This window comes from Bacillus sp. AFS023182, assembly GCF_002560575.1.
Taxonomy (GTDB): Bacteria; Bacillota; Bacilli; order Bacillales; family Bacillaceae_G; genus Bacillus_A; species Bacillus_A arachidis.
The window spans coordinates 57,672-109,752 of record NZ_NTRO01000035.1 but is presented as its reverse complement, the minus strand read 5'-3'; the positions used below and the strand labels follow the sequence as shown (position 1 = coordinate 109,752).

47 protein-coding genes, 5 pseudogenes, 1 riboswitch and 2 other annotated features are annotated in these 52,081 nt (G+C 34.3%); of the genes and pseudogenes, 35 read left to right on the top strand and 17 right to left on the bottom strand.

The window, feature by feature from the left end; genetic code table 11:
• Window positions 1-243: 243 nt before the first annotated feature.
• Complete coding sequence (locus CN288_RS17960) at window positions 244-522, bottom strand: hypothetical protein (protein ID WP_098302754.1); 279 nt, start codon at window positions 520-522, stop codon at window positions 244-246.
• 677 nt (window positions 523-1,199) lie between these two features.
• Between CN288_RS17960 and mmgD the strand changes: the two genes are divergently transcribed.
• From mmgD to CN288_RS17925, 7 genes are all read left to right on the top strand, one after another.
• Window positions 1,200-2,318, top strand: a complete 1,119-nt coding sequence (gene mmgD / locus CN288_RS17955) for a citrate synthase (RefSeq protein WP_098302753.1) — start codon at window positions 1,200-1,202, stop codon at window positions 2,316-2,318.
• Between the two features lie 98 nt (window positions 2,319-2,416).
• The gene (gene prpD, locus CN288_RS17950; protein ID WP_098302752.1) at window positions 2,417-3,853 is read left to right on the top strand and encodes a 2-methylcitrate dehydratase; all 1,437 of its coding nucleotides are present in this window, start codon (window positions 2,417-2,419) and stop codon (window positions 3,851-3,853) included.
• A gap of 16 nt (window positions 3,854-3,869) precedes the next feature.
• On the top strand, window positions 3,870-4,778 hold the full coding sequence (prpB, locus tag CN288_RS17945; protein WP_026590775.1) for a methylisocitrate lyase: 909 nt from the start codon (window positions 3,870-3,872) through the stop codon (window positions 4,776-4,778).
• Window positions 4,779-4,885: 107 nt separating this feature from the next.
• On the top strand, window positions 4,886-6,646 hold the full coding sequence (locus CN288_RS17940; RefSeq protein ID WP_026590776.1) for a sigma-54-dependent Fis family transcriptional regulator: 1,761 nt from the start codon (window positions 4,886-4,888) through the stop codon (window positions 6,644-6,646).
• 140 nt (window positions 6,647-6,786) lie between these two features.
• Window positions 6,787-8,496, top strand: a complete 1,710-nt coding sequence (locus CN288_RS17935; protein WP_090689223.1) for an acyl-CoA dehydrogenase family protein — start codon at window positions 6,787-6,789, stop codon at window positions 8,494-8,496.
• Window positions 8,497-8,512: 16 nt separating this feature from the next.
• Complete coding sequence (locus CN288_RS17930; protein ID WP_098302751.1) at window positions 8,513-9,403, top strand: NAD(P)-dependent oxidoreductase; 891 nt, start codon at window positions 8,513-8,515, stop codon at window positions 9,401-9,403.
• A 44-nt stretch (window positions 9,404-9,447) separates the two neighbouring features.
• Entirely contained in the window at window positions 9,448-10,908 is a 1,461-nt protein-coding gene (locus CN288_RS17925) for a CoA-acylating methylmalonate-semialdehyde dehydrogenase (protein ID WP_026590779.1), read from the top strand.
• A gap of 80 nt (window positions 10,909-10,988) precedes the next feature.
• On the opposite strand, the gene CN288_RS17920 is transcribed toward CN288_RS17925, so the two are convergent.
• Entirely contained in the window at window positions 10,989-11,621 is a 633-nt protein-coding gene (locus tag CN288_RS17920) for a LysE family translocator (RefSeq protein ID WP_098302750.1), read from the bottom strand.
• A 200-nt stretch (window positions 11,622-11,821) separates the two neighbouring features.
• Complete coding sequence (locus tag CN288_RS17915; protein WP_026590781.1) at window positions 11,822-12,874, bottom strand: enoyl-CoA hydratase/isomerase family protein; 1,053 nt, start codon at window positions 12,872-12,874, stop codon at window positions 11,822-11,824.
• Between the two features lie 446 nt (window positions 12,875-13,320).
• Here CN288_RS17915 and CN288_RS17910 point away from each other — a divergent pair, with 446 nt between their 5' ends.
• The 4 genes from CN288_RS17910 to CN288_RS17895 all read left to right on the top strand — a co-directional run bounded on the left by CN288_RS17910 (window position 13,321) and on the right by CN288_RS17895 (window position 18,263).
• Window positions 13,321-13,578, top strand: a complete 258-nt coding sequence (locus CN288_RS17910) for a hypothetical protein (RefSeq protein WP_026590782.1) — start codon at window positions 13,321-13,323, stop codon at window positions 13,576-13,578.
• Between the two features lie 180 nt (window positions 13,579-13,758).
• On the top strand, window positions 13,759-13,998 hold the full coding sequence (locus tag CN288_RS17905; RefSeq protein WP_098302749.1) for a DUF2584 family protein: 240 nt from the start codon (window positions 13,759-13,761) through the stop codon (window positions 13,996-13,998).
• A 21-nt stretch (window positions 13,999-14,019) separates the two neighbouring features.
• Window positions 14,020-15,177 (top strand): exonuclease SbcCD subunit D, encoded by a 1,158-nt coding sequence (locus CN288_RS17900; RefSeq protein ID WP_026590784.1) that lies wholly within the window; start codon window positions 14,020-14,022, stop codon window positions 15,175-15,177.
• Window positions 15,174-18,263, top strand: coding sequence for an AAA family ATPase (locus CN288_RS17895; protein ID WP_098302748.1), 3,090 nt, complete (start codon window positions 15,174-15,176; stop codon window positions 18,261-18,263). Before CN288_RS17900 ends, CN288_RS17895 begins: the two co-directional genes overlap by 4 nt.
• Window positions 18,264-18,322: 59 nt before the next feature.
• Here CN288_RS17895 and CN288_RS17890 read toward each other — a convergent pair.
• The 3 genes and pseudogenes from CN288_RS17890 to CN288_RS30240 form a co-directional block, all read right to left on the bottom strand.
• Window positions 18,323-18,676, bottom strand: a pseudogene (locus CN288_RS17890) (tyrosine-type recombinase/integrase); the annotation flags it as partial.
• Window positions 18,677-19,093 (bottom strand): contact-dependent growth inhibition system immunity protein, encoded by a 417-nt coding sequence (locus tag CN288_RS17885; protein ID WP_098302747.1) that lies wholly within the window; start codon window positions 19,091-19,093, stop codon window positions 18,677-18,679.
• A gap of 120 nt (window positions 19,094-19,213) precedes the next feature.
• Window positions 19,214-19,606, bottom strand: a complete 393-nt coding sequence (locus CN288_RS30240) for a polymorphic toxin type 28 domain-containing protein (RefSeq protein ID WP_217994259.1) — start codon at window positions 19,604-19,606, stop codon at window positions 19,214-19,216.
• Here CN288_RS30240 and CN288_RS28370 point away from each other — a divergent pair.
• A pseudogene (locus tag CN288_RS28370) lies at window positions 19,571-19,785 on the top strand (hypothetical protein); the annotation flags it as partial. The gene CN288_RS30240 and the pseudogene CN288_RS28370 sit on opposite strands and share 36 nt — an antisense overlap.
• Before the next feature lie 196 nt (window positions 19,786-19,981).
• On the opposite strand, the gene CN288_RS17870 reads toward CN288_RS28370, so the two are convergent.
• A complete protein-coding gene (locus CN288_RS17870; protein WP_026590786.1) occupies window positions 19,982-20,254 on the bottom strand; it encodes an HU family DNA-binding protein in 273 nt (90 codons plus the stop codon).
• Window positions 20,255-20,491: 237 nt separating this feature from the next.
• On the opposite strand from CN288_RS17870, the gene CN288_RS17865 reads away from it, so the two are divergent.
• Both CN288_RS17865 and CN288_RS17860 read left to right on the top strand, forming a co-directional pair.
• Window positions 20,492-21,256: a DUF3891 family protein gene (locus CN288_RS17865; RefSeq protein ID WP_098302745.1), complete on the top strand. Its 765-nt coding sequence runs from the start codon at window positions 20,492-20,494 to the stop codon at window positions 21,254-21,256.
• Between the two features lie 40 nt (window positions 21,257-21,296).
• Window positions 21,297-22,226: an MBL fold metallo-hydrolase gene (locus CN288_RS17860; RefSeq protein ID WP_098302744.1), complete on the top strand. Its 930-nt coding sequence runs from the start codon at window positions 21,297-21,299 to the stop codon at window positions 22,224-22,226.
• A 90-nt stretch (window positions 22,227-22,316) separates the two neighbouring features.
• On the opposite strand, the gene CN288_RS17855 is transcribed toward CN288_RS17860, so the two are convergent.
• Together CN288_RS17855 and CN288_RS17850 are read right to left on the bottom strand one after the other, a co-directional pair.
• Window positions 22,317-23,684 (bottom strand): alanine/glycine:cation symporter family protein, encoded by a 1,368-nt coding sequence (locus CN288_RS17855; protein ID WP_098302743.1) that lies wholly within the window; start codon window positions 23,682-23,684, stop codon window positions 22,317-22,319.
• A gap of 106 nt (window positions 23,685-23,790) precedes the next feature.
• Window positions 23,791-23,913, bottom strand: a riboswitch (glycine riboswitch).
• Window positions 23,914-24,183: 270 nt separating this feature from the next.
• Entirely contained in the window at window positions 24,184-24,768 is a 585-nt protein-coding gene (locus CN288_RS17850) for a hypothetical protein (protein WP_026590790.1), read from the bottom strand.
• Window positions 24,769-25,019: 251 nt separating this feature from the next.
• On the opposite strand from CN288_RS17850, the gene CN288_RS28885 reads away from it, so the two are divergent.
• The 7 genes and pseudogenes from CN288_RS28885 to CN288_RS17820 all read left to right on the top strand — a co-directional run bounded on the left by CN288_RS28885 (window position 25,020) and on the right by CN288_RS17820 (window position 33,428).
• Window positions 25,020-25,196 carry a hypothetical protein gene (locus tag CN288_RS28885; RefSeq protein WP_176527689.1) on the top strand — a complete coding sequence of 59 codons (177 nt, stop codon included), beginning with the start codon at window positions 25,020-25,022 and terminating at the stop codon, window positions 25,194-25,196.
• Window positions 25,197-25,386: 190 nt separating this feature from the next.
• Window positions 25,387-26,203: pseudogene (locus CN288_RS17845) on the top strand (nucleotidyltransferase).
• A gap of 66 nt (window positions 26,204-26,269) precedes the next feature.
• The gene (locus tag CN288_RS17840) at window positions 26,270-26,890 is read left to right on the top strand and encodes a DUF4937 domain-containing protein (RefSeq protein WP_098302742.1); all 621 of its coding nucleotides are present in this window, start codon (window positions 26,270-26,272) and stop codon (window positions 26,888-26,890) included.
• 283 nt (window positions 26,891-27,173) lie between these two features.
• Window positions 27,174-27,881: a 23S rRNA pseudouridine(2604) synthase RluF gene (gene rluF / locus CN288_RS17835; RefSeq protein WP_017149579.1), complete on the top strand. Its 708-nt coding sequence runs from the start codon at window positions 27,174-27,176 to the stop codon at window positions 27,879-27,881.
• A 131-nt stretch (window positions 27,882-28,012) separates the two neighbouring features.
• Window positions 28,013-28,240, top strand: a binding site (T-box leader).
• Window positions 28,241-28,276: 36 nt separating this feature from the next.
• Window positions 28,277-28,505, top strand: a binding site (T-box leader).
• Between the two features lie 46 nt (window positions 28,506-28,551).
• The gene (gene thrS / locus CN288_RS17830; protein WP_026590793.1) at window positions 28,552-30,477 is read left to right on the top strand and encodes a threonine--tRNA ligase; all 1,926 of its coding nucleotides are present in this window, start codon (window positions 28,552-28,554) and stop codon (window positions 30,475-30,477) included.
• A 291-nt stretch (window positions 30,478-30,768) separates the two neighbouring features.
• Window positions 30,769-31,536: an ABC transporter ATP-binding protein gene (locus CN288_RS17825; RefSeq protein ID WP_090689263.1), complete on the top strand. Its 768-nt coding sequence runs from the start codon at window positions 30,769-30,771 to the stop codon at window positions 31,534-31,536.
• An 11-nt stretch (window positions 31,537-31,547) separates the two neighbouring features.
• Window positions 31,548-33,428: an ABC transporter permease gene (locus CN288_RS17820; RefSeq protein ID WP_026590795.1), complete on the top strand. Its 1,881-nt coding sequence runs from the start codon at window positions 31,548-31,550 to the stop codon at window positions 33,426-33,428.
• Window positions 33,429-33,607: 179 nt separating this feature from the next.
• Here CN288_RS17820 and CN288_RS17815 read toward each other — a convergent pair whose 3' ends face one another.
• From CN288_RS17815 to CN288_RS17805, 3 genes are all read right to left on the bottom strand, one after another.
• Window positions 33,608-35,308 carry a pyruvate oxidase gene (locus tag CN288_RS17815; RefSeq protein WP_098302741.1) on the bottom strand — a complete coding sequence of 567 codons (1,701 nt, stop codon included), beginning with the start codon at window positions 35,306-35,308 and terminating at the stop codon, window positions 33,608-33,610.
• Between the two features lie 78 nt (window positions 35,309-35,386).
• Window positions 35,387-36,124 carry a ZIP family metal transporter gene (locus CN288_RS17810; protein WP_098302740.1) on the bottom strand — a complete coding sequence of 246 codons (738 nt, stop codon included), beginning with the start codon at window positions 36,122-36,124 and terminating at the stop codon, window positions 35,387-35,389.
• Window positions 36,125-36,274: 150 nt separating this feature from the next.
• Complete coding sequence (locus CN288_RS17805; RefSeq protein WP_051588547.1) at window positions 36,275-37,531, bottom strand: serine hydrolase domain-containing protein; 1,257 nt, start codon at window positions 37,529-37,531, stop codon at window positions 36,275-36,277.
• Between the two features lie 577 nt (window positions 37,532-38,108).
• Between CN288_RS17805 and CN288_RS17800 the strand changes: the two are divergent.
• From CN288_RS17800 to CN288_RS17790, 3 genes and pseudogenes are all read left to right on the top strand, one after another.
• Window positions 38,109-38,255, top strand: a pseudogene (locus CN288_RS17800) (EamA family transporter); the annotation flags it as partial.
• An 86-nt stretch (window positions 38,256-38,341) separates the two neighbouring features.
• Window positions 38,342-38,509: pseudogene (locus tag CN288_RS30060) on the top strand (histidine phosphatase family protein); the annotation flags it as partial.
• 143 nt (window positions 38,510-38,652) lie between these two features.
• Window positions 38,653-39,126, top strand: a complete 474-nt coding sequence (locus tag CN288_RS17790) for a GNAT family N-acetyltransferase (protein ID WP_051588557.1) — start codon at window positions 38,653-38,655, stop codon at window positions 39,124-39,126.
• 83 nt (window positions 39,127-39,209) lie between these two features.
• Here CN288_RS17790 and CN288_RS17785 read toward each other — a convergent pair whose 3' ends face one another.
• Window positions 39,210-39,785 (bottom strand): histidine phosphatase family protein, encoded by a 576-nt coding sequence (locus tag CN288_RS17785; RefSeq protein ID WP_026590799.1) that lies wholly within the window; start codon window positions 39,783-39,785, stop codon window positions 39,210-39,212.
• Between the two features lie 177 nt (window positions 39,786-39,962).
• On the opposite strand from CN288_RS17785, the gene CN288_RS17780 reads away from it, so the two are divergent.
• The 5 genes from CN288_RS17780 (at window position 39,963) to CN288_RS17760 (ending at window position 44,002) form a co-directional block, all read left to right on the top strand.
• A complete protein-coding gene (locus CN288_RS17780; RefSeq protein WP_098302739.1) occupies window positions 39,963-40,214 on the top strand; it encodes a cold shock domain-containing protein in 252 nt (83 codons plus the stop codon).
• Between the two features lie 69 nt (window positions 40,215-40,283).
• A complete protein-coding gene (locus tag CN288_RS17775) occupies window positions 40,284-40,793 on the top strand; it encodes a GNAT family N-acetyltransferase (RefSeq protein WP_098302738.1) in 510 nt (169 codons plus the stop codon).
• Between the two features lie 268 nt (window positions 40,794-41,061).
• Window positions 41,062-41,211, top strand: coding sequence for an aspartyl-phosphate phosphatase Spo0E family protein (locus tag CN288_RS17770; protein WP_026590802.1), 150 nt, complete (start codon window positions 41,062-41,064; stop codon window positions 41,209-41,211).
• Window positions 41,212-41,562: 351 nt separating this feature from the next.
• Window positions 41,563-42,963 carry a protoporphyrinogen oxidase gene (locus CN288_RS17765; RefSeq protein WP_026590803.1) on the top strand — a complete coding sequence of 467 codons (1,401 nt, stop codon included), beginning with the start codon at window positions 41,563-41,565 and terminating at the stop codon, window positions 42,961-42,963.
• Between the two features lie 484 nt (window positions 42,964-43,447).
• Window positions 43,448-44,002: a GNAT family N-acetyltransferase gene (locus CN288_RS17760; protein WP_026590804.1), complete on the top strand. Its 555-nt coding sequence runs from the start codon at window positions 43,448-43,450 to the stop codon at window positions 44,000-44,002.
• Window positions 44,003-44,084: 82 nt separating this feature from the next.
• Here the strand turns inward: CN288_RS17760 and CN288_RS17755 are convergent, their stop codons facing one another.
• On the bottom strand, window positions 44,085-44,270 hold the full coding sequence (locus tag CN288_RS17755) for a cold-shock protein (protein WP_000286200.1): 186 nt from the start codon (window positions 44,268-44,270) through the stop codon (window positions 44,085-44,087).
• Between the two features lie 88 nt (window positions 44,271-44,358).
• The gene (gene cspD, locus CN288_RS17750) at window positions 44,359-44,562 is read right to left on the bottom strand and encodes a cold-shock protein CspD (protein WP_026590805.1); all 204 of its coding nucleotides are present in this window, start codon (window positions 44,560-44,562) and stop codon (window positions 44,359-44,361) included.
• A gap of 445 nt (window positions 44,563-45,007) precedes the next feature.
• Here cspD and CN288_RS17745 point away from each other — a divergent pair, with 445 nt between their 5' ends.
• The 5 genes from CN288_RS17745 to CN288_RS17725 all read left to right on the top strand — a co-directional run bounded on the left by CN288_RS17745 (window position 45,008) and on the right by CN288_RS17725 (window position 50,238).
• Window positions 45,008-45,910: a CPBP family intramembrane glutamic endopeptidase gene (locus CN288_RS17745; protein ID WP_098302737.1), complete on the top strand. Its 903-nt coding sequence runs from the start codon at window positions 45,008-45,010 to the stop codon at window positions 45,908-45,910.
• A 474-nt stretch (window positions 45,911-46,384) separates the two neighbouring features.
• The gene (locus CN288_RS17740) at window positions 46,385-46,990 is read left to right on the top strand and encodes a PRK06770 family protein (RefSeq protein WP_026590807.1); all 606 of its coding nucleotides are present in this window, start codon (window positions 46,385-46,387) and stop codon (window positions 46,988-46,990) included.
• Between the two features lie 158 nt (window positions 46,991-47,148).
• Entirely contained in the window at window positions 47,149-47,565 is a 417-nt protein-coding gene (locus tag CN288_RS17735; protein WP_026590808.1) for a MarR family winged helix-turn-helix transcriptional regulator, read from the top strand.
• Window positions 47,566-47,714: 149 nt separating this feature from the next.
• Window positions 47,715-48,911: an MFS transporter gene (locus CN288_RS17730; protein ID WP_098302736.1), complete on the top strand. Its 1,197-nt coding sequence runs from the start codon at window positions 47,715-47,717 to the stop codon at window positions 48,909-48,911.
• 442 nt (window positions 48,912-49,353) lie between these two features.
• Window positions 49,354-50,238 (top strand): GNAT family N-acetyltransferase, encoded by an 885-nt coding sequence (locus CN288_RS17725; RefSeq protein WP_098302735.1) that lies wholly within the window; start codon window positions 49,354-49,356, stop codon window positions 50,236-50,238.
• Window positions 50,239-50,357: 119 nt separating this feature from the next.
• Here CN288_RS17725 and CN288_RS28880 read toward each other — a convergent pair whose 3' ends face one another.
• A complete protein-coding gene (locus tag CN288_RS28880; protein ID WP_176527692.1) occupies window positions 50,358-50,525 on the bottom strand; it encodes a hypothetical protein in 168 nt (55 codons plus the stop codon).
• Window positions 50,526-50,838: 313 nt separating this feature from the next.
• Window positions 50,839-51,480 carry a cupin domain-containing protein gene (locus CN288_RS17720; protein ID WP_098302734.1) on the bottom strand — a complete coding sequence of 214 codons (642 nt, stop codon included), beginning with the start codon at window positions 51,478-51,480 and terminating at the stop codon, window positions 50,839-50,841.
• A gap of 272 nt (window positions 51,481-51,752) precedes the next feature.
• Here CN288_RS17720 and CN288_RS17715 point away from each other — a divergent pair, with 272 nt between their 5' ends.
• A complete protein-coding gene (locus CN288_RS17715) occupies window positions 51,753-52,061 on the top strand; it encodes a luciferase domain-containing protein (protein WP_026590812.1) in 309 nt (102 codons plus the stop codon).
• The last annotated feature ends 20 nt before the right edge of the window (window positions 52,062-52,081 follow it).

The window sequence follows — 52,081 nt, the reverse complement described above, 5'->3', positions numbered from 1 at the left end:
GACACCACCAAGTAATGGAAACGGAAATAACCAAGGTGGAACGACACCACCGAGTGGCGGAAATGGTGACGGACAAGTGAGTACAAATCCACCGAGCACTGGAAATAGTCAAGGCGAGACAAGTGCAAATCAAAATGATGGTCAATAAATCGAATGCTCGTTAAAATTCATTTTGAATAAAAGTGTAATAAAAACCCCTAAGATACCGTATTAATTGGTAACTTAGGGGTTTTTACATGCTTTTTAAATATTAAAAGTGCTGTGAAAGTTTTGGAAATAAATAGATGGAAAATGATAAAAAATTTGCGGTCCAGCATATGAAGAAGTGACTGGATAAGTATGACCAAGGCTACTAGGAGGAGCTCCATGATACCAAAAAGAAGGTGTTTCAGCAGGTGGATATTGCTGCCAAACTGCAGGAAGTTCAATTCCGATATCAGAAGCTGCTGCATGAACGGGAGCTAGATGAACAGAAGGAGACACAGGAGCTGCAACAGTAATTCTTGAAGGAAATAGATACATAAAAGAATCACCCCTAAAGTGCGTGATACCACAGTATATTCTTTTAGTTGTTGTAAAGGTGCGTATTTAGGAACGATTAAGTGTAATAAGTAAGGCCTATGTTTTAGAATTAGGCACAAAGTCGTAAGACTAAATTAATCTATCACAGGTAGTGAATTTTTCATCGATAGGAATGCTATTTGGTATTTTCAAGATTTCGATTTAGTTGTATATCATTTGGAAATGGATGAAATTGAATTTAATGATGTAAAATAATAACTTTATTAAAAATAAAAAATTTTTATATCAAAATTATATTGTATTAATATCAGTATATAAAATATGTGTAGGCGAGTTGGTGATTGATACAACTCGCTTTTTTCTGTGTTTAAAAAAGATAATAGACATATGAAAATAAATGGTTTATTTTACTAGATTTATATAAGGGTTTATTTAAAATTAATATATTTCGGTTCAAAAGAAAAAAGAAATTTATGAAATCTTTTAGTGAAAAACCTCAACGTTATTCTTAAAAAACAGTTTTGTTACAGTAGGAAAAGTATAGGAAACTTATCATTATAAAATAAATTGAAATGTTCTAAAAACTCTGATACATTGAAATAGAAATGTAGTTTCACGATATTGTAAAGGCTTACAGTTATGTGCACGAAGATCTATTAGGATTGGAGGAAATGATAATGAAAGCTGAAGAAAAATTTTCCCCGGGATTAGATGGTATAGTCGCAGCGGAGACGAAAATTTCGTTTCTTGACACAGTCAAAGGTGAAATTGTTATTCAAGGATATGACTTAATTGAATTATCAAAGACAAAAGGGTATTTAGACATTGTGCACCTTCTACTAGAAGAACATCTACCAAATGAGGATGAAAAGAAGACGATTGAAAAGAAATTGAAGGAAGAATATGAAGTGCCAGAAGGTGTATTTAATGTTTTACAAGCATTGCCAAAAGAAACGCATCCGATGGATGGGTTACGTACAGGCGTATCTGCACTTGCTGGTTACGATAATGATATTGAAAATCGTTCGCTAGAAGTAAACAAAGCCCGTGGTTATAAACTGCTGAGCAAAGTGCCAAATATTGTTGCGAACAGTTATCATATTTTAAATAATGAAGAGCCAATTGAGCCACTTCAGGAGTTATCCTATAGTGCGAATTTCTTCTACATGTTAACTGGTAAAAAACCAACTGAGCTTGAAGAGAAAATCTTCGACCGCTCCCTTGTTTTATATAGTGAACATGAAATGCCGAACTCTACATTTACAGCACGCGTTATCGCATCTACACAATCGGATCTATACGGTGCTTTAACAGGTGCAGTTGCCTCTTTAAAAGGAAGCCTACATGGCGGAGCGAATGAAGCTGTTATGTATATGCTGTTAGAAGCAGGAAATGTTGAGAAATTTGAAGAGTTACTGCAAAAAAAGCTGCATAACAAAGAAAAAATCATGGGATTTGGACATCGCGTTTACATGAAGAAGATAGATCCAAGAGCTTTAATGATGAAAGAAGCTTTAAAACAGTTATGTGATGTAAAAGGCGATTATACATTATATGAAATGTGTGAAGCTGGAGAAAAGATTATGGAGAAAGAAAAAGGGATTTATCCGAATCTAGATTATTATGCAGCTCCAGTTTATTGGATGTTAGGTATTCCAATTCAACTATATACACCAATCTTTTTCAGTTCTAGAACAGTTGGCCTATGTGCGCATGTGATTGAGCAGCATACAAATAATCGCTTGTTCCGCCCACGTGTAAATTATATCGGCGAGCGACATGTGCTTAGCAAATAAAAACAACTGGGGAGTTGTTAAGGCCGCCCGCCAGGTGGGTGTTTGACCGACACCCATTCTTAATAATAACGAATTTTCGACAGAAAGGAAAGAATAGCGTGATTAAAACAAATGAAATTAAACAAAAAGATGCAATTTTAGAAGAGATTACGGATTATGTATTAAACAAAGAGGTGACGAGTTCAGAAGCATTCAGTACTGCACGCTATGTGTTACTTGATACGCTTGGGTGTGGAATTTTAGCATTACAATATCCAGAGTGTACGAAATTACTAGGGCCAGTCGTACCAGGAACAGTTGTGCCAAATGGTACACGTGTACCAGGAACTTCATTTGTACTCGATCCAGTAAAAGGCGCTTTTAATATTGGATGTATGATTCGTTGGCTAGACTACAACGATACATGGCTTGCAGCAGAATGGGGACATCCATCAGATAACCTAGGTGGCATTTTAGCTGTTGCAGATTATATAAGCCGTGTACGTATTTCTGAAGGAAAAGAACCATTAAAAGTAAGAGATGTACTTGAAATGATGATTAAAGCACATGAAATTCAAGGTGTACTCGCGCTAGAGAATAGTTTAAACCGCGTTGGTCTTGACCATGTACTGTACGTAAAAGTAGCAACAACAGCAGTTGTTACAAAAATGCTTGGTGGTACACGTGAAGAAATCTTCAACGCATTGTCTCATGCTTGGATTGATAATTCTAGTCTTCGTACATACCGTCATGCTCCAAATACAGGTTCTCGTAAATCTTGGGCAGCTGGAGATGCAACAAGCCGTGGTGTTCATCTTGCACTTACTGCATTAAAAGGTGAGATGGGTTACCCAACAGCATTATCTGCGCCAGGATGGGGATTCCAAGATGTATTATTTAATAAACAAGAACTAAAATTAGCAAGACCTTTAGATTCTTATGTAATGGAAAATGTATTGTTTAAAGTATCATACCCAGCAGAATTCCATGCTCAAACGGCTGCAGAGTGCGCAGTAAAATTACATCCAGAAGTGAAAGAACGATTAGAAGAAATTGATCGTATTACAATTACGACACATGAATCAGCAGTTCGTATTATCGATAAAGAAGGTCCGTTAAATAATCCAGCTGACCGCGATCATTGCTTACAATACATTACTGCAATTGGTTTATTAAAAGGTGATATCGTTGCGGATGACTATGAAGATGAAGCAGCTTTTGATTCTCGTGTAGATGAATTAAGAAATAAGATGGTTGTTGTTGAAAATAAACAATACAGTTTAGATTACCTTGATCCGAACAAGCGCTCAATCGCCAACGCTGTTCAAGTTCATTTTAAAGATGGCACAGTAACAGAAAACGTAGAGTGTGAATATCCATTAGGTCATCGTTTCCGTAGAGATGAAGCAATTCCAAAAGTTGTTCAAAAGTTCTCTGCAAATATGGCTGTACATTATTCAAGTAAACAACAAGAAAAAATTCATGAAGCGTGTCTGAATGAAGAAAAATTAGAAAATATGAATGTAAATGAATTCGTAGATCTTTTCTTAATATAAAATAGGGGGAATATGAATGGCTTGGGTTGTAAATAAACAGTCGACACAAGAAGAGCTTGCTAATCGATTCCGAGCTTTAGTAGAAGCACCTGAAATTTTACAAATCCCTGGTGCGCATGATGCGATGGCCGCTCTTGTTGCGAAAAATACTGGATTTTCAGCTCTTTATTTATCAGGAGCTGCTTATACAGCAAGCAAGGGTTTACCGGATTTAGGTATTGTAACGTCTACTGAAGTAGCTGAAAGAGCAAGAGATCTTGTTAGAGCAACTGATTTGCCGCTTCTTGTTGATATTGATACAGGATTTGGTGGCGTGTTAAATGTAGCGCGAACTGCTGTAGAAATGGTAGAAGCAAATGTAGCTGCTGTTCAAATTGAAGATCAACAATTACCAAAGAAATGTGGACATTTAAACGGGAAAAAACTTGTTTCCACTGAAGAATTGGTGCAAAAGATTAAAGCGATTAAAGAAGTAGCGCCAACACTTGTTATTGTGGCACGTACAGATGCTCGCGGCGTAGAAGGATTGGATGCAGCAATCGAAAGAGCGATTGCTTATGTAGAAGCAGGCGCAGATGCTATTTTCCCAGAAGCGCTTCAATCTGAAGAGGAATTCCGCTTATTTAACAGCAAAGTAAATGTTCCTTTACTTGCAAACATGACTGAATTTGGAAAAACGCCATATTATAGTGCAGAAGAATTTGCAAATATGGGCTTCCAAATGGTCATTTATCCAGTTACATCACTTCGTGTTGCTGCAAAAGCATATGAGCGTGTATTTACGCTTATTAAAGAAACAGGCTCACAAAAAGAAGGACTATCTAACATGCAAACGAGAAGTGAATTGTATGAGACAATTTCGTATCATGATTTTGAGGAATTAGATAACGGTATTGCTAAAACAGTTTTATCTGAGGATCAATAAAACAAAAAAGGCGATGATGATTACATCTTTGGCAAAAACAACTGCTTGATGTGGAGACTCATCGCCTTTTCCTATTTCCTAATTGCTTGCAAAAGAGGTGGAAACATATGAACTTTATAGAAGATTACTCTGTAGGAAGATGGCTCAATAAAGATTGTCAATTTGTGAAAATGAGTAATACGATTGCAGAGGCAATCGATCTACTTGTCGCATCAAAAACTGATGAACTGCCTGTACTAGAGGGGAAAAGAATGGTTGGTATAGCGAAATTAGTAGACTGTGTTCAGTGGATGAAGGAAGAAAATGATGTGAGTACTTCAGTTCATATGATTATAGATGATTCCTTCCATAAGGGAACGAGAAAAAAACAAATGGAAGGGGTTCAGCACCTGCCATTTTATGTGATAAATGAAAAAAATGGAATGTTAGAAGGGGTTATAGATCAAAGAGAGATTTTTGCTTTTCAGAAATTTATAAAAGAGAAATTAGAAGATGCAGAGCGTGTAATTGAATGGTTACGGCTCTCATTTGATACGGCATATGAAGGTATAGCGATTGTAGATGAAAACGGCGTTATTCAAATGTTTAATGATACGTATAGCCGGTTCGTTGGCGTAACGAAAGACGAAGCAATTGGACAGTGTGCTGAAAATATTATTGAGAATACACGCCTTCCAGTTGTATTAAAAACAGGAGTACCAGAAAGAAATCAAGTACATCGTTTGCAAGGGCAAAACCTAGTTGTACACCGGATGCCAATTTGGAAGAACGGACGAGTAATCGGTGCTGTAGGCATGCTTATTCATGAAGGAATTTCAGATATTTATAAAATACTAGAGAGATTTGATCAAAAAGATCGTGCTGTCAAACCGTCATTTTCTAAACCGAAGAAGAAGCAAATTCGATTCGAAGATATTCTTGGAGAAAGTCAGACGATTTCTGAAACGAAAAAAATGGCTCGAAAAGCAGCGCAGTCTAAGGCCTCCGTATTAATTACTGGTGAAAGTGGTGTTGGTAAAGAGCAATTTGCGCGTGCTATACATGATGCAGGTATAACCCAAAACGGTCCATTTATCAGTGTAAACTGTGCTGCTATTCCTGATAATTTACTAGAGTCTGAATTGTTTGGCTATGCGGAAGGTGCATTTACAGGTGCGAAAAAGAATGGAAAGGCAGGGAAGTTTGAACTTGCGAATCATGGAACGTTATTTTTAGATGAGATTGGTGACATGTCTTTATTAACGCAGGTAAAAATATTACGTGTTTTACAGGAAAGAGAAATAGAAAAAATAGGTGGCACACATCCAATTCCTGTTGATTTTAGGCTAATTGCAGCGACAAATAAAGATTTAAAACAAATGGTGAGAGAGGGTACATTTAGAGAGGACTTATACCATCGTCTTCATGTTATTCCGATCCATATTCCGCCGCTCCGCTTTCGAAAACAAGATATCCCGCTTATTGTTGAAGAACATTTACAAAAATTATGTCACATGTATGGAACTGAAGAAAAAACAATTGATAAAGAAGTATTGCGCCTAATGTTCCATTACAATTGGCCAGGTAATGTTAGGGAACTGATCAATGTGTTAGAAAGATTATTTGCACTATCGGATGATACGCATATACGAGCTAAAGATTTGCCAGAAGAATTCTATTATCGGGATATGGAGCAGAAAAAATTAGTACCTATGATTCAGTCTTTACCAGCAAAACAAGAAGCGATGAAAGTGGTACGTGAAGAGGAAGAACGAGGGCTAATTGAACGCGTTTTAAAAGAAGCAAAAGGAAATAAGTCAAAAGCAGCAGCATTATTAGGAATTTCTAGGGCGACCTTATATAACAAATTGTCACGATTCAAAATCTAAACAACTTGTTATAAATGATGTAAAACTGTCTAGACAGTTTTACGTTTTCTTTTCATTTTGCCCATGTTCTATCAAGTTTTTAGTTTGGCATAGATTTTGCATATAAATAAAATGAAGACCGAAATGATAGGGGGATACAGATGGAGAAAACAAAGTTGCAATGGGACGAATTTTTTTCGCTGAATAAGGAGCTTAATACTTCCTTTTTTACACCTGAGGATTTTTCAGGTGATGAAGATTTGATTGCAAAAACAACAGAACAATTTGTTAAACAGGAAATTGTTCCTGAAATTGAAAATATCGAGCAACACAATTATCAAGTTTCTCGCAGATTGTTTGAAAAGGCTGGCGAACTTGGATTGTTAAGTATAGAAGTTCCAGAAGAATATGGAGGATTCGAATTAGGAAAGGCAGTTTCTGGGCTGGTAGCAGAGAAGATGGGATATGCAGGGGCTTTTAGCGTTTCCTTTAATATTCATGCTGGAGTAGGAACGTTGCCATATATATACTATGGAACAAAAGAGCAAAAGGAAAAATACTTACCAAAAATCGCATCGGGAGAATGGGTTGGTGCGTATGCGCTAACAGAGCCAAACGCTGGATCTGATGCGTTAAGTGCAAAAACAAGTGCTGTCTTAAATGAAGAGGGAACGGCATGGAAATTAAACGGTGAAAAGCAGTGGATTACTAATGCTCATATGGCTGATGTATATGTTGTTTTTGCGAAGACAAATAAAGGAATGACAGCATTTATTGTCGAAAGAACATGTGAAGGTGTTTCGATTGGCCTAGAAGAAAAGAAGATGGGGATTAAAGGATCTTCAACTGCGACACTCATTTTAGAGGATGTTGTAATTCCAGTAGAAAATGTATTAGGAGAAGTTGGAAAGGGACACCACGTAGCTCTTAATATTCTCAATTTCGCTAGATTGAAACTTGCTTTCGGAAATATTGGAACAGCGAAGCAAGCAATTGGCCTATCTGTTCAATACGGAAAAGAAAGAAAACAGTTTCAGACAGAGTTAGTTGATTTTACGATGATCCAAGAGAAAATTGCGAATATGATTATTGCTACATACGGTGCAGAGAGCGCGGCTTACCGAACAGCAGGTGTAATTGATGAAGCGATTCATGAGAATGATGAAAGCATTATGCAGAAAATGTCTCAATTTGCAATGGAATGCGCAATCAACAAAGTAAATGCTTCAGAAACGCTTGGGAATATTGTGGATGAAGCAGTACAAATTCACGGTGGTTACGGTTATATGCAAGAATATGAAGTAGAACGATTATATCGTGATGCTAGAATTAGCCGTATATTTGAAGGAACGAATGAAATTAATCGTTTAACAGTTGCAAAAATGCTAATGAAACAAACAAAGCAACTAGGAGATCAAGTAGATGAAGGTACGTTTGAGAATGTAGAACGAAATCATCGTTATATTTTATTATCAAAACAATTATTGAAACAATCTTTGAAAACGCTATCTAAAACTCCTGAAATAAAAATTGAACAAGAGCAAGAATATTCACGCGTATTAGCAGACATGTTGAAAGATGTATATGTAATGGAGTCAGCATTTTTACGTACGAAGAAAGCGGTAAGTAAAAATGGTGAAGAAAAAGAACGTACAAAACAGCTTGTAACAGATGTTCTTTGTGAAGAAGGGTATCGCAAAGTAGAATCAGCAGCAATAGTTCTTCTTTCTGCAGCAGTGCAAGAAGAGCAGAATAGAAACGCTATTCTAGATGAAATTGGTCAACTGTCAGTGCCTCTATATACGAACGTATTTACGAAAAAGAGAGAAATCGCAAAAGCGATTATAAATCGTGGGAAATATATTGTTTAAATAGGAGGAGAGTAGTATGAAAAAGATTGGTTTTATTGGTTTAGGTAATATGGGCCTTCCGATGTCTAAAAATTTAGTTAAATCAAATTATACGGTATATGGCGTTGATTTAAATAAAGATGCTGAAGCTTTTTTTGAGAAAGAAGGAGGAATCATTGGCTTATCAATTGCAAAATTGGCAGAAACATGTGATTTGATTTTTACAAGTTTACCATCACCGCGAGCTGTTGAAGCTGTTTATTTCGGCGAAGAAGGATTAATCGAAAATAGTCATTCGAATATTGTGCTAGTTGATACAAGTACAGTAGCACCGCAACTAAATAAAAGATTGGCAGATGCTGCGAATGATAAAAAAGTAGATTTCTTAGCAGCGCCGGTTAGTGGTGGAGTGATTGGAGCGGAAAATCGCACATTAACTTTTATGGTCGGTGGATCAAAAGAAGTATATGAAAAAGGGTTATCGGTGATGGAAGTATTAGGAGCAAATATTTTTCATGTGAGTGAACAAATTGACAGTGGCACAACTGTAAAATTGATTAATAACTTACTAATCGGTTTTTACACAGCGGGCGTTAGTGAAGCTTTGACATTAGCGAAGAAAAATAATATGGATTTAGATAAAATGTTTGATATCTTAAATGTTAGCTATGGACAAAGTAGAATTTATGAACGTAATTATAAAAGCTTTATTGCACCAGAGAACTATGAGCCAGGATTCACTGTGAATTTACTAAAGAAAGATTTAGGATTTGCGGTTGATTTAGCGAAAGAAAGTGAACTTCACTTACCTGTAAGCGAAATGCTTCTGAATTTGTATGATGAAGCTGATAAAGCGGGATATGGTGAAAAAGACATGGCTGCTTTATATCAGAAGGTAAGTGAGCAATTAATCTCTAGTGATAAATAGTAATGGATCCTAGAAAATATAAAAAATAAAAAGGAGCGAATACAATGATTACAACAGAAATTAAACGAGTGAAAAATCATATTAATGGTGAATGGGTAGAATCTACTGGTACAGAGGTTGAAGCTGTTCCGAATCCTGCAACTGGAAAAATAATTGCGTATGTTCCGCTTTCACCAAAAGAAGATGTAGATCGAGCTGTTGAAGCTGCAAAAGTTGCTTACGAAACATGGTCAAAAGTGCCGGTTCCAAATCGTTCAAGACAGCTATATAAATATTTACAGCTTTTACAAGAAAACAAAGAAGAGCTTGCAAAAATTATTACATTAGAAAATGGTAAAACATTAAAAGATGCAACTGGTGAGGTGCAGCGTGGTATTGAAGCTGTAGAACTTGCAACATCAACACCAAATTTAATGATGGGTCAAGCACTTCCGAATATTGCAGGGGGAATTGATGGTTCAATTTGGCGCTATCCAATTGGAGTTGTTGCAGGTATTACACCGTTTAACTTCCCGATGATGATTCCATTATGGATGTTCCCATTAGCAATTGCTTGTGGTAATACATTTGTATTAAAAACATCGGAAAGAACGCCACTTTTAGCTGAGAGACTTGTAGAATTATTCTACGAAGCAGGCTTTCCAAAAGGGGTTTTAAACTTAGTACAGGGTGGGAAAGATGTTGTAAATAGCATTTTAGAGAATAAAGATATTCAAGCTGTTTCATTTGTTGGATCAGAGCCAGTTGCACGTTATGTATACGAAACAGGAACAAAATATGGAAAACGAGTACAAGCACTTGCAGGAGCGAAAAATCATGCGATTGTTATGCCAGATTGCAACCTTGAAAAAACGGTACAAGGTGTGATTGGTTCAGCGTTCGCGAGCAGTGGAGAACGCTGCATGGCATGCTCGGTTGTAGCAGTTGTGGATGAAATTGCTGATGAATTCATTGATGTTCTTGTGTCAGAAACACGTAAACTAAAAGTTGGTGATGGTTTCCACGAAGAGAATTATGTAGGGCCATTAATTCGCGAATCTCATAAAGAGCGTGTACTAGGCTATATTAATAGCGGTGTAGCAGATGGAGCTACTTTACTAGTAGATGGTCGTAAAATTAATGAAGAAGCCGGCGAAGGATATTTTGTTGGAGCGACAATCTTTGATGGCGTAAATCAAGATATGAAAATTTGGCAAGATGAAATCTTTGCTCCAGTATTAAGTATTGTGAGAGTAAAAGATTTGGAAGAAGGAATTAAACTGACAAACCAATCAAAATTTGCAAATGGTGCGGTTATTTATACATCAAGTGGCAAACATGCACAAACATTCCGTGATAATATCGATGCAGGAATGATTGGCGTAAATGTTAATGTTCCAGCTCCGATGGCATTCTTCGCATTTGCGGGAAATAAAGCGTCCTTCTATGGTGATCTTGGAACAAATGGAACAGATGGTGTACAATTTTATACACGTAAAAAAGTTGTGACAGAACGCTGGTTTTAATAGTTGAATAAAATACACATGTACATTGTTACTTGTACAAAAAATACACCACTCGTTAGAAAGTGGTGTATTTTTAATTGTTAACTATTCTTTTCGAAAGCTAACTTGATACCAAATCCAATTAAGACAATGCCAGTAATTCCTTGGATATATCTTTGGGTAGCTGTTTTTTTCATAAAAACACTAATTTTATCAATTAAGAAGATATAAAAGGCAAACCATATTACGGTTAAAACAAGATAGGTAAGACCCATGATTAGAAATTGAACGAGTGTATTATAGTCAGGACTTAAAAATTGCGGTAAAAAAGTTAAAAAGAATACAGCGATTTTTGGATTTAAAAGATTGGTTAGAAACCCTTGGCGAAAACAGGAACTGTTTTCATCGGCATGTTTCATAGGTAGTTCATTCGTAGCTATGCTGTTTTTGTCTTTTAAAGATAACAGTGCTTTAATACCTAAATAGACGAGATAAATAGCACCGACATATTTAAAAATAGAAAATAAGAAAGCCGATTTAACAATAATAGCGGAAAGTCCAATTACAGCAGCTAACGTATGAATTAAAAGAGCGATACATGTACCGAAAACTGTTTTTACTCCTCCCATTTTTCCTGAAGTAAGGGTGTTTTTCGTAGCCATTGCGGTGTCAGGCCCCGGTAAAATAATAAGACAAATTGACATAATAATAAAAAGAAGATAGTTCGCCACCATCACTCCACCTTTCTGTTTGTATGTTTTGAAAATTCAATCAAAATAAGTGTAACACAATTAAAGTTGTATGTTAAATAAAAATTAATTATGTTAAAGCGTATTTAATAAATTTATTCAAAGAGGTGTAAAATGTGGGAAATATAAATATCGGAAAAGGCTAGATGGAACAGCAAATGAGCTGTTTTCACCTAGCCTTTTACTTATGCATTGAGAAGATTAAAGAATCGATTTACATCTTCATCTGAGACATCACTTAATTGTTTATATTTATATTGTGGGTTTTGATCTTTGTCTACTACGACGGAGCGTACTCCTTCAAAGAAATCTTCGTGTCTCATGAAATTTTTAGCGAGCACGAGGTCTGTCGCAAAGCATTCTTCTACCGATTTTCCCTTGCCATCAATAAGTTGTTTTAATGTTACTTTTAATGAAAATGGAGATTTTGATAGTAATGTTTCTTTCGTTTTTAAAGTAAAGGTATTGCTAGCATTTTCTAATGAATGGACGATTTCTTCAATTGTTTGGAATGAAAAATGTGTATTAATTCCTTCTAATAAAGAAGCCAGTTCACTTTCTATATTAGGGGTGGTTGCAAATTTATGAATGATTTCTTTTAAAGTAGTATGTACATCTTGCTGGTTCCAGTTAACATTTTCAAGTTCTGTAAGGAGAGCAGGTAATGAATCAGATGTCATATAATAATCAGCAGCATTTATATATAATACATCAGCAGCTTTTAAAACAGATGCTGTTAACGCGACATAACGACCAGTTTGTCCAGGTGCTTTATTTAAGAAGTAAGCAGCTCCAACATCTGGGAAGAAACCAATATTCATCTCAGGCATTGCCCATTTTGTACGTTCTGTCACAATTCTATGTGTAGCACCATTCGTAAGGCCGACACCACCGCCCATTACAATTCCATCTAAACAAGCGACAATTGGTTTTGGGTAATGATATATATAAGTATCTATTTCATATTCTTCTTCAAAGAACTGTTCGGCATGTTGTAATGCAACTTCATTTGAACGTGCTTCATATAATGTTTTAATATCGCCGCCAGCACAAAATCCTTTTGTACCAGCCCCTTTTAAGACGATAATGGCAATGTGGTCATCTTTCTCCCATTCTTTGAGCTTTTGTCCAATTGGTTTTAACATGTCATAAGATATAGAGTTAAGTGCTTTTGGACGGTTTAAAGTAATCGTTGCAACACCGTTTTCACTAATAGAAAATAAAACATTTTCGGTCATTTCGAATCCTCCTCTTATATATCTTCTCATTCTTATTTCTCGATACAAGCTAAAATGTCCTTTATAATTTATCTAAAATGCAAGTAGTGTGCCAATTTTGGTATCTTTAATTAAGAAGAAGTAGTAGCGATAAAGTGTCTAACTGTCTAAACAAATGGGCATTAAGACAGTGAACTAGATACTTTTAGAATGGTGCATATTTTGACGAGTTATATTTGCAGGATTTCAACATACGAAAATGAATAGTACAACATCAGTTGTTTCCAATGTAAATGATATTGTTTGCAACTTGATAATGAAGGGAATATTATATTTACCATGTTTAATTTAAATGAACATAAGTAATTAGGGATAGCAACTTCCTTTTGTTGTATTCAGCGAATGGTCTTACTTTTAAGAAAGAGGGAGTTTGTATATAATAGGGAGTAGGGAAAGGGGAGATCGGAATGCCAGGGCCTTTACTAGTATCGGTTATTATTTTGTCTTCTCTCATGTTAGGAATTACACAGTATTTTCATCGCACAGATACGACAGAAGAAATTAAAGATAAAGTACGTCTCGTATTTCCCGTTTTTATAATCTCTATTTCACTCTGTTTTGTGTTAAATAGAGATGGGTATATCGTGGCCTTATTTTCATTTTTTATAGCGATTATATTAATCACTATATTGTACTATATAATGAAAGATTATTTACAAAAATAAGAATGCCTGAAAGGGCATTTTTATTTTTGTAAAAAAATAATTTCACATACTGTATTATAGTGAGAAATACATAAAACATTAAAAAAGCAAAATAAATTCTACATCATGTATTCACTTGTCAATCGTGAATAGCCGCTATACTATTAAAGTATAGAGAACAAGAAAAGGGGCTGTACTTATATGAAATTTGAGATGCATACAAAGGTTATTTCAAATGAAAAAGAAATGAGATTACATATAGAAGAAAATATATTTCAATTAACTTTAGATGGTTATCATTTATTTGCTTTGGATGAAATGTTACCTTTATATAAATCTGATCAAGAAAAAATCGGTAGTGCAATTGTTCAAAAGATAGAGTGGGAAAATGAAAAGACAACACTGAACTATCAACTTGTTTCATTACAATCAGTAAATTAAAAGAGAGAAAGGAAGGGAAAGATGAAGTTATTTCATACAGCGGATTGGCATTTAGGAAAACTTGTTCACGGTGTATATATGACCGAAGATCAACAAATTGTTTTAGAGCAGTTCGTTCAAGCTGTGGAAGAAGAAAAACCAGATGCCGTAATTATTGCAGGTGATTTATACGACCGAGCAATTCCTCCGACAGAAGCAGTAGACTTATTAAATGATGTATTACAAAAAATAGTGATTGATTTACAAACGCCAGTAATTGCAGTAGCAGGGAATCATGATAGTCCAGATCGTATCCATTTTGGCAGTAGTTTAATGAAGAAACAAGGATTGCATATTGTGGGACAATTCCGATTCCCTTATGAACCAGTTGTTTTAAAGGATGCGTATGGAGAGGTACATTTTCATTTAGTTCCGTATGCTGATCCAAGTATTGTAAGACACGTTATGAAAAATGAAGATATTCGTTCACATGATGATGCGATGCGTATTTTTATGAATGAACTTTCGGAAACAATGGATCAAGAAGCAAGACACGTATTTGTAGGACATGCATTTGTTACTTCTTCAGGTGAAGCAGAAGACAACACGAGTGATGCAGAGCGGCCGCTTTCTATTGGTGGTGCTGAATACGTAAATAGCCACTATTTTGACAAGTTTCATTACACGGCGCTTGGTCATTTACATCAAGCGCATTTTGTCCGTAATGAAACAATTCGCTATTCAGGTTCACCCCTTGCATATTCCATTTCTGAAGAGCGTCATAAGAAAGGATATTACATTGTTGAATTAGATGAAACAGGACAAACAACAATAGAGAAACGCTTATTTACCCCTCGTCGCCAAATGCGAACAGTAGAAGCGAAAATAGATGATTTATTAAAACATCCGACCAGCGAAGATTATGTTTTCGTTAAACTATTAGATGAAAATCCTGTATTGCAACCGATGGAGAAAATTCGTTCTGTATATCCAAATGCAATGCATGTTGAACGTTCTATACAAAGGCGGGAACTTACAGAATCAAATGAAATGACCGTATCTAGACATAAAACAGATGATTTATCTCTTTTAAAAGCCTTTTATAAAGAAATGAAGGGCTCAAATTTATCAGAAGAGAAAGAGCGTCTTTTCTTAGAAGTATTACAAACAGTGCAGGAACGGGAAGGTGAACGAGGATGAGACCACTTCAGCTTATTATGACAGCGTTTGGTCCATATAAACAGCGAGAAGTTATCGATTTTAGTGATCTTGGTGATCATCGTATTTTTGCCATTTCAGGAAATACGGGTGCGGGAAAAACGACGATATTTGATGCGATTTGTTATGTGTTATATGGAGAAGCGAGCGGAGAAGAACGCAGTGATACAAGTATGCTTCGCAGCCAATTTGCTGATGACAATGTATATACGAGTGTAGAATTAACCTTTCAATTGAAAGGTAAACAATATGAAATTAAAAGGCAGCTTGGTCATAAAAAACAAGGGAATAAAACAATTACTGGGCATGCTGTTGAATTATTTGAAGTAATAGATGATGAGAAGGCTCCATGTGTAGACCGTTTTCATGTAACAGACGTGAACAAAAAGGTCGAGGAGCTAATCGGACTAAGCAAACATCAATTTAGTCAAATTGTCATGCTTCCGCAAGGGGAGTTCCGAAAACTATTAACATCTGAAACGGAAAATAAAGAAGAGATATTACGCCGTATTTTTAAAACAGATCGTTATAAATTAATGCGTGAACTATTAGATCAAAAGCGGAAACAGTGGAAGGACATTTTGCAAGAAAAACAAAAAGAAAGAGAACTATACTTCCGAAATGTTTTTAAGTTACCAGTTCGAGACGGTTCGGTATTAGAGACACTAGTGCAGCAAGAACATGTCAATACGCACCAAGTAGTTGAAGCGCTTGAACAAGAAACAAGTTGTTATGAAGCGGAAGTTGAACAATTACAAATGCAACAAGTAGCACAAACGCAACAATTAAAAGTTGTAGAAGATCGTTTTCATGCAGCGAAATCTGTTAACGAAAAATTAAAAGATTTACAGATGAAACAAGAACAACAAACAAACTTACAAGAAAATCGTGCGCAAATAGAAATAGAGGAGCAACGATTTAAACGTGCAGAACAAGCAAAACGATTATTACCATTTGAACAATGGTATGAAGAAGCGATGCAAACCGAACAAAATACGGAACGATTGCTGAAACAAATATCTGTAAAGAAAGAACAAACAGTTAAGGCGTTTGAACTGGCTCATGCAAAATATGAAGAGTTAAAAGGGAAGGAATCTGCACGTGAAGAAGGTAAGAAGAACGTACAAAGATTGGAAGAATTACAGCCAATCATTGCTTCATTAGCAGAGAAAAAATCAAAATTACAAAAGGCAGAACTTCAGAGTGAGAAATTGAAAGCTGGTCTTTATAAGTTTGAGAAGCAACTAGAAGAGCAAAATTCTCAAAAACAGCAAATAGCTGGAGAACTGCAACAGTTAGAAGTAGCACTTGAGCAGTATGTAGAAAAAGTGGAAGAACTAACAAATATGCGAGAAGATGCAAAAGTCTTAAAGCAAGCATATGACGTTTGGCAAGAAAAACAAAAATATGAACAAGAAAAAGATACTGCCTATCAAAGGCTGGAATTAGCAGTTAAAGCCTATGAAGATATGGAAAGTCGCTGGTTAAACGAACAAGCTGGGGTATTAGCACTTCATCTTTATGAAGGAGAATCTTGCCCAGTATGTGGTAGCACGGCTCACCCAAAGAAAGCTACAGAGCAAGGAGATTCCATTGATGAAAAACAGTTAAATGAGCTGCGAGAAAATAGGAATGCTGCCGAAAAATTGCACATTCAATTAGAAGAAAAATGGAATTTCTATCGCCTACAATATGAACAAGTGATAGAAGAAGTCGCGAAGCGTGGATATCGCTCAGAAGAATTAGTTGAAACCTATCGTGCATTGGTGCAACAAGGAAAACAACTAGCAGCTGATGTAAACTCATTAAAAGAAAGTGAAGAAAAGCGCAAACAACTAGCACAAAGTCTGAAAAAGTTTGAAGAAAAATTAGAAGAATTACAGAAACAAAAGCGTGAAGTTGAAGTGATGCAGCACGGTACTGAGATGGAGTGTATGCAACTTCGTACTTTCTATGAACATGATCAGCAGAAAATTCCTGAGGACTTACAAACATTAGAAGCGTGGAAGCAGCAATTTGATCAAGCTGCAAGCACACTCCGTTTTATGGAAGAGGAATGGAAAAAAGTTCAAGAAGCGTATCAACATTGGCAAAATGAAAATATACGTGTGCAAGCTGAGCATGATGGGGTTGTAAAACAAGTGAACAGTGCAAAAGAGAAGAGAGAAGAGACTTTTGTACGATTTACGAAAGAGCTTGAAAAAGGTGAATTTATCGATCAACAAGGTTATAAAGCAGCGAAATTAACAGATGTAGAAATGAAACATCTGCAAGATCGAATTCAAAAATACTATTCATCACTTGAAGTATTAGCGAAACAAATTGAAGAATTAGCAAATGAATTAGAGGGAAAAGAATGGGTGGATATTACAGTTCTAGAAGAACAAATGAAGGAACTAGAAATTCAGCTCGATATTACAAAAGAAAAACGCCAACGTACTCAAAGTGCAGTTGCATATATTTCTGATCTATATGAAAACATTAAACGAATCGACGAACAAATTCATGAAGAGGAAAAAGCTTTTCAAGAGCTTGTTGATTTATATGAGGTTATGAAAGGGGATAATGAAAGCCGTATTTCTTTTGAACGTTACATTTTAATTGAGTATCTAGAACAAATTGTTCAAATTGCTAACGAAAGACTTCGTAAACTATCAAATGGACAATTCTATTTAAAACGGAGTGAACGAGTTGAAAAAAGAAATCGTCAAAGTGGACTAGGATTAGATGTATACGATGCATACACTGGCCAAACACGTGACGTAAAAACATTGTCTGGTGGAGAGAAATTTAACGCATCACTTTGTCTAGCACTTGGTATGGCAGATGTCATTCAATCTTATGAAGGCGGCATTTCTATTGAAACAATGTTCATCGATGAAGGGTTTGGCTCACTAGATGAAGAGTCATTAACAAAAGCAGTCGATGCATTGATTGATTTACAAAAATCAGGACGATTTATCGGTGTTATTTCGCACGTACAAGAGTTGAAGAATGCAATGCCGGCAGTACTTGAAGTAACAAAACAGAAGGATGGTTGTAGTCAGACTAGGTTTGTGGTGAAGTAATACCTTGAACCCTTCTAATTTACCCAGCATTTTGAACGTTATTTTAGTCCCAAGTCACACTAGCGGTCACACTTTTCGAATACTTCGTCGAGCTTTTCAGCTACAGAACGTTGCATATCAGGAAGTACGTGACTGTACGTATTTAATGTCGTACCTATATCAGCGTGACCTAGTCGTTCTGAAATTAATTTTACATTAACGTTTTGTTGTATCAACAACGTAGCGTGAGTATGTCGTAAATCATGAAATCGTATTCTAGGTAGCCCAAGTTTTTCAGTTACATTGTAGAACAATCTCCGTATGCTACGAGAATCTAACGGTTTCTCATATTTGGAAGTAAGTACTAAGTCTAAGTCGGTGTATTTATCACCGGCTTTTTCTTTTTCATATTCGACGAAATTACGGTGAGTTTTTTATCCTAACTCTGTTAAACTCTTATTAAACTTTTCTATAATATTTTGATATTCTTCTTTTTCAAACTCATCATCCCATGTATGTTTACTAATTTCTAATTGGGTATACGGTAAAAGTGATTCTAAACAATTTCTTTTATCATTAATTGCTTCTGGCGCTAACTCTGATAATATTTCTAGTAACTGACCATCATACATAACTCCAGCTGATGGGTCCTCTCTTATAAAAATACAAGCTTGTTCTATAGCTAATTTTAATAAAATATTTTGTCTTAACATTGTGTAAACATCATCTAATGATAATTCTTGAATCGTTTTATTTAAAAGCTTTTTATACCAGTTATCAAATTTTGAATTGATTTCAAAAGAAGCTTCTATATTATATATTTCTTTTAACAATGACTTTTTAACATCCACTATTCGATACCTCCATATGATTTGAATAATTCTTCAATTTTATTTTTGTTTGCTTTCTTCAATCCTTGCTTTAATCTCTCCCTTGTATCAGGTGATAAGCTAGGATTTTTTAATGAATTTTCAAGAGCTCTTTGAATCTTTTTCAGTCTTATATGAATCAGTTATCTCTTGAAGATGATTCCAATAGCCACCACTTGCTTTAGGAACAGGATTTCCTTGTAAATCTCTCAAAGTGCCACTAAAATCCATTTCAGTTAAATGGTCATTAACAATATTATCCAAAGTTTTTAGATTTTTCTTTTGTGCTCTAGTTAAACTAGAAGCTGCATCATCAACTGTATTGCCTCCCGTACCTTCTCCATTATCTGCCCTCCAAAGAAAGTCTTTTATCGAAGGTCTCCCTGAGCCCGCACATTCAAAAACAAACTCATTATGATTACGATTAAATAAAGACGCATCGTATTCAAAGCCTTTTGTATAGCGGTTTCCGTATACGATGCATACACTGGCCAAACACGTGACGTAAAAATATTGTCTGGTTTAACGCATCACTTTGTCTAGCATTTGGTATGGCAGATGTCATCCAATCTTATGAAGGTGGCATTTCTATTGAAACAATGTTCATCGATGAAGGGTCTGGCTCACTAGATGAAGAGTCATTAACAAAAGCAGTCGATGCATTGATTGATTTATAAAAATCAGGACGATTTATCGGTGTTATTTCGTACGTACAAGTATGGAGGAATCTTTATAGACTAGAAATAAAAATAGAGTATAAAAGATTCATTTCAAATTAGGGATGTTTAGTGTTTAGGTTTTTTGAGGAGAAATTTACCGATTAAAAGATAATAATAGACCAGCCTATTAAAGGACTGGTCTATTATTGTTTCATTTTACAGCTTCCTTTAATTCTTTCCCTGCTTTAAATGCCGGTACTTTTCCAGCTGCGATTTGGATTTCTTCACCCGTTTGAGGATTGCGACCTGTACGTGCAGCTCTCTCGCGTACCTCAAATGTTCCAAAACCAATAAGTTGTACTTTGTCACCAGTTTGTAAAGCATTCGTAATTGTATCAAATACAGATTGAACAGCTACTGAAGCTTCCTTTTGTGAAATATCGGCAGTTTGAGCTACATTTTTAATTAATTCAGTTTTGTTCATTTTTTCACCCCATATTATTTTTTGTCTAGGTCTATTTCGATGATGAGTAAAAGAATGTAGAAAGATTTGTGAAAAGTAAAAGTTGCTTGGATTACACTGTTATCTTAATTTCGGTGAAAGAGGCAGAATCCCTGCAAGATATGAGTGAATTTATATTAATTGTTCCTTAAAATAGGCGAATTCATATAGATTATAATAAATCAGATATATAAAATAGAAGAGAGGGGGAATTCAATTATGATTATTCGTACAAAGTTAGACGAAATCATATTAATTCGGCAGCATGAACATGGATTTTTGGCGGGAGAATTTGCAAGAAATTTTAGAAAAGATGCATTTGAAGATAAGACATATTTAAAAGAGTGTATTAATGCGATTTATGAACATGATAGAGGGTGGATCGGCTTAGATAAAACACCATTTTGGAATGATGCTAAAAATACACCTTATACGTTTATGGATTGTCCGAGTTCGCTAAGGTTTGTTTTTTATACATTAGGGCTAAATGAGATTGAAAATACAAATCCGTACGGTGCTATACTATGTAGTAAGCATTTTATATCATTCCCTCTTAACCAAGACGATCAGGAAATGATAGAGTTTTATAAACAGGAATTGGATCGTCAAAAGAAATTTTTGAAAACGCTAACAAAAAAACAACATGCTATGTTTGATAAGCATTATAAACTTTTGAAGTTTTGTGATGAGTTATCTTTATATGCTTGTATGAATGAACCTGGTGTAACGAAAAAAGAAGAAATTGATTTATTTAAAGAAGGATTTGAAGGAACTGAAATTTTTAACACTATTACAAATAAACCGTTAACAGCTGAATGGATAGATAAAGAAAAGATACGAATTACACCGTTTCCCTTTGAATCAGAATTTAAGGCACATGTAAGATATAAATCTATACAAAAAAATATAATAAAGGAAATTGGTATTGTTAAAGCGGATAAAGAAGCAAAACCTAAGAAACTAGAATTATATTTTGTGAGATAAGCATGTAGTTATATAAAAATAAGGAAAAGAGGGGAAAGAAATGTACAATGAATGCAGTAGCGAGCATTTTATGGTTGAGAAATTAGAAGATGGTATTTACGCGGCAATCGCAAAAGAAGGAGGAGGTTCCTTAGCAAATGCTGGTTTTATTGATATGGGGGATCAAGCTATTATTTTTGATACATTTAATACACAACAAGCTGCAGCGGATTTAAAAAAGATAGCAGAAGAAATAACTGGCCAACCTATATCATGGGTTATTAATAGTCATTGGCACGGAGACCATATTCGTGGGAATCAGGTTTTTGAAAATTGTACTATCATATCTAGTCATACAACATACGAGAAAATGGCAAAAATTCATCCTCCTAGAATTGATAAACAGAAACAAGACATAGAAGGTTTACATATATATTTACAATCCCTACAAGATCAATTCACTCAAACAAATGATGTAGGCTTACGAAAACAGATTTCATTCTTAAATCAGTTAGCCATTTCATTACCTACACTACAACTTGTATTACCCCAATGTTCTTTCCAAAATGAATTTACTATATACGGTTCGAAAAGAACTGCAAAATTGATTACGTTAGGCGGAGGGCATTCCGTTTGTGATACGATTCTTTACTTATCTAAAGAAAAAATTTGTTTTATGGGAGATTTATTATTTGTGAAGTCACATCCTACCTTTTTTGAAGAATCTAATCTTCAAGAATGGAAGCGTATGTTAGAATTGATTGAGGAATTTGAAATTAATAAGGTAGTACCAGGACATGGCCCTGTAGGTGTAAAAACAGACTTGAGAAAAGTAATAGAGTATATTGAAGAATTAACGTTATTAGTCAGCGAGAATGCAAATATTGATGAGGTCAAATGTCCGAGTGCTTATATAAATTGGTATGCGCCTGAGGTTTTTACATCAAACTTAAAGTATTTGAAAAAATTAATGACATCACCAATTATGTGAAAAATAGTACTGTATAAGAAATTATATAAGAGTGATATAAGTAAAGGGTACTCCATTTTTATATGGGGTACCCTTTGTTTCTAAGTTTTATTAACTTACAATTTTTTCATTTGATGCTTTGAGCTTTTCGGCTTGTAAAAATCGATTTGTTTCTGCTACCACAACACCACTTAATCCAATTAGACCAACTAAGTTTGGAATAGCCATAAGTCCATTTGCAATATCAGCGAATGTCCACACGATTCCGAGTTTTAAGTTGGCACCAATTGCAATCATTACAATGAAGATGACTTTATAGTATTGTACAGCACCTTGTCCGAATAAATAGGCTACACATTTTTCACCATAATAAGACCATCCTAAAATAGTGGAGTAGGCGAATAAAATGATTGTAATACCAAGAATCATGCTACCAGCATTGCCAAATACAGATTGGAAAGCAAGTGTTGTCGCTTCAACACCAGTTTTTCCGGATTTCCAGGCACCCGTTGTAATCAATACTAAACCAGTAATTGTACAAACAATAAATGTATCAAGAAAAGTTCCTGTCATTGACACAAGCGCTTGTTTAGCAGGTGAATCTGTTTTTGCAGCAGCTGCAGCAATTGGCGCACTTCCTAAACCTGCTTCATTGGCAAACACTCCGCGTGCCATCCCGATTTGAATAGCGGAAGCAACCGTAGCCCCGATAAAACCACCAGCAGCTGCAGTGCCTTGAAATGCACCAGAAAAAATAAGTGAAAATGCTTCTGGAACTTGATCAAAGTGATAAAAAACGATTATAAGACCTGAAATGACATAAAAGAAAGCTTTAAGTGGAACGAAAAATCCAGTGACTTTCCCGATTTTTTTCACGCCACCTAAAATAACAATCGCAATTAAGAAAGCCATTAATATACCAGTTAAAGCAGGAGGAAATGAAAAGTTTATTCTCATAGCTTCTGCAACAGAATTCGATTGGACCATATTTCCGATTCCAAAAGAAGCGGTTGTTCCGAAAATAGCAAATAAAATAGCTAGCCATTTTTTCCCTAAACCACGTTCTAAGTAATACATCGGACCGCCGGAATATTCACCGTTTTCATTATTTACACGATATTTTACCGCGAGGATCGCTTCTGCATATTTCGTGGCCATACCGAACAATGCAGTAATCCACATCCAAAATATTGCCCCAGGTCCACCAATTGTAACAGCAGTTGCGACCCCGGCTATATTTCCCATCCCGATGGTCGCGGCCATCGCTGTCATGAGCGCTTGGAAATGACTAATATCCCCTAAAGAAGATGTATCTTCTGATTTTCGAAATGCTAGTTTGTGAGCGTATAGTAGTTTGCTAAACTGTAACCCTTTTAGACGCACTGTGAGAATGATTCCAGTTCCGACTAGAAGGAATAAGGTCGGTAATCCCCATACGTAGTGATTGATTTGTTCTAATACTTTACTTACTGTCTCCATCTTTATTCTCCTTTTAGAAAAAATAAAAAACCACTTCACATAAATGAAATGGTCTCTGGAGAAACAAGGAATAGAAAAATAAACCGATGTAAATCGGCGTTTTCTTTCTCTTGTCTCTGTCCTTTTACCTGAGAGATTATCCGCTAATACAAGCGGATTTGCTCCTTCGGTGCTCTGTTTCCTCCGCACTATATGATAGGCGAGAGGGAGTCTCTCCAGAGATTCGTCCCCATGCAGTTCTACTTGTAAACCAAGACCTGAGAGTTTCAAAGCTGAGTCGTCAACTTTTTGCCCCGTCGGTAGATCAATTGATCTTCTCCTGAATGGTTCATCCGAATTATGTGATTAAAACTTAAACATATTGTTATGAAATGATTTTTACATAATCAATAAACAACATTATAGGTTCCGTATAAATGAATTGCAATCATTTTTTATTGGAAAATAATTTTAAACAAAAATTTTATTTCTCAAAATGGAAGGGAATGGTGTAGTTAATTTATTTTTTTGTTATCCCTAATTTACCTTCTACTTCCGCTAATGTAGATAAAGCTATGACAATATTTTGATCAGCAAGACCTAAAGATTGCGTAGCATTTTCTAGACTATCTTTTAAAGGTTTCTCATTGTTTAAGCCTTGCGTAACAGATAATGCAGCATTTTCCATACAATTTGAAGCTGCTGTAAACGCAGTTTTAAAATGCTCTATTTTCTGCTTTATTGCAGGATCTTTTATTTTCTCTTCAACTTTAAAGATCTCCGTTTTTTTAGAGATCTCGTTGAACTGGTTTGCTATACTATTCATTTTATCTAGTAAATCAGCTGTATTTATGTTACCTGGATTTGAATTTAGTTCAGTCCATGTCGGTAACCAATCATGCTCCACGATATTATCATAGTTTGTAGTAAGTAAATCAATTGGGGATTTTAATTCTTGTTGATAGATTTTTTTATCGACAGGTTCTTTAACAGTTTGAATTTTTTTCTCCTTCGTGTAGTTCGAAAAAATAATGACCCCAATGCTGGCAATTATCAGTGTGCTAAAAAGACAAAGGCACCATTTTTTATAGAACGATTTTTTCATTTGGTATTTCCTCCTAATATGAAAAACATAAGCTGTATTAATCTATAATAACAAGTTACATAGGTAGAAGTTGTTGTATTTTGTCGAAAAAAGGAAGGGACTGGAGAAATAAATAATAATGGGATTATACAGTAAGAATAAAATATTAAATGATATTACTTTTAATAACATATAAGGATGAGGTTTTCGATGGAGAAAAAGAGATGGGAAATATACTCTAATATAATTATGGTATTAGTTTTAGGGGGCTATTGGCGCTAATATTCATGACGAAAGAATCAAAGATTGAAGATTTTCCAGTTCCTATGTCAGCTATTCATATTGAAGATGACAATCAAGCAGATTATCAATATATAAGTCTAATGCCTATTTCAAACGCGAAGGGGTGGGAGAACCTTGGAGAAGATGGGCATACTGTAGTATTTTAAAAAGGAGATAGGAAAGGTTGAATCAGTTACTGAGAATGTGAGTTTCATTATCAATATACTCCTTTTATTGAGTTATTTAGTAAATATATTATAAGCATACCATGGTAAGGTTCCTTTTTGTTTTTATTCCGAATATTTTGTTTTATAATTAATTTGTATATAACACTTTATATAGAAATGAGCTGATTGATTGTCAATTATTAAGAAAATAGGTCGTTTTTGTCCCGTAGATGACAAAGGATACATTATAAATGATTCACATATCAATAATATTCAACCAGTTTTTCTGGAGGTAATACAAGAAGTAAAGAATGCGTGTTTTCAATCGTTACAGGATGATTTGCATAGCATTTACATTAGAGGGTCTGTTCCAAGAGGGATTGGAATAGAGGGGATTGCAGATATAGACACAATTATATTCGTTCGAAAAGATCCGAGAACAATAGACTTGGAATGGAGTGAAAATATAGAGCAACAATTGCTTCGAAAATTTGGTTGTATATCTGGGGTGGAATTAAGTTTTTATGAAGTAGAAGAAGTGTTACATTCCAGTCGTTTTTCATTTATAAGTTTTATGATTCAAACACACGGAGTATGTATATTCGGTGAAGATATAAGATCACAGCTACCTAAATATAAAGTAAGTCAAGAATTAGCTCATGAACACCTGAAATATTTACAGATACAAATTGAACAAGCGCGTGAAGAGCTAATTCATAATAAAGGTAGGGAGGATATAATAGATTGTTGCAGCTGGATTATGAAAATCATAGTTAGAGCAGGATTAGCAATTAACAATTGATAAAGAAGGACTTTATTCTAGAGACCTTTATCCAGCGTATGAGTTGTTTAATAAGCATTTTCCAGAACAAGAACAAAATATGAGGAAAGCGCTACAATATGCAGTTAATCCTATAGACGACATAATGGAAATTACAGCATATTTAGATAACTTTGGGAGTTGGATGATAAAAGAAGCGAATTATTATTTAAATAATAGTGAATGAAACAAAACATAATTTTATTATGTAAACAAATAGTGCCATTTTTTAGTTATAGTAAGGGGGAGCAGCATGTTATTAAAAATGATATTTTGTCGGGTTGAAAAAGAGAAAAAGGGTTTATTTTCAGAGGCGCAAGAGAAATGGGGAGGTTTACAAAATCTAGAGGGATTTTATGGACAGTTCGGGGGCTGGAATAAAGATGAGGCCTGTATATTTACAGTATGGGGAAACATGGATACATATCAAAAATTTATGAATGAAATGCATGATCCAATTTTTCATAATAGCAATCAAAAGGATACGTATTTATCTTGTAAAATAGAGTTATTTCAAACGTTATTTGATATGAAAGCTACTTCATTTACGAATGCACTTGTAAAAAATCTATTTGTCAGGGTAGCAGTTTGTGATGTGAAAAGAGGCAGGGAAGAGAACTTTTTACATATACAAGAAACAATTTGGAATAAAGGAATGGAAAAATCAGAAGGAATGTTAGGTGGTGTTGTGGGAAGATCTCTTAAAAACTCCAATCGCTATGTCGTTCTTTCTTTATGGGAAAATGAAATGTCACATCAGCGTTATGTGAAAGAAATTTTCCCTAGATTATATGCGTTAGCTAATGTAACTATGGATGTTGAAAGTATAAATGGAAAGCAAGTTGCGTGTATAGAAGAATGGTCTGTATATTAATTATGAAAAAAGTAAATAAATGATGTTATATCTAGGATAAATGCTTTTAATAGTTATTGTTGTATGAATTGTTAGTTTTAAAAGTAGAAGGTGTGCAGTGAATGAATGTATGATTGGTATCTCGTTCAATGAGATGAATTCTTTTAAACATGAAATTTATAGAAGACGTCAGATACCCTTTCATGTTAATATATTTAAGTTATATTAGGAGGCTTACCCTTTTGTGATTGTACGGTAGAAGCAGTGTGAGCTTGAATTTTTTAGAGAAAAGGATGTGCCTAACTTGCGTATTAATAAATTTATTAGTGAATCTGGAAAAGCATCTAGACGTGGAGCAGATAAGTTAATTAATGAAAGAAGAGTAATTATTAACGGAAAGGTTGCAAAAATAGGTGACCAAGTACAACCAGGTGATGACGTGCGAGTAAATGGAGAGCAGCTTCGAATTGCTCGAGACCATGTGTATATCGCTTTAAATAAACCAGTAGGTATTACATGTACAAGTGAAAAGGCAGTTAAAGGTAACATTATCGATTTAGTAAATCATCCTTTACGAATTAATCACGTTGGACGTCTTGATAAAGATTCAGACGGTTTAATTTTGTTAACGAATGATGGCGATATTATTAATGAAATTTTACGTGCTGAAAATAAACATGAAAAAGAATATATTGTTTCAGTAGATAAGCCGATTACGCCTGAATTTTTAAAACAAATGGCAGCGGGTGTTAAAATTTTAGGAACAAAAACACTTCCTTGTGAAATAACACAGTTATCAAAATATGAATTCCAAATTATTTTAACACAAGGATTGAATCGCCAAATTCGTCGTATGTGTGAGGCTTTAGGTTATCAAGTTTACACATTAAAACGTACGCGAATTATGAATATCCAGTTGAATAATTTACCTGTTGGACAATGGAGAGATTTAACGAAGAAAGAGAAAAAAAGATTATTTGCAGATTTAAACTACGAACCGCAAGATTGGTAAAAAGGGTAGGGGAAATCAAAAAACATGAAATTTGTTTTTGGTTTCCTTTTTTTATTGGGCAAAAAATGTTTTTTGACACTTGCAAAAATAAAATGAATAGGATATAGTAAATAACAATAAATGGATGTATTGCAAAAGCAAAGAAGAGGACACGAGTTATTTTTAACGGTTATACAGAGAAGGAAGGAATGCTGAGAACTTCCTAACGCAGGAAAATAACTTACCACCTTAGAGCTGCACTAGGGAAAATGAAAGTATCTAGTGCCGTGTAAGCGACGTTACCGCAAAAGAAGCCATTGTATGTTTAGTATGATGGGAATCTGGGTGGAACCACGAATATAAGCATATTCGTCCCTATTATTAGGGATGAGTATGCTTTTTTATTTTTAATTTTATAATAAGCGAAGAAAAGGACACGAGTTATTTTAAACGGTTGTACAGAGAAGGAAGGAATGCTGAGAACTTCCTAACGCAGGAAAATAACTTACCACCTTAGAGCTGCACTAGGGAAAATGAAAGTATCTAGTGCCGTGTAAGCGACGTTACCGCAAAAGAAGCCATTGTATGTTTAGTATGATGGGAATCTGGGTGGAACCATGGGTAAAAAGCACGCTCGTCCCTATTATTAGGGATGAGTGTGCTTTTTTATTTATGAAATGGAGCGATGAAAATGAGAGAACAGATGATTAAGATTATTTTTCCAGATGGTAGTGCCAAAGAATTTGTAAAAGGAATTACGCTAGAAGAGATTGCAGACTCAATTAGTTCGAGTTTAAAAAAGAAAGCAGTAGCCGGAAAGGTGAATGATCAATTATTTGACTTACGTCGAAATATCGAACAGGATGCAGAAATTCAAATTATAACTATGGATTCAGATGAAGGAGTAGAAGTTGCGAGACATACTGCTGCACATATATTAGCGCAGGCTGTAAAAAGAATATATGGCGATGTAAAACTTGGTGTAGGACCTGTTATTGAAAATGGTTTTTATTATGATATGGATCTTCCAGGTAGTATAGGTGTTGAAGACTTACCTAAAATTGAAAATGAAATGCAAAATATTATAAATGAAAACTTGAAGATGGAACGAGTTGAAATTACTAGGAAGGAAGCGAAAAAAGTTTTTCAAGATATAAATGATCACTTAAAGTTAGAGCTTTTAGAAGCAATCCCTGAAAATGAACTTGTAACAATTTATAAACAAGGAGAATTTGTTGATTTATGCCGTGGCCCGCATTTGCCGTCAACTGGTTACTTGAAAGCATTTCAATTAACTCATGTTTCAGGTGCATATTGGCGAGGAGATAGTAATAATCAAGTACTTCAGCGTATATATGGCGTTGCGTTTTCTTCTCAAAAAGAATTAGAAAACTATTTGCGGTTTTTAGAAGAAGCAGCAAAGAGAAATCATCGCAAGCTAGGAAATGAACTTGAGTTATTTATGTTCTCGGAAGAAGCACCAGGAATGCCCTTCTATTTACCGAAAGGACAAATTATTCGAAATGAATTAGAGTCCTTTTTAAGAGAAATACAACAAAAATACGATTATCAAGAAGTGCGCACTCCTATTATGATGAATCAAGGATTATGGGAAGAATCGGGGCACTGGGATCATTATAAAGATAATATGTATTTTTCAGAAGTAGACCACAAAAGCTTTGCATTAAAACCGATGAATTGCCCTGGACACATGCTTATTTTTAAAAATAAATTACATTCCTATCGTGATTTACCAATCCGAATGTGTGAATTTGGTCAAGTACATCGCCACGAATTCAGCGGTGCGTTGAATGGGCTACTAAGAGTTCGTACATTCTGTCAGGATGATGCACATTTATTTGTGACACCTGAACAAATAGAAAGTGAAATAAAGTCAGTGTTAAAACAAATTGACTATGTCTACAGAACATTTGGTTTTGAATATGAAGTTGAGCTTTCAACAAGACCTGAAGATTCAATGGGGGATGATGAGCTATGGGACCAAGCTGAATCGTCTCTCGAGAATGTGCTGAAATCATTGAATTATAATTATAGAGTAAATGAAGGAGATGGAGCATTTTACGGACCGAAAATTGATTTTCATATTAAGGATGCTTTACAAAGAAGCCATCAATGTGGAACAGTTCAACTTGATTTCCAAATGCCAGAGAAATTTGATTTGAATTATATTGATGAGAGAAATGAGAAAAGAAGACCAGTTGTTATCCACCGTGCTGTATTAGGCTCTTTTGATCGATTCTTAGGAATATTAATTGAACATTTTGGGGGAGCATTCCCGGCGTGGTTAGCTCCAGTTCAAGTAAACGTAATTCCTGTTTCTACTTTAGCTCATGATCAATATACAAAAGAAATGGAAGAAAAGCTCAAACAGGCAGGTATTCGAGTTAAACGAGATATTCGTAGTGAAAAATTAGGGTATAAAATACGGGAAGCTCAGATTCAAAAGGTACCATATGTTCTTGTTATAGGGGATAAAGAAGTGGAGAATGGATCGGTAAATGTGCGTAAATACGGAGAAGAAAAATCAGAAGTTGTATCACTAACTGAATTTATGGAAAACGTACAGAATGAAATTTATAATAAATGTTCTCAATAATAAAAAATCACACCGCTTATTAAAAGTGGTGTGATTTTTTATTACGATAAGCAAATTATTAATAGTTGTTTTCGCTTACTTATTCAAAATCTACCTTACAAAAATGTAAGGTGAATGTAAGATAAATCGCAGGAAAATTGCAAATAAAAGTGAGAATATTAAGAAATAAGGGGGCTTATCAATTTCGTTATAGAGGATAGAAAATTTAAGAAATATTAAGAATTTATGTAGGAGAAATCTAAGAAGTGTATGGCAAAGTAATGATATACAAAATGGGATGGAGTGATAGGAATGGCAACAAATGTAGTGACAGTAGAAAGTGTGGAGAAAACATATGGTAAAAGAAATGAAAGCCAGTCAAAAGCATTAAGAGGGGTATCACTCACGATACAAGAAGGGGAATTTGTTGGGATTATGGGTCCTTCTGGATCTGGGAAAACAACATTACTTAATGTAATTAGTACACTTGATTATGCAACAGGAGGAAGTGTGACAATAGCAGGCACAGATATTACTTCAATGAAGGGGAACGCTTTATCAGATTTTCGTTCTCAAAAACTAGGATTCATTTTCCAAGATTTTAATTTGCTTGAAAATCTCTCGATTTATGAGAATATTGCTTTGCCACTTTCATTACAAGGAGTGCCTTCAAGTGAGATAAGCGGGAAAGTAAATGAGGTTGCAAAGAAACTGGATATTGTGGAGATTTTAACAAAGTATCCATCAGCTGTTTCTGGTGGACAAAAACAGAGAACAGCTGCGGCGCGGGCTTTAGTACATAATCCAGCTATTGTATTAGCGGATGAACCAACAGGTGCACTTGATAGCAAAAATGCAAAAAGTTTGCTAGAAGCGATGCAAGATTTACATGAAAATCATGGAGTAAGTATATTAATGGTAACGCATGATGCATTTAGTGCAAGTTATTGTCAGCGGATTCTGTTTATTCAAGATGGACTACTTTATAAAGAATTGAAACGCCAAGGAACACGTGAGGATTTTTATCAAGATATTTTGGGTGTGCTTGCTCATATGGGCTCAGCGGCTGAATCCAAGTAGGAGGTGAGATCATGTTATTGAAATTATCACGTCATAGTATGAAAAAAATGCTAAAGGACTATCTAGTTTTACTTGTTGGTCTTGTCATTAGTATAAGTATTTTCTACATGTTCCAAACGATGGCAATCAACAGTCAATTTACAAAAGATAATAGTATGATTAGTAGTATTCGCCTTGTATTTTGGGTCGGTGCGGTCTTACTTTCCTTCATTACGGTCTTTTATATCGTATATGCGAATTCCTTTTTACTTACATTGCGCAGGAAAGAGCTTGGTATGTATATGATGCTCGGTGCGAAGAAGAAAAAAGTAGCTCAGTTATTATTTATCGAAACATTCGGCATGGGAATTATCAGCATTATTATCGGAATTATTGTAGGAATATTGCTAGCAAGTGCAGCAGGAAATTTTTTAATGAATGGTTTAGAGATTTCGGCAAAAGGCTATGCGCCATTTTATATGCCTGCAGTTCTTGTTACATGTGGATTTTTCTTGGTCTTATTTATTATTACTGGAGTTATCAATAGTGTACGTTTATTGCGCAAAACTGAACTTGAGTTACTTCGTGAAGATGAAACACAAGATGAAATAGAAAAGAGTAAGCGCCGTGTTATCATTTTTACTGTAATGGGAGTACTGCTGTTAGGAACTGGATACTATTCTATCCTTCATATAGACAAGTTACGTGAAATAGGTTTTATACTAGCAACGGGTGCTACAACAATAGGGACATATTTTATTTTTAGTTCATTGCTACCATTGTTTGTGACACGATTAAAAAGTAACAAAAATCGAAATGAAACAGGTTTAAATAGCTTTACATACGCTCAGCTTCGTTTCCGGATCAACAGTCTATCACGGGTGCTTGGAACTGTCGCAATGCTAATTGCACTTGGTGCAGGGGCGATGACAGCTGGAATGGCATTTCAAAAAAATGTTGGTATTATGACGGATTTTTCTCGAGTCTATGATGTGACAATTCACGATCAGAATGAAAAAGATAAAGCTGCATTAAAGGAAATGAACATTGTAGAGCAGCGGACTTATAAATATAAAGTAGACGGGGAAGCAGTTTATTATTTACGAGACGATTTAACTGCAAAACCACCGCTCATTTCTGATCATCAAGATACTAAAAATGTAAAAGAGCCTGTACGTAAACGCGTAAAGGAACCTTTAACTGAATCATTATATACATCTATGGAAGCACCTGACGCTTCGCCTAATCTCCCGCGTATTCCAAGAGATTGGGAAGATGCGATTGTAAGAGAAATTCAAGTTACGCATAATCAATTTAATGGAAAACCTGTACGAATTGCAGATGACAATCAATATAAAAATATTCAAGGAACAGAACATAGTGTCACACTAGTACAAGTAGATGATTTACAAAAATATAAACCTTTATTAATGGATATCGATCAACGACAAAAAGAGTTAGTAGAAAAAGAAACAGGCAAAAAAATAGAATTATATACAAAAATGACAACTTACCAATTTATGAATAGTTTTATGAGCGGTACGATGTTCATGGGATTCTTCCTTGGAATTGCATTCTTAGCAATGATGGCGAGCTCTCTCATGTTTAAAATATTAACAGGAGCTTCTCGCGATGTACGTCGTTACGAAATGCTTCGGAAAATTGGAGTACGACGTAGTATGTTATCACGTAGCATCTATAAAGAGATTTCATATCTCTTTATTTTCCCAGCTATCATTGGTATTGCACATGTTTTAGTAGGGCTTAACTTGTTCCGTCTCTTCTTAGTTGATCCATTTGTAAAAGTTTGGATGCCGATTGGGATTTTTCTTATTATTTATGTTGTCTATTACTGGATAACGGTGCAACTGTATAAAGGAATGGTTTTGCCAAAAGAACAAGTTTCAAAATAATGCTAAATGAGGTGATTTACTGGAAAAGTGAAAAACGCGCTTATGAAGGATAAGCGCGTTTTTTCATCAAAGTGCAAGAACAAGTACAAGGTGGAAGAAAAGATTTTTCTTTTCAACAAGAAGTATCTAGATAAAAAAGATAGATGAGAATAATCTGTTCTCATCTATCTTTTTTGATTTTATAAAGGTGGTAAATCAATTTTTCCTTCTTCGAACAACTCTTTTAGCATGTGTTTCGTATATCCAGCTGCTTGTCCGAATGTAATTTTTGCAGGCATTGGTGCTTCATTTACGTCTACTACTACATCAATAATACAAGGCTTATTTTGCTTAACAGCATTTTCAAAGGCAGGAAGTAATTCATCAATATGTTCTACTCGGTATCCAACTCCGCCACATATTTCTGCATATTTTGCAAAATTAGGATTTGTTAAGTCTGTACCAAATTCAACATTTCCCATTACTTCTTGCTCAAACTTAATCATAGCGATTTTATTGTTGTTTAAGACAACAACAATAATTGGTAACTTATATTTTACTGCAGTGACAAAATCATTCATCGTCATTCCAAATCCACCGTCACCACAAATTGCAAAGACTTGTTTATCTGGATAGGCAAGTTGCCCAGCAATTGCGCCAGGTAGACCACATCCGAGTGTAGCAAGCCAACTTGAGATGATGAATTGTTGGTTCGTCATCCGAAAATGACGGGCAGCCCATACTGTGACATTCCCAACATCAACTGATAAAATGGCATCATCATGAGCAACATGTTGCAAGGCATGCATAACTCTTTGTGGTTTGATTGGAGTGGAAGAATCCTCTTCTTGGTTATGCAATTTTTCTTCCCATTTTTTCATCAATTCTTGATGATGTTCTAGGAATGAATGATCGTTATGCTTCTCCACATTTTCTAAAAACCATTTCAATGTTTTATCCGCATCACCAGCTAATCCGATGTCTGTCGCATAACGCTTTCCGATTTGTGTAGGATCTGTATCAATATGAAGCGTCTTTGCTTTTTCGGGTAAAAAGCCAGTGAAAGGGTAAGAAGTTCCGACCATGATTAATGTATCCGCATTCTTCATTGCTTCGTAAGACGGTTTTGTCCCAATTAATCCTAGTCCGCCTATACAGAGAGGATGTTCATCAGGAATAATTCCTTTTGCTGGTAGTGTTAAAACAATAGGGGCACCAATATGTTCTGCAAATGTAAGTAAAGATTCCTTCGCATGTTTTGCCCCTTTTCCAGCTAAAATAACAGGTTTTTTTGCGTCATTTAATGCAAGTTTTGCCAATTTTAGATCCTCTTCTTGCGGAAAGAGTTCGGGCAATGTAAAAGAAGAACTTGTTATACGTGCCCCAGCTTCCACTTCAAACTTCGGAACATCATCTGGAATAGTAAGAACAGATACACCTTTCTTTGTATATGCCATCCGAATCGCTTGGTTTACAACGGCAGGGAGTTGTTCAGCTGACATAATTCGTTGATTATAGACAGCGACATCATCAAACATTCTTTCTAAGTTTACCTCTTGGAAAAATCCTGTTCCGAGTAAATCAGATTCAACTTGCCCTGTAATTGCGAGAACTGGCACTTGATCTAGTTTTGCATCATATAATCCATTTAATAAATGGATCGCTCCAGGACCAGCAATTGCCATACAAACGCCGAGTTTACCTGTTAATTTTGCATAGGAAGCGGCTGCTAAAGCACCAGCTTCTTCATGACGAACTTGAATGAATTTGATTTTGTCTTGTTTCTTTCGAAGCGGTTCAATAATAGAATTGATTGAATCCCCAGGCATGCCGTAAATGTGGTCAACGCCCCAATCGATAAGTAAATCAACAAGTGCTTCACCGGCTGTTTTACGAAACATAATAAATCCTCCTTATGCATTGAGATACTATTATGTTTTGGATAAATAGGTAAAATATACAAGAAATGAATCCTTATTTTAATGATGGTCAGCGAAAAGAATAAAAACGGTTATGAGTAAAAATCCACTAATAGACCAAGAAAGGAAGGGGAGAGGAGAAAGGTGTTTCTTAGCCTTCCATAACATCTCATGTATTGTGACATAACCTAAAGAACCGATTGCACTCCCCATTATCAGCCCTTGTAAGTGAAGTGCTTTCCCGTGCATCATCACCCCAAAGATTGTACCAGTACCGAGGATAATCGATAATAACAAGATTGTTAATAGAAATGAAATATATTTATGCTGTGTAAATAGAAAAGGAATGATTAAAGCTAATCCTTCTGGAATATGGTGTGTGACAATCGCAAATAAGAACGGAATTGCAGTTTCGTCATGATTTGTAAAAGCAGCTCCTAATGCAATACCACTCGGCATATTGTGAATAAAAATAGCGAAGGAGAGAAATAAAAAAGTTTGCCATGCTTGCTGGTCTTTTTTATGTATGATAGGGTGATGGCAATAATTATCAAGTAAACTCATAAGTAATATACCAATGGTAATGCCGAGCGTGGGGCCAATGATTTCATAGCTTGAAAAAGTTTCTGGAATGATTTCTAGCGATAATAACCCAAATAAAATGCCTCCACATAGCGCGTATAAACGATGCATTTTTTCTTCGATAAGTTGACGCGTGGCAAGTCCAACTGCGCCACCTAATAGTAATCCACCAAACGAAAAAAATGTAACGATCATTGGAAACCATAGTCGCTCCATATAATCACACTCCATTTTTCTAGCCTTCATTTTCAGCTTACTGTGTGAAAGAAGAGATTAGTCCAACTTATTTGGAAGTAATTTTTTATATAACTTAAATCTGGTAATGATGATGTATGTAATAAAAGGTTAAATTTCTTTAAGATCAATCTATTTAGTAACATCTGATATCACTGTCAATAAGGCATTGGGTGATTTTTGGGATTGTGAAATGGTGTCATAAAATGCCTTTCGAATAGAAGTTTCTCTTGGGTCATCAAACATTTGCATACCAACGCGTGTCATTGCATAAGAAAAACCAACTCGATTGATTGGATCTGCGAAACATAAAGAGCCACCCGCACCTGGATGTCCAAAGCATGAGGAATTTCCATAGTGAGAGCCTGTTTCTAACGGTTTGAAAAAGCCTAATGTAAAAGCGGTGTCTACGGTTTGTACAACATCACGCCAACAACCGTTCGTTTGTACAGGTGGTTTCGATAGTTCACTTAAAGTATATGGGCTTAAACCTAATATGGGGCCACCATTAGCAAATTCACTATAGATTTTTGCCATATCACGCACTACACCGATGCCATTTCCAGATGGAAATTCTATTTCTCGTAATTCTCTTTTGTTGAAGTTATCATGTGCAAGTAATCCTTTTGGATCCACCATGCTACGCTTTGCTAAGGATTTTGGATTCAAAAAAGCCCATAGTAAGCTTTTTGGGAAAGAGCTAAAGCTTTTAAATATGTCAAAGATAGATTGGATTCCCTTAATAGTCGCTATACGTTCATTTGGCAGTGAAGTGGGTATACCAATATACATTTCTGCTTGTAAAGGCTGTGCAATCTCTTCACTAAAAAATTGAGTCAAATTTCTTCCTTTTGGATCTACATGACGAATTAATTCACTTATATACCAACCGATTGTCCATGTATGGTAGCCATGTCTTGTGCCGGGTTCCCAAGCTGGTTTCATGGTTTCTAAATAAGGAGCAACGTGCTTCGTATCAAAATCACCAAGTGTATATAATGGTAATTTGTTAATACAACATAACCCAGCTTGGTGTCCAAGCAACTGCCGGACTGTGATGTTTTCTTTTCCATTTACTCCGAATTCGTTCCAATAAGTAGATACTTTCTCTTCGTAATCGATATAACCTTTTGAATGCGCTAAGGCCAATGCAAGACTAGCAAATCCCTTTGTTGCAGAAAAAATGAGAATTGCTGTATCTTCTTGCCAGCGTTTTTTTGTATGATGGTCACGATATCCGCCCCATAGATCAACAACGCACTCATCGTTATAATAGATGCAGCAAGCAGCTCCTAATTCTTCACGGTTTGTAAAATTCTCTATAAATGCATGTTTAACTTTTTCAAATCCAGGTTTGACGAAACCGTCAATATGAATGGTTTGTTCCATCGTTGTATCCCCTTAGTGTTTAAATTATAATATTTTAAAATATTGTTATGTATATTAATACTCCACTAAAATATGTAAATCCTTTTTGTTTAGTGAAGGAAAGGAGATTGATATTAAAGATAGAATATATATTCAGTTGTGGAGAGAAGGGAAAAGAGTAACCATGCAAAGTAACACATCTTTTTGTAATTAATAAAAAACGCACCTTGTTTATGTAGGTTTACAGCTCTTGTAGTAACAGTTACTTTTGAAATCGTTCAGAATGTGAGACACAAAATGAGAAAAGGTTTAGGTTAAAAGGGGGATTCTGGGAACACTGTAATAACGATAAAATCAGTTGATAAAAATGGTAAACTCGACATAGAAATTAAAGCTAACACATTTTCATATTGAAATGCCAAACTCTTTGTTACTGAGAGTGAATCATTATTAAAATCACTTCTATTATGCTTTTAATAGAAGTTTACTTAAAAGAAAGTATATCGGTAAAAAGATGATGAAATAAGAAAGTGTTAGCCTCATTTTTATTAAACAAATAGATGTTTTAGTTGAATAAATCAAAGAAAAAAATCGATTTCTTTCCATAAGTATATTAGGAGAAACAATCGGAACTTGTATCCTTGCATATTACATTTTGGATGAGACTATTTCTTTACAACAAGGTATAGGTATTGTACTTATCTTAATTGGTCTAACGTTATTTCTATTACAACCAAAGAAATAACGAATCATAGGATTATGGTCTATTGTTGTTATTGATTACTGAAAAATGTTAAGATTATAAAAATAAATCAAGGGGAGAGTCTAGAAATGATTTATGTGATTAGACATGGACAAACAGATATGAGGAAAGAATGAAGACTTCAAGGGAGGCTAGGGTTGCCATTAAATGAATATGGCATAGAGCAAGCAGAGTATTTAAGAGATAGGCTTAAAAATATAAAGTTTGATTATGTATTTTCCTCATCACAAGAAAGAGAATTCTAGATAAAATATTTCATTTTAATATTCTTTATTTTGTAATTATTTATAAACATAAATAATTACTATGCTTTTTTATTAGGAGGGGATTTGTGGTGAATATAGTACCAATACAGAAAGATGAAACTCTAATTATAAACATGTCCAAACTGTACTGCATGGTGCATGAAGGAAAAGATTTTGATGAAATGGTAGAAAGAATTACAAGACATATAGATTATGAAAATTTCAAGGGTATAGTAGCTATAAGTGATGAGAATGAAATTATCGGTTTTGTTTATGGATATGAATCTTTAGAAGGGCAGTACTACAATCATTTGTTAAGGGAAGCATTAAGTTCGAAACAGGTGGATCGATGGTTACATGATTGTTTTGAATTTGTTGAATTAGCGGTCCATTCCGATTATCGGAAAAAAGGAGTAGGAACTGCATTACATAATAATTTATTAGATGGAATATGCAATAAAACTAGTGTTTTGACGACACAGGTAAGTAACAATCATGCTCGTTCGTTATATGAGAAACTAGAATGGAGTAATATAATGGAACCATTTCATCCAAGTAAAGATGATGTTCCTTATGTTATAATGGGAAAAGATTTAAGTACTGTATAATAATTGGCATCATATTTAGTAAGCAACTAGAAAATAAAAAAGAAGACCTGTTGCTAAAGTCTTCTTTTTTAAATATTAAACATTTAATCTAAATGCACCGTGCAATTATATAATTCTGAATCCCAGCCATTTTCTAGCTTTTTAATTTTAGTTATGGATGTATTTTTTGGAGAATCTGTCGTGCTCAAATGAGGTACTAATTCTTTAAGAAGATGCTTAATGTATGAGCCATGACTAACGATTAAGATGTTTTTGTTAGGGTGTTTATATGTAATGTCTTCAATAAACGGTAAAGCTCTCGCTTTAACACTGTCAGCACTTTCAATTCCTAAATCGAGTTCTCTCCAGCTCTTTCCCCATTTCGAAATTCGCTCTTCTTCAGTTGTTCCTTCGATTTCTCCACCGCCCACTTCACGAAGTCTAGGGTCTAAATGGATTTCTATATTTTTAATGCTTTTTCCTATTGGTTCGGCAGTTTGCTTTGCTCTTAGTAAATCACTAGAATAGATTAAATCCCAATTTTCTGTAGCTAAACGTTCTGCTAGTTTATAAGCATCAGAGAGTCCGTCTTGATCAAGTGGGATATTTGAATTACCTTGAGCTCTCCCTTCTTTATTCCAGTGTGTGCTGCCGTGCCGAATGATTCCTAGTGTTGTCATTTTGTATCCCCCTTACAATAATAGATTTACCTTGGTAATTATATAATAATTCTGAAAAAAAGTTCAACAGATTGTAAATAAATATGGACATGTGAGAGCGGAAGGAGTAGCGTTTTCTTTTTACAGGATGTTTCCTTATTTTTTAGCCTAGATTTTAGAAAATGAAGGGAGATACAGATGAAAGAAAAATGCGAAGGTATTGTGGAATGGTTTAAACAAGATGAAGGCTATGGGAGTATTTTAATAGATGGAAAAGAGGATAGTCACGCTTTTGTACACTTTAGCTTAATCGCACCTGATTCAAGCAGGTTTCCAGATGGTTTTAGATACCTTTTACAAGGGCAGAGAGTTTCATTTCATTTAATTGAAATGCCAAAGTTAAATGAACAATCAAAAACTGCTAGAAATGTTGTAATTCTATCAAATTAACCATGTTCAAGTAGGATTTTTTTGTATTATAAAGAATCTTTACTGTATGGATTGGAAGGGGAGAATAAGATGGAAGTTATAATTCGTGCAGTAGAGATACAAGATGCTAAAGCAATTCATCGTATATGCATCCAAAATGATGTTTTACCTTATATGGTTTTCTTACCTAGTATGCGAATAGATGCGATGGAAAATAGAATTCGAAATTTAGCGCCGAATCAATTTGAATTTGTTGCAGAATATGACAGGCAAGTAGTAGGATTTGTTGGTTTAACGCAAGGACAAGGAAGAAGGTCACATTCGGGAGATTTATTTATCGGTGTAGACAGTGGATATCATAATAAAGGTATTGGAAAAGCTTTATTAACAAAAATGCTGGATCTTGCAGATAATTGGTTAATGCTAGAGAGAGTAGAACTTGGTGTTTTGGAAATAAATCCTGGTGCAAAAGCACTATATGAAAAGTTTGGGTTTAAAGATGAAGGTATAAAAAAGGGGAGTTTAAAATCTCACGGTAAGTTCATTGATGAACTCATGATGAGTCGTTTTCGGCCAAATGGTTTAATTGCACATACGTAAAGATTGGATAATTACAAGGAATTTACAAAAAGATGTATAAAGGACATAAAGCATGATATAAGATGGTCATGCTTTTTTGTTGCGGTGAGATTGTTAAGTAGGATATGTTGGTTGTGCGATGAAGTGTAATTTTTATTTTGACATAGTATATAGTTCCACTCATTTGTTTTTAAGATGTCATATTGAATTGAAAATGAAGCTTTTACTTATTATGTGAATACTCTATACTAGAGTACATACATTTTAAATTGGAGCGATTAAATACGATATGGAGCTGAGGAACTTAGAGCAAATCATTGAAATGAAAAAAGAAGAACTATTTACGCTAGTATCTAATTATGGATTTCAACATGAAGAAGTACTTACAGTAAGTCAAGAACTAGATAAATTAATTAACTATATAATGTTATTAAAATAAGAAGCTATTATAATTTGTAGTGAATGCCATTTTTCGTAATATAACATCAACGTTCTGAACCTCATAATACACAAAGAATATAGAATTACATTCATTTTCTCGTATGGATAACACTTGAAAAAAGATGAGTATCTTTTAACAATTCCTTATGAATTGATTCCCTAGACAACTATAAATATTAAAATAAAGAAAATTTCAATATTTAAACAATTAAATGTTAGACATGTTAAAAGTATATGTGGAAATAATATGTACATTTTAAGAACTTTATTAGCTGCTAGTCGAGAAAGTGAATTTTTGGTTATAATAATAAAGGAATTTATTATCGTATCGGTTAGGAGCGCAGCAAGTATGAAAACAGTTGTTGTCATAGGTGGAGGGATTACAGGTCTTTCTACGATGTATTACTTAGAAAAACTAAAAAAGGATTACAATATAGATTTAGAATTAATCCTTGTAGAAAAAAATGAATATTTAGGCGGGAAAATTCACAGTGTGAAAGAAAAAGATTTTATTATAGAAGCAGGGGCTGATTCAATCGTTGCTCGAAACGAAAATGTTTTGCCCTTTGTAAAAGAGTTGCATTTGGAAGAGGAATTGGTATACAACGAAACGGGTATTTCTTATATTTACTCAAATGATATGTTACATCCGATTCCTGCTGACACAGTATTTGGTATACCAATGAGTGTAGAGTCGCTATTTAGTAGTACGTTAGTTTCAACGAAAGGCAAAATCATTGCACTGAAAGACTTTATTACAAAGAACAAAGGTTTTACGAAAGATACCTCACTTGCTGTATTTTTAGAAAGTTTTTTAGGGAAAGAGTTGGTTGAGAAACAAATTTCTCCAGTTCTTTCGGGAGTCTATTCCGGTAAATTGAACGAGCTTACAATGGCATCTACATTACCATATTTACTTGATTACAAAAATACATATGGCAGTATTATGAAAGGGTTTGAAGTAAATAAAAAACAATTTCAGGCTGCTGGGAATAAGAAGTTTTTATCTTTTAAAAAGGGTCTTTCTACGATTATTAATCGTTTAGAAGAAAAATTGACTGGGACAGACATACGAAAAGGAGTAACAACGACGAATGTAAAAAGAGTCGACGACGGATATGAAGTTTCTTTTTTGAATCAAGAGACAATAAAAGCGGATTACGTTGTTTTAGCTGCTCCACATGATGTTGCACAAACAGTATTAAGTTCTAATGAATTAGATGATGATTTCAATAAGCTGAAAAATTCCTCTCTTATTAGCATTTATTTAGGGTTTGAAATACCTGACGAACAATTACCTGCAGATGGTACGGGTTTCATTGTTTCAGAAAATAGTGATTTACATTGTGATGCATGTACATGGACGAGTAGGAAATGGAAGCATACATCAGATAAACAAAAATTATTGGTAAGAATGTTTTATAAAAGTTCCAATCCTGCTTATGAAAAAATGAAACAAAAAAGTAAGGAAGAATTGGTCCAAGTTGCTTTATCTGACATTGAGAAAAGCCTTGGGATTCAAGGGAAACCGCAAACTGTTGAAGTTACGGGCTGGAAAGATTTAATGCCAAATTATCATTTAGAACATAATCACGCAGTTCAATCTTTAAATAAGAAATTATCAGCTGCTTTTCCAAATATGTATCTAGCTGGGGCTTCATACTATGGCGTAGGTATTGGAGCTTGTATAGGAAATGGAAAGAAAACAGCAGAGAAGATTATGAACGCATTGAATAACCGTACTGAGTAATGTAACCTTTAATATTTTTTGACAAAATCCCCTTCTAGTAAAAGAAAGGGGATTTTGTCTGTTGTTACTAAAAATTGTACATATCGTTTACTATTTAACTTTGATTAGAGTGTCTGCACGTGTAGTTTCACTGTCTGTAACTATTTTTTAATAGTCTAAATCATTTTTTAAATCAAATACCTATAGCATGAAGACAGAAAAATCATCAAAAAGGGAAATGGATAGTTTGAAATATTTATATAATATTTTTATTTGTAAGCAAAATTCAATTATGTTAAAATGTCTGAAAGATAAAAATTCTGATTATTATTGTGTTAGGTTTAAAACGAATGAAATATTGTGTATAAACCGAATAAATTAAGAAAATCATTAAGGAGCCTGATTCATGTATTTTGAAAACAGGTTTTTTTATTTATGGTGAATTTTCCAGTAAGAGAAGATTTTTCTGATATAATAAACGAGTAGAAAGAAGAGGAGGGTTTTAATGACATTTCCTGTTTTAGAAACAGAACGATTACGTTTAGTTGAAATTGATCAATCTTATTGTCAAAAAATATATGAAATCTTTTCGCTTGAAGAAGTAACGCGTTATTATGGAATGAATTCTTTTACAGAATTTGGACAGGCTTCACGTATGATTGAGTCTTTTTCAAAAAATTATTTTGAAAAACGTGCAATTCGCTGGGGAATTGTATTGAAAGAAACAGGTACGCTAATTGGTACAATTGGATTGAATAATTTACAACTTTGGAGTAAACGTTCTGAGATTGGATATGATTTACATCCTTCTCATTGGGGAAAGGGCTACGCATCAGAAGCTGCTAGAAAAATCATTACTTATAGTTTTCAGGAATTAGATTTATTTAGAATTGGAGCAATTACATATCCTGAAAATGTCATCTCATGTAAGATGCTATCCAAAATAGGATTTCAGAAAGAAGGAATACTGCGCGGATATATTCAACAAGGAGAAAAACAACATGATGCGTGTATCTATTCTATAATACGAACGGATTTGGAAAGGAACCATGATATATAATATGCATGGTTTTTTTCGCATTAGTTATGGAAAGGAATAATAAAAATCCCTCTCATCCAAAGATAAGAGGGATATGAAACCATTAACCTAATTTAGGCAATAAACGTTCTCCGCTTTTCATGTTACTTTTACATAAAGGGCATTTTGGCTCTTCTTCAAATGAAAAGTTCTTTCTCATCCATCCTAAACAATCCTCTGATTCGCATTCCCAAACAGGGGTTTGTTCTGGTGGTACTTCGGCTACATCGTTCTTTCGATTGCGATACATGTGACCACTCCTTTTATGTAAAAATTTTTAATTATATATTAAAAAGGTTGTTAACCGTGCGATGGTAACAACCTTTTTATTGTTTAAATTATAGCTTTACAACGTTTTTAGCTTGAGGTCCACGGTTGCCTTCTTCAACTTCGAAGCTAACTTCTTGACCTTCGTCAAGAGATTTGAAACCTTCGCCAGTGATAGCAGAGAAGTGAACGAATACATCGTTACCGTCTGCAACTTCGATGAAACCGAAACCTTTTTCGCTGTTAAACCATTTTACTTTACCTGTTAATGTCATGGTAAGAGCCTCCTAAAAATAAGAAAAATAAATTACAATATGATCGGTCTTATTTCAATGAAAATAAAAATTCACATATTATCAAAAATCAATTATGAATACGTATTATCCTTAATAGATGCTTGATAATATGCAAAGTGAAACGTCTATAAATTTGACCTTAAGACCTATCTTACAACAAATGGTGAGAAATAGCAAGTGCTGGAAGTAAGTGGAGTAAGGGAGGTGCTTCAATCACGCTACTGGTACAGTGATTGGATTGTATTTTATGTTTTTAAGTTCTTTATTAATTAGGTATAAAAATAGGTCTTTTCAATGTAGTATGCCTAGTATAAAGTGCCTCAGATGATTAGGAATGGTATTTCTTATTGCCTTCTTTTTATTGAATATAGTAAATTTAATGTAAAATAGGAAGTGTTTGTAAGTGGTGGAGGGAGGAGTAGTTTTGAATAATAGTCGATTTAAAACAATTAAAGCAGCCAAGGAAGGGCGAAAGAAAGTACATCCAATTTTAGCAGTAATATTATCGGTTGTATTTTTGACTCTTGGCGAATTGTTTATGGTATTTATATTATTTTTACCGAAAGCAGAAACGACATTTATGAAGGGGATTTATGATAATGTAAGGATGTTATTGACATTTGGTGCAGCGATTTTAATTGTATTTTTATGGGTTCGTTTTGTGGAAAAACGTCGATTTTCATCAATTGGTTTTTGGAAAGATAATGCTTTGAAAAAATATTTACGTGGAGCTTTCATTGGTTTTATATTTATAACAATACCAGTTTTAATTTTAGTTTTAAGTGGTTCTGTTACCTTACATGTGCAACAGATTTCAAGTACATTCATATTAGGAATATTAGGTTCTTTAATCGCGTTTTTGGTACAAGGTGCCGCAGAAGAAATTGTTGTACACGGTTGGTTATTTCCAGTTATTTCAGTTAGAAGTCGGATATGGATTGGGATTGTTATTACATCATTTCTCTTTGGATTTCTCCATCTGTTAAATCCAGGCATAACAATTCTTTCTATATCAAATATCATATTAGTTGGTGTATTTGCAGCGTTCTATGTATTAAAAGAGAATAGCCTTTGGGGAATATGCGCTTGGCATTCTATATGGAACTGGGCTCAATATAATATATATGGTTTTGCGGTAAGTGGTACAACAATATACTCTACACCTTTGTTTAAATCAACAACAAGAGGACCAGAATCGTTACATGGAGGAACTTTTGGAATTGAAGGAAGTGTAATTACAACAATTATGCTTGCGGTTGCCTCAATAGTATTATGGAAACAACTGTGGGGCAGACGATCGAAACAGCATAATATGGATAGTTTGTGATGAGGGTGAAAATTCACTGCAAGTATCGAAGCCGTGATCGGATTGTTTGGTTTTTTATTGAGCGAACATAGTGTAATAATTGTCAAAAATCCATATGTCCTTGGTCCAAATTTGTAATAGCATCGCCTATCATATATTTAAATGGATTTAAAATAAAAATGCTTTTCTAATTCAATTGATTTTAAATATAGGTAGGATAAAGCTAATCGTATTTTGCTGAAAAGAGATAGAGTGCGTGAAAAATAATTTGAAATTTTAGAAAATTTAATTCTTTTTGTAGAATAATCTTGCAATATGAAATGGAATAGAAATACAATAAAAGGAAACATAGGGGATGAACTGATAAAATAATACTTTTGGGGAGAATTTTTATGAAAAAACATCTTCAATGAATCATTTATAACGAGTACATTTAAAAAATGAAATCACTAGAAGGAAAATGAGTGATGGAATGTTGAGGGGGGAATGTGTTCAATGAAAACACTATTAAAAATACTAGGGATAATTGCTGGGATGGCAGTAATTGGCGTGGCACTAACTTATGGAATCTTGTACTATCTCAATAATAGTAAGCCAACCGCTAAAAAAACATCAATTGCAGCTCCAGCAGTGGAAGTATTAGCTGATAGTAAAGTAAAAACAGAGAATGCGAAAATTTTAGAAAATGGGAATTATTCATTGCCAAATAGTGATTTTAATAAAGACTTTAAGTGGACTGATGAAAAAGTACAGACTGCATTACATGAAATGGCACATCAAAAAGTAAAAGCAGATCAAAAATGGGGTTATATTTTTATAACACAAGAACGAATTGAAAGTTTAATTGAGATTGTTAAGAGTGGAAATATGAATCAAAAAAGTGCATATATAGGTATTTTAGAAAGATGGAAGCAAGGAAAATACGAGAAAGTTGATGCTGATCATAATACGATTTGGAAATTACAAAGCGGTAACCTTGGTGAAGGTAAGGGGATAATGTCACAGGATGAGCAGAAAGATTTGATTAATAAAGTCTTCATGAAAAAAGAGACATTTTCAGGAAGTACGTTAATAGCGGGTGGGGAACAAGGGGAAAAATAACTTGTAAAATATACATAATTATATTGAAAATATTAGATTGTTCAGACCTTGTCTTGGTGGAGAAATATACCAAGGCAAGGTTGTTTTATTTGACATATGAAATATATGAGAATAAGATTCATATATGAAATAAAAAAGGAAGGCTTTTTCAAATGGATATGAAAAAAAGGGAATTATACGGAAGTATTCGAGATGTTTATCATCAATTGCAAAAAAATTTGGATAAGGCGATAGAAGAGTATGATATAAGTTATGTCCAATTTGGTGTAATACAAGTACTTGCGAAATCCGGAAAGGTATCGATGTCGAAGTTGATTGAAAACATGGGATGTGTTCCAAGCAATATGACCACCCTAATTCAAAGAATGAAGAGGGATGGATATGTTGCAACGGAAAAAAATCCAAATGATCAACGGGAAACACTTGTTTATTTAACTGAAAAGGGAGAAACAACTAGAGAGCAAGTCGATGGGAAGTATGCAAAATTTTTACAAGAAAATTGCAGTTGCTTTACTGATGAAGAAGAACGAAAGCTGCAAGAACTATTATTAAAATGGAAGCACCATTTAGTATAATTACGGTATAAGAAAAAGTGTAACATCTTCTGTTACATTTTTCTTTATATAAATCATTCATATATGAAATAAAAATATATATAAAGTTTGAGGTGAAAGGACAATTTTAGTAATTTATTTCATATATGAAATAAAAGTGGAGGAAAAAGATGAAAGGAAAATCAATGTTGTGTATTTTAGCAGTTATTGCGTTTTTTATTGGTTTAGATGGTTTAATCGTTTCACCATTATTGCCTGTGATTTCACAAACAACAGGAATGCCTGCTGAAAAAGGAGGGCTTTTAATTACAGCCTATGCACTGTGCTATGGGATAGCGGCTCCATTTTTTGGACCATTGTCTGATAAAGTAGGGAGAAAACATTTGATTGTTATAGGGCTAATTATTTTTTCAATCACTACATTTTGTACTGGGCTTATGGATCGTTTTGAAATACTCTTATTGTTCCGTGGATTGACTGGTTTATCAGGTGCGATGATCATGCCAAGTGTATTTGCACTAGTAGGAGATAAAGTACCATACGAGTCTCGCGGAAAAGCGATGGGAATGATTATGGGAGCGATGATTGGATCAACGGTATTAGGCGTGCCTATCGGTGCGTTTTTATCTGAGGTAGGAAATTGGCAATGGACATTTTATATCATTGGATTACTGACTTTGCTTGTTACGATAATTGCAAGTCAATTGTTAGAAAAAGAGGTACCGAAAAATCAATTATCAGTTTCTGCACCGAAAGCAATGATGAAATCATATAAAGTGATATTCACGAATTTTTCTATTTTCTTTGCGTTATCAGCAACACTTTTATGGACTGTTGGCTTACATGGTATGTTCTCATACATAGGTGTGTATTATGAAAGAAATTTTGGATTTACAGTTGGACAGATTGGAATTGTAATATTCTTTGCTGGTTTAGGGAGTGTAATTGGTAATATAGTTGGAGGGAAATTAGCAGATAAAATAGGAAAAAAAATAGTGGTTTCCATTGCGGGTGTTATCGCTTCAGTTAGTGTAATTACATTTTCACTCTATATTGATAATATCAAAATCGCGATTATGGCACATATGGTTTGGAGCCTATTCATTGGATTTGGTCAAGCATCACTAACAGCTTTGATTTCTGAATTAAGTCCAGCAATTAGAGGGACAATTATGGCGTTGAATAGTTCTGCAATGTATATTGGAATGACGATCGCTTCGAGTGTTTCATCGTTTACCTTGAGTAAAGGATTTCCATTTGTTACTTTAGGGATTATTTGCGCAATTGCTAGTTTACTTGTTTTGCCGATGATTTATTTTCTTGTTAAGGAAAAGACTATGTCTAATAAAAAGGAAAGAATCATGTAAAAGGGAAAGTATACCTATCAACTTAAACATATTCTCAAATGAACAAGGTGAGTTGATTTCTTGCGTAAAGGAAAATCAACTCACCATCTTTTTATGTATCTGGCTATTTGTAATCGTCTTTAAGATGTAGAGAAAAGCAGGGAAGATAAGCAGGTGATAACTATTCAAAAAAGTCTAATTTGGCAACTAGAAAAAACATTGTTATCTAGGAACAAAGATTCTATGGAGCAAAAACATCAAGAATAAAAAATATTCATTTGATAGGATTTAGATAGATTATAAAGAGGGAAAAAGGAGCGGATTTGTCCTTAAAGTTATATTGAAACTCTTGACTTATTTTGGTATATTTTGTGATAATATGTTGAGTTAGAAGAGAACTTCTTTGATTTAAACACAATAGAAAACGATTACATTAATAGGAATGAACTTATGGAGGAACAATATGGGGAATCTTATTCTTTCTGAAAACTTTTTGATGGAAGAACCGAAAAAGGAATTGTTGTTTCAATTATTTGAAGAGGTGTTTCATATTCCTGTTCAAACGTTGCAAAATTTTGAATCCAATGGATTTTGGGATGCTACATACAAACCTTTTTCTTATTTACAAGAAGGGCAAGTAATTGCAAATGTGTCGATGTTTGCGTTACCAATGTTTATAAAAGGAGAGCAGATTTATGCAGCTGGTATTCAATCTGTCATGACACATCCAAAATATAGGAGAAGAGGTTTGATGAAGCAGCTTCTTGGTAAAGTATTACAAGAAATAGATAAACAATATGAATGTGCAATGTTATTTACAGAGAAACCGGAACTATATGAACCATTTGGTTTTCGAGTTGTACAACAACATCTGATGACGTTATTATATGATAAAGTTCAATCTCGTTCATCTTCACTTCGAAAATTAGATTTTTATAATGAAGAAGATATGCAACTTATAAAAGAAATAATACAAAACGCTCAACAGCTTTCGATGGAATTTTCACCATTAAACTATCAGTCTTCTTTTTATTTTAATATGTACGATGTGAAATGGAATGAAAAACTATATTATTCAGAGAAACTGGACGCACTTATTGTATTTGAAGTGAAAGATCAAGTGTTAAAATTATTTGGTGTTTTTGCACAAATTATTCCGATTTTAGATGATGTATGTGCCGAAATAACTGAACCATTTACAGAGATTGAATTTTACTTTTATCCTGATGAATTAGGTATTGAAGAGGTAGCGTGCAAAGAGTTTCAGTCTGAAAAGTACTTAATGATTCGCGACAGTGAAAAGTTTGATTTGAATGGATATAAGTTTCCAATTTTAACAGAATTTTAAATAGAATCTTAATCTATAATTAATAACTAGTTACTTATTTTTATAAAAAGGAGCATCTGTTATGGATGCTCTTTTTTGATGTGTAAACAGTAAATTTAATGCTAGATAAAACGAAAATTCTATTTGTTTTTACCGCAATTACATCCTTTTTTCTTTACATACCCTTGGCGATATAGGCTTTGTGATGATTGATGATTGGAAGATTGTGAAGATGAAGTGCGGATATCTTTATTATTAGAAGAATCTTTGTTAGAAGAATAATTGTTAGAATCGTACTCTTTATTCATGATACCATCACCTCCAGTTTGATATATAGATAGTATATGTGAAAACTCTATTAATCGTTACTGTAGTTTAAGGTAATGAATATAATGAAAATATGAGAGGATTCGTACATACAAGATTTTGAAGAACCAAAAGGATGCTTACAGAGTAAGTAAACATCTTTTTAGAACTCATTTTTCAGCTTATTAACCGGAGTAAAGTGCAATATAATTTTTATAGGATCTTAAGTGAAAGGTACTTAAACTCTGATTTACTAGATAAAGAATATATTTGCGCTGTTGATATATAAATACACTTCAATGCTAACTTCTCCTATTAATACCCCCAATATGGATGAAATGGAAACTGTTGTTGGTAGTATGAAGGTGGCTGTCCGGAATAGGGGGGATTTTGATGTGGTGTATTGTACAAAGTATTTCGATTTTGAGTGCAGTTTGTCGGAGGCCCAATTACGGTAGTTGATTGAATAGGGGATACCGCTTTCTTCCACTCCTGTTCATCGAGACAATAGGTATGAGCCATTACAGTTGATGGTGTCAGTCTTAAAATATCTGAACCAAATATAACTTCTGGTGTAGGAGCGTTAAAAATTGCTAATAAATGTGTATGATCTACAGAGGCAATTTCATAATGCCACCAACCTTGGGGTACGTTAGCCACTTGACCTGGTTTAATAGGAAGATTAAGAAGTTGATTTGTAAATGGGTTAAGTATGGATACAATAGCTGCTCCAGAAATACAGTAAACAAGTTCAGCAGCATTTTGATGTACATGTGGCTCAACGACATTACCAGTGCTTAAAAAAATATCTAATAAAGATGTATTGTCTAATGTATTTAATTGTTTAATCCCTAGTACATTTATATAATTTTGCGCATCTTTTTTAAAAAAATTACTTGTACTTAAATCATGAGTAAAACGGACAGAGGGAGAAGTGTAATCTATATTGGAAGTCATTGGTTTTCCTACCTTTCTCTTTTGAAATAGGGTTAAATACATGGATTAGGATATGAGTCTAGTTATTTTAGTGTGCAGTATTGATTTTCCTATTCGTGTATAAAGAATAGATTTAGAATGAATAAATGATGTTTTTTGAAAAAGCATAGGCTTTATTTACCTTGTAAAAATCAAACTATTTTCGTAAATACATTGATACCCTTGAGTGATGTAACGCTTAAAGAAAAAAGGTATTGTATTCTTACATCCAAATGATAAAGGAGTGAATGATTATGTCATATAGTGAAATGATTAGAAAAGAAGTACTGAGCTGGGAGGGTGTTTCTGAAAAGCCACATCGCTTTGGGGGAATTGAATTCAATTATAAAAAGAAAGAGTTAGGTCATCTTCATGGTGACAAATTAGCAGACCTTCCATTTCCAAAACCAAAACGGGATGAATTAGTAAATCAAGGATTAGTAAGTCCACATCATGTATTACCTGAATCAGGATGGATTAGTTATCATATAAAAAGCGTAGAGGATCTGCCGTTTGTCATTGAACTTTTTCGGATGCAGTATGATAGATTCGTAAAAAATTAGAGAAAAGTTGAAGTTGGTAC

Excerpts from the sequence above, each read along its gene's own strand:
- CN288_RS17960 (WP_098302754.1), bottom strand. The coding sequence starts at position 522 with ATGTATCTATTTCCTTCAAGAATTACTGTTGCAGCTCCTGTGTCTCCT.
- mmgD (WP_098302753.1), top strand. The coding sequence starts at position 1,200 with ATGAAAGCTGAAGAAAAATTTTCCCCGGGATTAGATGGTATAGTCGCA.
- prpB (WP_026590775.1), top strand. The coding sequence starts at position 3,870 with ATGGCTTGGGTTGTAAATAAACAGTCGACACAAGAAGAGCTTGCTAAT.
- CN288_RS17940 (WP_026590776.1), top strand. The coding sequence starts at position 4,886 with ATGAACTTTATAGAAGATTACTCTGTAGGAAGATGGCTCAATAAAGAT.
- CN288_RS17935 (WP_090689223.1), top strand. The coding sequence starts at position 6,787 with ATGGAGAAAACAAAGTTGCAATGGGACGAATTTTTTTCGCTGAATAAG.
- CN288_RS17930 (WP_098302751.1), top strand. The coding sequence starts at position 8,513 with ATGAAAAAGATTGGTTTTATTGGTTTAGGTAATATGGGCCTTCCGATG.
- CN288_RS17925 (WP_026590779.1), top strand. The coding sequence starts at position 9,448 with ATGATTACAACAGAAATTAAACGAGTGAAAAATCATATTAATGGTGAA.
- CN288_RS17920 (WP_098302750.1), bottom strand. The coding sequence starts at position 11,621 with ATGGTGGCGAACTATCTTCTTTTTATTATTATGTCAATTTGTCTTATT.
- CN288_RS17915 (WP_026590781.1), bottom strand. The coding sequence starts at position 12,874 with ATGACCGAAAATGTTTTATTTTCTATTAGTGAAAACGGTGTTGCAACG.
- CN288_RS17910 (WP_026590782.1), top strand. The coding sequence starts at position 13,321 with ATGCCAGGGCCTTTACTAGTATCGGTTATTATTTTGTCTTCTCTCATG.
- CN288_RS17905 (WP_098302749.1), top strand. The coding sequence starts at position 13,759 with ATGAAATTTGAGATGCATACAAAGGTTATTTCAAATGAAAAAGAAATG.
- CN288_RS17900 (WP_026590784.1), top strand. The coding sequence starts at position 14,020 with ATGAAGTTATTTCATACAGCGGATTGGCATTTAGGAAAACTTGTTCAC.
- CN288_RS17895 (WP_098302748.1), top strand. The coding sequence starts at position 15,174 with ATGAGACCACTTCAGCTTATTATGACAGCGTTTGGTCCATATAAACAG.
- CN288_RS17870 (WP_026590786.1), bottom strand. The coding sequence starts at position 20,254 with ATGAACAAAACTGAATTAATTAAAAATGTAGCTCAAACTGCCGATATT.
- CN288_RS17865 (WP_098302745.1), top strand. The coding sequence starts at position 20,492 with ATGATTATTCGTACAAAGTTAGACGAAATCATATTAATTCGGCAGCAT.
- CN288_RS17860 (WP_098302744.1), top strand. The coding sequence starts at position 21,297 with ATGTACAATGAATGCAGTAGCGAGCATTTTATGGTTGAGAAATTAGAA.
- CN288_RS17855 (WP_098302743.1), bottom strand. The coding sequence starts at position 23,684 with ATGGAGACAGTAAGTAAAGTATTAGAACAAATCAATCACTACGTATGG.
- CN288_RS17850 (WP_026590790.1), bottom strand. The coding sequence starts at position 24,768 with ATGAAAAAATCGTTCTATAAAAAATGGTGCCTTTGTCTTTTTAGCACA.
- CN288_RS17840 (WP_098302742.1), top strand. The coding sequence starts at position 26,270 with ATGTTATTAAAAATGATATTTTGTCGGGTTGAAAAAGAGAAAAAGGGT.
- thrS (WP_026590793.1), top strand. The coding sequence starts at position 28,552 with ATGAGAGAACAGATGATTAAGATTATTTTTCCAGATGGTAGTGCCAAA.
- CN288_RS17825 (WP_090689263.1), top strand. The coding sequence starts at position 30,769 with ATGGCAACAAATGTAGTGACAGTAGAAAGTGTGGAGAAAACATATGGT.
- CN288_RS17820 (WP_026590795.1), top strand. The coding sequence starts at position 31,548 with ATGTTATTGAAATTATCACGTCATAGTATGAAAAAAATGCTAAAGGAC.
- CN288_RS17815 (WP_098302741.1), bottom strand. The coding sequence starts at position 35,308 with ATGTTTCGTAAAACAGCCGGTGAAGCACTTGTTGATTTACTTATCGAT.
- CN288_RS17810 (WP_098302740.1), bottom strand. The coding sequence starts at position 36,124 with ATGGAGCGACTATGGTTTCCAATGATCGTTACATTTTTTTCGTTTGGT.
- CN288_RS17805 (WP_051588547.1), bottom strand. The coding sequence starts at position 37,531 with ATGGAACAAACCATTCATATTGACGGTTTCGTCAAACCTGGATTTGAA.
- CN288_RS17790 (WP_051588557.1), top strand. The coding sequence starts at position 38,653 with ATGTCCAAACTGTACTGCATGGTGCATGAAGGAAAAGATTTTGATGAA.
- CN288_RS17785 (WP_026590799.1), bottom strand. The coding sequence starts at position 39,785 with ATGACAACACTAGGAATCATTCGGCACGGCAGCACACACTGGAATAAA.
- CN288_RS17780 (WP_098302739.1), top strand. The coding sequence starts at position 39,963 with ATGAAAGAAAAATGCGAAGGTATTGTGGAATGGTTTAAACAAGATGAA.
- CN288_RS17775 (WP_098302738.1), top strand. The coding sequence starts at position 40,284 with ATGGAAGTTATAATTCGTGCAGTAGAGATACAAGATGCTAAAGCAATT.
- CN288_RS17770 (WP_026590802.1), top strand. The coding sequence starts at position 41,062 with ATGGAGCTGAGGAACTTAGAGCAAATCATTGAAATGAAAAAAGAAGAA.
- CN288_RS17765 (WP_026590803.1), top strand. The coding sequence starts at position 41,563 with ATGAAAACAGTTGTTGTCATAGGTGGAGGGATTACAGGTCTTTCTACG.
- CN288_RS17760 (WP_026590804.1), top strand. The coding sequence starts at position 43,448 with ATGACATTTCCTGTTTTAGAAACAGAACGATTACGTTTAGTTGAAATT.
- CN288_RS17755 (WP_000286200.1), bottom strand. The coding sequence starts at position 44,270 with ATGTATCGCAATCGAAAGAACGATGTAGCCGAAGTACCACCAGAACAA.
- cspD (WP_026590805.1), bottom strand. The coding sequence starts at position 44,562 with ATGACATTAACAGGTAAAGTAAAATGGTTTAACAGCGAAAAAGGTTTC.
- CN288_RS17740 (WP_026590807.1), top strand. The coding sequence starts at position 46,385 with ATGAAAACACTATTAAAAATACTAGGGATAATTGCTGGGATGGCAGTA.
- CN288_RS17735 (WP_026590808.1), top strand. The coding sequence starts at position 47,149 with ATGAAAAAAAGGGAATTATACGGAAGTATTCGAGATGTTTATCATCAA.
- CN288_RS17730 (WP_098302736.1), top strand. The coding sequence starts at position 47,715 with ATGAAAGGAAAATCAATGTTGTGTATTTTAGCAGTTATTGCGTTTTTT.
- CN288_RS17725 (WP_098302735.1), top strand. The coding sequence starts at position 49,354 with ATGGGGAATCTTATTCTTTCTGAAAACTTTTTGATGGAAGAACCGAAA.
- CN288_RS28880 (WP_176527692.1), bottom strand. The coding sequence starts at position 50,525 with ATGAATAAAGAGTACGATTCTAACAATTATTCTTCTAACAAAGATTCT.
- CN288_RS17720 (WP_098302734.1), bottom strand. The coding sequence starts at position 51,480 with ATGACTTCCAATATAGATTACACTTCTCCCTCTGTCCGTTTTACTCAT.
- CN288_RS17715 (WP_026590812.1), top strand. The coding sequence starts at position 51,753 with ATGTCATATAGTGAAATGATTAGAAAAGAAGTACTGAGCTGGGAGGGT.